The sequence below is a fragment of the Rhodococcus sp. NCIMB 12038 genome (genome assembly GCF_002165735.1).
Lineage (GTDB): Bacteria > Actinomycetota > Actinomycetes > Mycobacteriales > Mycobacteriaceae > Rhodococcus_F.
Map to the genome: position 1 here is coordinate 459,695 of NZ_NHML01000001.1, position 56,092 is coordinate 515,786.

Annotated in this window: 56 protein-coding genes and 1 pseudogene (2 of these 57 cut by a window edge); 25 read left to right on the forward strand and 32 right to left on the reverse strand. The window is 68.1% G+C overall.

The window, feature by feature from the left end:
* A protein-coding gene (locus CA951_RS02045; RefSeq protein WP_087555236.1) for a serine/threonine-protein kinase crosses the window boundary here: on the reverse strand, nucleotides 1-1,097 show its beginning. It extends 2,401 nt beyond the left edge of the window; only the first 1,097 of its 3,498 coding nucleotides appear in the window; the start codon lies at nucleotides 1,095-1,097; its stop codon lies off the left edge, out of view.
* Between the two features lie 100 nt (nucleotides 1,098-1,197).
* Between CA951_RS02045 and CA951_RS02050 the strand changes: the two genes are divergently transcribed.
* The gene (locus tag CA951_RS02050) at nucleotides 1,198-1,869 is read left to right on the forward strand and encodes a cyclase family protein (protein ID WP_087555237.1); all 672 of its coding nucleotides are present in this window, start codon (nucleotides 1,198-1,200) and stop codon (nucleotides 1,867-1,869) included.
* Nucleotide 1,870: 1 nt separating this feature from the next.
* Here CA951_RS02050 and CA951_RS02055 read toward each other — a convergent pair whose 3' ends face one another.
* Together CA951_RS02055 and CA951_RS43970 are read right to left on the reverse strand one after the other, a co-directional pair.
* The gene (locus tag CA951_RS02055; RefSeq protein WP_087555238.1) at nucleotides 1,871-2,161 is read right to left on the reverse strand and encodes a MoaD/ThiS family protein; all 291 of its coding nucleotides are present in this window, start codon (nucleotides 2,159-2,161) and stop codon (nucleotides 1,871-1,873) included.
* Nucleotides 2,158-2,325, reverse strand: coding sequence for a hypothetical protein (locus CA951_RS43970; RefSeq protein ID WP_256973192.1), 168 nt, complete (start codon nucleotides 2,323-2,325; stop codon nucleotides 2,158-2,160). Before CA951_RS43970 ends, CA951_RS02055 begins: the two co-directional genes overlap by 4 nt.
* Before the next feature lie 207 nt (nucleotides 2,326-2,532).
* On the opposite strand from CA951_RS43970, the gene CA951_RS02065 reads away from it, so the two are divergent.
* Nucleotides 2,533-3,675 carry an RNA-guided endonuclease TnpB family protein gene (locus CA951_RS02065; protein ID WP_087555239.1) on the forward strand — a complete coding sequence of 381 codons (1,143 nt, stop codon included), beginning with the start codon at nucleotides 2,533-2,535 and terminating at the stop codon, nucleotides 3,673-3,675.
* 86 nt (nucleotides 3,676-3,761) lie between these two features.
* On the opposite strand, the gene CA951_RS02070 is transcribed toward CA951_RS02065, so the two are convergent.
* On the reverse strand, nucleotides 3,762-5,195 hold the full coding sequence (locus tag CA951_RS02070) for a cytosine permease (protein ID WP_087555240.1): 1,434 nt from the start codon (nucleotides 5,193-5,195) through the stop codon (nucleotides 3,762-3,764).
* Nucleotides 5,196-5,360: 165 nt separating this feature from the next.
* Between CA951_RS02070 and CA951_RS02075 the strand changes: the two genes are divergently transcribed.
* Both CA951_RS02075 and CA951_RS02080 read left to right on the forward strand, forming a co-directional pair.
* The gene (locus tag CA951_RS02075; RefSeq protein WP_087555241.1) at nucleotides 5,361-6,386 is read left to right on the forward strand and encodes a LacI family DNA-binding transcriptional regulator; all 1,026 of its coding nucleotides are present in this window, start codon (nucleotides 5,361-5,363) and stop codon (nucleotides 6,384-6,386) included.
* A 131-nt stretch (nucleotides 6,387-6,517) separates the two neighbouring features.
* Nucleotides 6,518-9,772, forward strand: a complete 3,255-nt coding sequence (locus tag CA951_RS02080; protein ID WP_087555242.1) for a protein kinase — start codon at nucleotides 6,518-6,520, stop codon at nucleotides 9,770-9,772.
* On the opposite strand, the gene CA951_RS02085 is transcribed toward CA951_RS02080, so the two are convergent.
* The 8 genes from CA951_RS02085 to CA951_RS02120 all read right to left on the reverse strand — a co-directional run bounded on the left by CA951_RS02085 (nucleotide 9,769) and on the right by CA951_RS02120 (nucleotide 18,076).
* The gene (locus CA951_RS02085; RefSeq protein ID WP_087555342.1) at nucleotides 9,769-10,992 is read right to left on the reverse strand and encodes an MFS transporter; all 1,224 of its coding nucleotides are present in this window, start codon (nucleotides 10,990-10,992) and stop codon (nucleotides 9,769-9,771) included. The two genes, CA951_RS02080 and CA951_RS02085, sit on opposite strands and share 4 nt — an antisense overlap.
* A gap of 111 nt (nucleotides 10,993-11,103) precedes the next feature.
* On the reverse strand, nucleotides 11,104-11,955 hold the full coding sequence (locus tag CA951_RS02090) for an amidohydrolase (RefSeq protein WP_087555243.1): 852 nt from the start codon (nucleotides 11,953-11,955) through the stop codon (nucleotides 11,104-11,106).
* Between the two features lie 31 nt (nucleotides 11,956-11,986).
* On the reverse strand, nucleotides 11,987-12,967 hold the full coding sequence (locus CA951_RS02095; RefSeq protein ID WP_087555244.1) for a 4,5-dihydroxyphthalate decarboxylase: 981 nt from the start codon (nucleotides 12,965-12,967) through the stop codon (nucleotides 11,987-11,989).
* A 35-nt stretch (nucleotides 12,968-13,002) separates the two neighbouring features.
* The gene (locus CA951_RS02100; protein ID WP_087555245.1) at nucleotides 13,003-13,884 is read right to left on the reverse strand and encodes a hypothetical protein; all 882 of its coding nucleotides are present in this window, start codon (nucleotides 13,882-13,884) and stop codon (nucleotides 13,003-13,005) included.
* Between the two features lie 43 nt (nucleotides 13,885-13,927).
* The gene (locus CA951_RS02105; RefSeq protein WP_087555246.1) at nucleotides 13,928-15,580 is read right to left on the reverse strand and encodes a thiamine pyrophosphate-binding protein; all 1,653 of its coding nucleotides are present in this window, start codon (nucleotides 15,578-15,580) and stop codon (nucleotides 13,928-13,930) included.
* A complete protein-coding gene (locus CA951_RS02110) occupies nucleotides 15,577-16,635 on the reverse strand; it encodes an amidohydrolase family protein (protein ID WP_087555247.1) in 1,059 nt (352 codons plus the stop codon). Before CA951_RS02110 ends, CA951_RS02105 begins: the two co-directional genes overlap by 4 nt.
* Nucleotides 16,636-16,665: 30 nt before the next feature.
* On the reverse strand, nucleotides 16,666-17,520 hold the full coding sequence (locus CA951_RS02115) for an HpcH/HpaI aldolase/citrate lyase family protein (protein ID WP_087555248.1): 855 nt from the start codon (nucleotides 17,518-17,520) through the stop codon (nucleotides 16,666-16,668).
* Nucleotides 17,504-18,076 (reverse strand): SRPBCC family protein, encoded by a 573-nt coding sequence (locus tag CA951_RS02120; RefSeq protein ID WP_087555249.1) that lies wholly within the window; start codon nucleotides 18,074-18,076, stop codon nucleotides 17,504-17,506. Before CA951_RS02120 ends, CA951_RS02115 begins: the two co-directional genes overlap by 17 nt.
* 586 nt (nucleotides 18,077-18,662) lie before the next feature.
* Between CA951_RS02120 and CA951_RS02125 the strand changes: the two genes are divergently transcribed.
* From CA951_RS02125 to CA951_RS02145, 5 genes are all read left to right on the forward strand, one after another.
* Nucleotides 18,663-19,568: a hypothetical protein gene (locus CA951_RS02125; protein ID WP_087555250.1), complete on the forward strand. Its 906-nt coding sequence runs from the start codon at nucleotides 18,663-18,665 to the stop codon at nucleotides 19,566-19,568.
* Nucleotides 19,569-19,622: 54 nt separating this feature from the next.
* Nucleotides 19,623-20,507 carry an amidohydrolase gene (locus CA951_RS02130; RefSeq protein ID WP_087555251.1) on the forward strand — a complete coding sequence of 295 codons (885 nt, stop codon included), beginning with the start codon at nucleotides 19,623-19,625 and terminating at the stop codon, nucleotides 20,505-20,507.
* A gap of 5 nt (nucleotides 20,508-20,512) precedes the next feature.
* A complete protein-coding gene (locus CA951_RS02135) occupies nucleotides 20,513-21,574 on the forward strand; it encodes an ABC transporter substrate-binding protein (protein ID WP_256973204.1) in 1,062 nt (353 codons plus the stop codon).
* 72 nt (nucleotides 21,575-21,646) lie between these two features.
* Nucleotides 21,647-23,419: an iron ABC transporter permease gene (locus CA951_RS02140; protein ID WP_087555253.1), complete on the forward strand. Its 1,773-nt coding sequence runs from the start codon at nucleotides 21,647-21,649 to the stop codon at nucleotides 23,417-23,419.
* Nucleotides 23,420-23,431: 12 nt separating this feature from the next.
* Nucleotides 23,432-24,580, forward strand: coding sequence for an ABC transporter ATP-binding protein (locus CA951_RS02145; protein ID WP_256973205.1), 1,149 nt, complete (start codon nucleotides 23,432-23,434; stop codon nucleotides 24,578-24,580).
* An 87-nt stretch (nucleotides 24,581-24,667) separates the two neighbouring features.
* On the opposite strand, the gene rox is transcribed toward CA951_RS02145, so the two are convergent.
* From rox to CA951_RS02175, 6 genes are all read right to left on the reverse strand, one after another.
* Nucleotides 24,668-26,107: a rifampin monooxygenase gene (gene rox / locus CA951_RS02150; RefSeq protein ID WP_087555255.1), complete on the reverse strand. Its 1,440-nt coding sequence runs from the start codon at nucleotides 26,105-26,107 to the stop codon at nucleotides 24,668-24,670.
* Nucleotides 26,108-26,117: 10 nt separating this feature from the next.
* Nucleotides 26,118-26,837 carry a GntR family transcriptional regulator gene (locus CA951_RS02155; RefSeq protein ID WP_087555256.1) on the reverse strand — a complete coding sequence of 240 codons (720 nt, stop codon included), beginning with the start codon at nucleotides 26,835-26,837 and terminating at the stop codon, nucleotides 26,118-26,120.
* A gap of 252 nt (nucleotides 26,838-27,089) precedes the next feature.
* Nucleotides 27,090-27,614, reverse strand: coding sequence for a flavin reductase family protein (locus tag CA951_RS02160; protein WP_087555257.1), 525 nt, complete (start codon nucleotides 27,612-27,614; stop codon nucleotides 27,090-27,092).
* Between the two features lie 7 nt (nucleotides 27,615-27,621).
* Nucleotides 27,622-27,969 carry a cupin domain-containing protein gene (locus CA951_RS02165; protein WP_087555258.1) on the reverse strand — a complete coding sequence of 116 codons (348 nt, stop codon included), beginning with the start codon at nucleotides 27,967-27,969 and terminating at the stop codon, nucleotides 27,622-27,624.
* A 6-nt stretch (nucleotides 27,970-27,975) separates the two neighbouring features.
* A complete protein-coding gene (locus CA951_RS02170) occupies nucleotides 27,976-29,433 on the reverse strand; it encodes a pyrrole-2-carboxylate monooxygenase subunit (RefSeq protein ID WP_087555259.1) in 1,458 nt (485 codons plus the stop codon).
* 89 nt (nucleotides 29,434-29,522) lie between these two features.
* Nucleotides 29,523-30,890, reverse strand: coding sequence for an MFS transporter (locus tag CA951_RS02175; protein WP_087555260.1), 1,368 nt, complete (start codon nucleotides 30,888-30,890; stop codon nucleotides 29,523-29,525).
* A 325-nt stretch (nucleotides 30,891-31,215) separates the two neighbouring features.
* Between CA951_RS02175 and CA951_RS02180 the strand changes: the two genes are divergently transcribed.
* A complete protein-coding gene (locus tag CA951_RS02180) occupies nucleotides 31,216-32,829 on the forward strand; it encodes an amidohydrolase (RefSeq protein ID WP_087555261.1) in 1,614 nt (537 codons plus the stop codon).
* Between the two features lie 9 nt (nucleotides 32,830-32,838).
* On the opposite strand, the gene CA951_RS02185 is transcribed toward CA951_RS02180, so the two are convergent.
* Nucleotides 32,839-33,468: a TetR/AcrR family transcriptional regulator gene (locus CA951_RS02185; protein WP_087555262.1), complete on the reverse strand. Its 630-nt coding sequence runs from the start codon at nucleotides 33,466-33,468 to the stop codon at nucleotides 32,839-32,841.
* Nucleotides 33,469-33,629: 161 nt separating this feature from the next.
* Here CA951_RS02185 and CA951_RS02190 point away from each other — a divergent pair, with 161 nt between their 5' ends.
* From CA951_RS02190 to CA951_RS02210, 5 genes are all read left to right on the forward strand, one after another.
* Nucleotides 33,630-35,138, forward strand: a complete 1,509-nt coding sequence (locus CA951_RS02190) for an APC family permease (protein ID WP_087555343.1) — start codon at nucleotides 33,630-33,632, stop codon at nucleotides 35,136-35,138.
* A gap of 7 nt (nucleotides 35,139-35,145) precedes the next feature.
* A complete protein-coding gene (locus tag CA951_RS02195) occupies nucleotides 35,146-35,691 on the forward strand; it encodes a TetR/AcrR family transcriptional regulator (RefSeq protein WP_087555263.1) in 546 nt (181 codons plus the stop codon).
* A gap of 128 nt (nucleotides 35,692-35,819) precedes the next feature.
* A complete protein-coding gene (locus CA951_RS02200) occupies nucleotides 35,820-37,406 on the forward strand; it encodes a GMC oxidoreductase (RefSeq protein WP_087555264.1) in 1,587 nt (528 codons plus the stop codon).
* A 77-nt stretch (nucleotides 37,407-37,483) separates the two neighbouring features.
* Nucleotides 37,484-37,891 (forward strand): hypothetical protein, encoded by a 408-nt coding sequence (locus CA951_RS02205; RefSeq protein ID WP_143542961.1) that lies wholly within the window; start codon nucleotides 37,484-37,486, stop codon nucleotides 37,889-37,891.
* Nucleotides 37,892-37,896: 5 nt separating this feature from the next.
* A complete protein-coding gene (locus CA951_RS02210; protein WP_087555266.1) occupies nucleotides 37,897-38,520 on the forward strand; it encodes a nucleoside/nucleotide kinase family protein in 624 nt (207 codons plus the stop codon).
* Nucleotide 38,521: 1 nt separating this feature from the next.
* On the opposite strand, the gene CA951_RS02215 is transcribed toward CA951_RS02210, so the two are convergent.
* From CA951_RS02215 to CA951_RS02230, 4 genes are read right to left on the reverse strand one after another with little or no spacing between them, the layout of a single operon-like run.
* On the reverse strand, nucleotides 38,522-39,523 hold the full coding sequence (locus CA951_RS02215) for a Gfo/Idh/MocA family oxidoreductase (RefSeq protein WP_087555267.1): 1,002 nt from the start codon (nucleotides 39,521-39,523) through the stop codon (nucleotides 38,522-38,524).
* Nucleotide 39,524: 1 nt separating this feature from the next.
* A complete protein-coding gene (locus CA951_RS02220; protein ID WP_087555268.1) occupies nucleotides 39,525-40,709 on the reverse strand; it encodes a Gfo/Idh/MocA family protein in 1,185 nt (394 codons plus the stop codon).
* 8 nt (nucleotides 40,710-40,717) lie between these two features.
* Complete coding sequence (locus CA951_RS02225; RefSeq protein ID WP_087555269.1) at nucleotides 40,718-41,077, reverse strand: universal stress protein; 360 nt, start codon at nucleotides 41,075-41,077, stop codon at nucleotides 40,718-40,720.
* A gap of 36 nt (nucleotides 41,078-41,113) precedes the next feature.
* Nucleotides 41,114-42,556, reverse strand: coding sequence for a sugar porter family MFS transporter (locus CA951_RS02230; RefSeq protein WP_087555270.1), 1,443 nt, complete (start codon nucleotides 42,554-42,556; stop codon nucleotides 41,114-41,116).
* A gap of 153 nt (nucleotides 42,557-42,709) precedes the next feature.
* Between CA951_RS02230 and CA951_RS02235 the strand changes: the two genes are divergently transcribed.
* Together CA951_RS02235 and CA951_RS02240 are read left to right on the forward strand one after the other, a co-directional pair.
* The gene (locus tag CA951_RS02235; protein WP_087555271.1) at nucleotides 42,710-43,345 is read left to right on the forward strand and encodes a TetR/AcrR family transcriptional regulator; all 636 of its coding nucleotides are present in this window, start codon (nucleotides 42,710-42,712) and stop codon (nucleotides 43,343-43,345) included.
* Nucleotides 43,345-44,007, forward strand: coding sequence for an enoyl-CoA hydratase-related protein (locus CA951_RS02240; RefSeq protein WP_087555272.1), 663 nt, complete (start codon nucleotides 43,345-43,347; stop codon nucleotides 44,005-44,007). The genes CA951_RS02235 and CA951_RS02240 overlap by 1 nt, the downstream gene beginning before the upstream one ends.
* Nucleotides 44,008-44,039: 32 nt before the next feature.
* Here the strand turns inward: CA951_RS02240 and CA951_RS02245 are convergent, their stop codons facing one another.
* The 3 genes from CA951_RS02245 to CA951_RS02255 are packed head-to-tail and all read right to left on the reverse strand — an operon-like array spanning nucleotide 44,040 to nucleotide 46,698.
* Nucleotides 44,040-45,239: an acetyl-CoA C-acetyltransferase gene (locus CA951_RS02245; protein ID WP_087555273.1), complete on the reverse strand. Its 1,200-nt coding sequence runs from the start codon at nucleotides 45,237-45,239 to the stop codon at nucleotides 44,040-44,042.
* A gap of 32 nt (nucleotides 45,240-45,271) precedes the next feature.
* Entirely contained in the window at nucleotides 45,272-45,934 is a 663-nt protein-coding gene (locus tag CA951_RS02250) for a 3-oxoacid CoA-transferase subunit B (RefSeq protein ID WP_087555274.1), read from the reverse strand.
* Complete coding sequence (locus tag CA951_RS02255) at nucleotides 45,931-46,698, reverse strand: CoA transferase subunit A (RefSeq protein WP_087555275.1); 768 nt, start codon at nucleotides 46,696-46,698, stop codon at nucleotides 45,931-45,933. The genes CA951_RS02250 and CA951_RS02255 overlap by 4 nt, the downstream gene beginning before the upstream one ends.
* A 199-nt stretch (nucleotides 46,699-46,897) precedes the next feature.
* Between CA951_RS02255 and CA951_RS02260 the strand changes: the two genes are divergently transcribed.
* On the forward strand, nucleotides 46,898-47,680 hold the full coding sequence (locus CA951_RS02260) for an IclR family transcriptional regulator (protein WP_087555276.1): 783 nt from the start codon (nucleotides 46,898-46,900) through the stop codon (nucleotides 47,678-47,680).
* A 19-nt stretch (nucleotides 47,681-47,699) separates the two neighbouring features.
* Here the strand turns inward: CA951_RS02260 and CA951_RS02265 are convergent, their stop codons facing one another.
* The 5 genes from CA951_RS02265 to CA951_RS02285 form a co-directional block, all read right to left on the reverse strand.
* On the reverse strand, nucleotides 47,700-47,936 hold the full coding sequence (locus CA951_RS02265) for a hypothetical protein (protein ID WP_087555277.1): 237 nt from the start codon (nucleotides 47,934-47,936) through the stop codon (nucleotides 47,700-47,702).
* Nucleotides 47,923-48,162, reverse strand: coding sequence for a DUF6400 family protein (locus CA951_RS02270; RefSeq protein ID WP_087555278.1), 240 nt, complete (start codon nucleotides 48,160-48,162; stop codon nucleotides 47,923-47,925). The genes CA951_RS02265 and CA951_RS02270 overlap by 14 nt, the downstream gene beginning before the upstream one ends.
* A gap of 194 nt (nucleotides 48,163-48,356) precedes the next feature.
* On the reverse strand, nucleotides 48,357-48,911 hold the full coding sequence (locus tag CA951_RS02275) for a YceI family protein (protein WP_087555279.1): 555 nt from the start codon (nucleotides 48,909-48,911) through the stop codon (nucleotides 48,357-48,359).
* 120 nt (nucleotides 48,912-49,031) lie between these two features.
* The gene (locus CA951_RS02280; RefSeq protein WP_087555280.1) at nucleotides 49,032-49,508 is read right to left on the reverse strand and encodes a carboxymuconolactone decarboxylase family protein; all 477 of its coding nucleotides are present in this window, start codon (nucleotides 49,506-49,508) and stop codon (nucleotides 49,032-49,034) included.
* Between the two features lie 23 nt (nucleotides 49,509-49,531).
* Nucleotides 49,532-49,993: a MarR family winged helix-turn-helix transcriptional regulator gene (locus CA951_RS02285; RefSeq protein WP_087555281.1), complete on the reverse strand. Its 462-nt coding sequence runs from the start codon at nucleotides 49,991-49,993 to the stop codon at nucleotides 49,532-49,534.
* Nucleotides 49,994-50,095: 102 nt separating this feature from the next.
* Between CA951_RS02285 and CA951_RS02290 the strand changes: the two genes are divergently transcribed.
* From CA951_RS02290 to CA951_RS02320, 7 genes and pseudogenes are all read left to right on the forward strand, one after another.
* Nucleotides 50,096-50,605 carry a VOC family protein gene (locus CA951_RS02290; RefSeq protein ID WP_087555282.1) on the forward strand — a complete coding sequence of 170 codons (510 nt, stop codon included), beginning with the start codon at nucleotides 50,096-50,098 and terminating at the stop codon, nucleotides 50,603-50,605.
* Nucleotides 50,606-50,655: 50 nt separating this feature from the next.
* Nucleotides 50,656-51,432, forward strand: coding sequence for a pirin-like bicupin family protein (locus CA951_RS02295; RefSeq protein WP_087555283.1), 777 nt, complete (start codon nucleotides 50,656-50,658; stop codon nucleotides 51,430-51,432).
* A gap of 177 nt (nucleotides 51,433-51,609) precedes the next feature.
* A pseudogene (locus CA951_RS45010) lies at nucleotides 51,610-52,539 on the forward strand (alpha/beta hydrolase fold domain-containing protein).
* Entirely contained in the window at nucleotides 52,536-53,606 is a 1,071-nt protein-coding gene (locus tag CA951_RS02305) for a quercetin 2,3-dioxygenase (RefSeq protein WP_087555284.1), read from the forward strand. The pseudogene CA951_RS45010 and the gene CA951_RS02305 overlap by 4 nt, the downstream one beginning before the upstream one ends.
* A 197-nt stretch (nucleotides 53,607-53,803) precedes the next feature.
* Entirely contained in the window at nucleotides 53,804-54,388 is a 585-nt protein-coding gene (locus CA951_RS02310) for a hypothetical protein (RefSeq protein WP_087555285.1), read from the forward strand.
* A 99-nt stretch (nucleotides 54,389-54,487) separates the two neighbouring features.
* Nucleotides 54,488-54,688, forward strand: coding sequence for a hypothetical protein (locus CA951_RS02315; RefSeq protein WP_087555286.1), 201 nt, complete (start codon nucleotides 54,488-54,490; stop codon nucleotides 54,686-54,688).
* A 95-nt stretch (nucleotides 54,689-54,783) separates the two neighbouring features.
* On the forward strand, nucleotides 54,784-55,728 hold the full coding sequence (locus tag CA951_RS02320) for a dioxygenase (RefSeq protein WP_087555287.1): 945 nt from the start codon (nucleotides 54,784-54,786) through the stop codon (nucleotides 55,726-55,728).
* 10 nt (nucleotides 55,729-55,738) lie between these two features.
* Here the strand turns inward: CA951_RS02320 and CA951_RS02325 are convergent, their stop codons facing one another.
* Nucleotides 55,739-56,092 carry the 3' portion of a hypothetical protein gene (locus CA951_RS02325; RefSeq protein ID WP_179220076.1) on the reverse strand. It continues 252 nt past the right edge of the window, so 354 of the gene's 606 nt are visible here — the last part of the coding sequence; its start codon lies off the right edge, out of view; the stop codon is at nucleotides 55,739-55,741.

The window sequence follows — 56,092 nt, forward strand, 5'->3', positions numbered from 1 at the left end:
GCCCGCAGCAGGTCGATCAGCCGGTCGCGCTCCACGAGTTGCCGGGTCGCGGCGGGCGGCCGGAACCGGGTGGCAGGCGCGGGCGGCGGCGTCGACGTATATTTCGCCCGTCCCGTCGTGGACGTCCGGAACGGACCGGAGACGGTCGAGACCGTGCCGTGCGAGGAGTCCTCGGTGTGATGGACACCGGGGTCGACGGGCATCGCCATCTCGTCCACGGCCAGACCGTGGTGCCGCTCGACCTCGCGCAGTTCGTCCCCGAACGCGGCGGCGGACGCCGGGCGATCTTCCGGTTTCCCGGCCATCGCCCGCTGGATCACGGCGCTGAGGTCCTCGGGGAATCCCTCGGTCCGCAGGTCCGGGACGGGCTGGGTGGTGATACGCAGGAACTGCGCGATCACCTCCTCGCCGTTGTGCCGTTCGAAGGCGGCGTGCCCGGTGATCGCGCTGAACAGGGTCGCGCCGAGGCTGTACACGTCGGACGCGGCGGTCGGGGTCCGCCCCGACAGGACCTCCGGCGCGGTGAACGCGGGGGACCCGGTGACGGTGCCCGCCGTCGTCTCGAACGCCCCCGACATCCGGGCGATCCCGAAATCGGTGAGTTGCGGTTCGCCGTACTCCGTGAGCAGGATGTTTCCCGGTTTGACGTCCCGGTGGAGGATACCGACCCGGTGCGCTGTTTCGAGCGCACCCGCGAGTTTCACCCCGATCCGCAGGGCGTCGCTCCAGGGAATGGGCCCGCGCCGCCGGATCTGCACGTCCAGCGAATCGTGGGGGTGGTACTGCATCACGATGTACGGCCTGCCGGTGTCGGTGGTCCCGACCTGCATGATGTTGACGATGTGCGGGTGGCCGCTCAGCCTGCCCATGGCGCGCTGCTCCCGCAGGAAGCGTTCGAGGTTCTCGGCGTCGAGCGCCGAGGTGAGCACCTTGACCGCCACCGTCCGGTCGAGTTCCGGTTGCGCGCACCGATATACCACCCCGAACCCACCGTGCCCGATCTCCTTGGCGTCCTCCAGCCCGACCGCGGACAGCTCGGCCGTGAAGGTCGCAGTCACCGACTCACGCTGGGTGGCGAGCGGGTCGAAATCGGTCATGCCACCACCTCTTCGCTCGCCATCGAGCATATCGCGGCACGGGTGACGCCGAGGGCGTCCCGGCGTGCGTTCCCATGCCCGGATCCCGGACAATCGAGCGATGCCACACGTGCGGAAAGTCGTGGATCTGTCCCACACCATCGGGCCCGGGATGCAGGTGTATCCCGGCGACCCGGTGCCGACCCTGACCCGGCACTGCACCCTCGAGCGCGACGGCTACAACGTCCTGGACGTCCGGATCGGTTCGCAGTCCGGGACGCACGTCGACGCCCCGGCGCACCTGAAAGCGGGGGCGGCGACCATCGATCGGCTGGCACCGGAGCTGTTCGTCGGCCGCGGCGTCGTGTTCGACGTGCGCGGGATCGATGCGCGGCAGCGGATCACCCCGGACCTGATCGGGTCCGGGGCGGACGACGTCCGGCCGGGCGACATCGCCGTCTTCCAAACCGGGTGGTCTCGGTTCTACGGAACGGACGCCTATTACACGCATCCGTTCCTCGACCCCGCACTGTGCGCATTGCTGCTCGATCGGGGCGTGCGGACGTTCTGCCTCGACGCCCCGAGCGTCGACGAGACACCGGACGACGAGCACGCCGATGCCGGATATCCGGTTCACCACCTGATCGCCGACGCGGGCGGCGTGATCGGCGAGAACCTGTGCCGACTCGACCGGATCGACTTCCCGGACCCGCTCGTCAGTCTCCTGCCGATCTCCCTCGAGGACGGTGACGGAGCCCCTACCCGGGCCGTCGCGATGCAACTGGCCGACTAACTCAACCACCGGCGACGGACTGCAGGATCTGCAGTTCCTGCCCGGGGGCCACCTCGGTCCCGACGCCGTCGAGGAGCCGGACGTCCTCGCCGTCCACATAGACGTTGACGTACCGCCGCAAGGCGCCGGTCTCGTCCCGAATCCGGCGGCCGAGAATCGGGAACTCGCCTGCCAGGACGTCGAGCACGTGGGAGACCGTCGAGGCGGAGTCGAGGGGCACGTCCACGGAGCGCTTCCCGCCGACGATCGACGCCAGCGCCCGCGGAACCCGAACGGTGACGCCCTCGCTCATGATTCGATCACCGCGGCCCGCACACACAGCACGTCGGGCAGGTGCGCCGCCACCGTGCGGAAGGTTGCGCCCTCGTCGGCACTCCCGTAGACCTCACCGCCGCGCGTGCCGAAATACACGCCGACCGGGTCGGCGATGTCCACCGCGGCCGCGTCGCGGAGCACCACGTTGTAGTCGAGCTCGGGCAGCCCGCTGTCGAGGCGCGTCCAGCTGTGCCCGGCATCCTCGCTCCGGTAGACGGCCAGCCGGCCGTCCGGCGGGATGCGTTCACCGTCCGCCCTGATCCGTGAGTCTTTCGGTGCAAACTCGGTCCTTCGGGTCCGGGGTAGCCGATCTGGATTTGTCGGACCGTGGGGTTAGTGTCTTCGGTCATGGTGGGGAGGGTGGTGAAGCGGGCGTTCAAGTTTCGTTTCTATCCGACTGCGGTGCAGGCGGATCAGCTTGCGCGGACGTTCGGGTGCACCCGGTATGTCTACAACCGGGCGTTGGCNGAGCGGACGCGGGCGTGGTCGCAGGAGCAGCGGCGAATCACCTACAGCGACACCTCGACGATGCTCACCGGATGGAAGCGCGATGCCGAGACGGCGTGGTTGGCGGAGCCGTCGAAGGGGCCGTTGCAGGAATCGCTGCGGCAGTTGCAGGGNGCGTTCGAGACGTTCTGGCGCAAACAATCCGGCTACCCGCAGTTCAAGAGGAAGGGNCGGTCGAAGGATTCGGCGACCTACTTCTCGAACTGCTTCACCTACCGGGGCGGGCAGCTCCGGTTGGCCAAGCAGTCCGAACCCCTGGACATTCGGTGGTCGAGGCCGCTACCGGAGGGGGCCGTGCCGTCGCAGGTGACGGTGTCGCGTAACGCTCGCGGTCAGTACCACATTTCGATCCTCGTCGAGGACACCATCACCGCACTCGAGCCGGCCGATCAAGTGGTGGGGCTCGACGCCGGGATCACCAGCCTCTACACGCTCTCGACGGGGGAGAAGATCACCAACCCGCGACACGAGCGCACGGACCGTGAGCGGTTGGCGAAGGCGCAACGGGTGCTGGCCAAGAAGCAGAAGGGATCGCGTAACCGGGCCAAGGCCCGACTGAAGGTCGCGAAGATCCATGGCCGGATCGCCGATCGGCGCCGCGACTATCTGCACAAACTCTCCACTCGACTGGTGCGCGAAAACCAAGTGATCGCCATCGAGGATCTGAGTGTGCGGAACATGGTGAAGAATCGGTCGTTGTCCCGGGCGATCTCGGATGCGGGTTGGTCGGAGTTCCGGACCATGCTCGAGTACAAGGCCGACTGGTACGGGCGGCGGGTGGTGGCGATCGACCGGTTCTGTCCGTCGTCGAAGACCTGCTCGGTGTGCGGGAAGATCGCGTCGACGATGCCGCTGAACGTGCGGGAATGGACGTGCCGATGCGGCGTCGTCCACGACCGGGATGTGAACGCGGCGAGGAACATTTTGGCCGTCGGACTGGCGGTGGCAGCCTGCGGAGACGGTGTGAGACCACCTCGCACATAAGGTGCGGGGCGGCGACTGTCGGTGAAACAGGAACCTCGGGACGTGAGTCTCGAGGGGAATCTCGGTCGTTCACGGCCGAGAGGACGTCAACACGGGCGGGTTCGGTACGTGCGCATCAGCACGACGTACAGCGCCGCGGAGACGAGCAACCCGACCGGCAGTGAGAGGTCCACGCCGCCGAGCGCGTTCGCGACGGGTCCGGTGTAGACCGGGGCGGCGACGCAGAGCGCGGCCGTGGCGATGCCGGTGAAGACGGCGACCGTTCCTGCCCAATTGATCCCGCCGCTGTACCAGTAGGGGCTGCTGCTGGTTTCGTCGCCGAGCCCGAGGCCGTCGTAGCGGTTGCGGCGACACAGGACGTCGGCGACGTACACGGCCATCACGGGGCCCATCACGGTCACGACGAGCTGCATCATGTTGCTGACGGTGTCGAGGAAGTTGGAGACGAGCAGGGCGTACAGCGTCATGGCGACGCCCATCGAGCCGTCGAGGAGGACGCTGCGCGAGCGGCGCAGGCGCAGCCCGACCGACTGCAGCGCGAGCCCGGAACTGTAGGCGGTCATCGCGTTGTTGGCGATGGTGCCGACGATGACGGCGAGCAGGAAGATCGGCGTGAACCAGGACGGGAGGACGGCCTCGAGCGCGCTCTGCGGGTCGGCCATGTCGAGCCCGGTGCCCGCGAGTGCGCCGAGTGCGGTGAACAACACGCTGGGGACGAACGCGCCGAGCGCCGTCCAGACGGTGACCGACACCGGCGACGTGGTCGCAGGCAGGTAGCGGGCGAAGTCCGCGCTGTTGGTGTAGGACAGCGGAGCCGACGCCACGATGGACACACCCGCGGCCACCGTCGCCCACAGTCCGATCCCGTGGAGCGCCTCCGCCGGCTGGTAACCCCAGTCGGCATTCCCGACGACGTAGCCGGCCATCACCACGAAGATCAGGATCAGCACGACGGCCAGCGGCTGGTAGAGCCGCACGATCGTCGCGTGCCCGTACACGCCGATGGCCAGCGTGGCGGCGGCGATCGCCAGGATGACGACGACCTTCACTGGGGTGGTCGCGTCGATGCCGAACCGTTCGAGGAGCCGGAACGCCGTGTACGACGCCGCCGCCCAGTTCAGCGCCAGGTAGCAGACGCTGATGAACCAGCTGGTCACGAGGATGTTCACGCGGTTGCCGCGGATGCCGAAGATCGCCCGCGTGATCACCTCGCTGGGGGTGCCCGACGCCGGTCCGCTGGCGGCGACGATCCCGGTGAGGATCGAGAACAGGTTGCCGACGACGATCACCGCGAGCGCCTGCCAGAACGACAGGCCCATCAGGATCAGTGCGCCGCCGACGACCAGGGCCAGGTAGCTCACGTTGGGCGCCGCCCACACGGCGAACAGGTCCCGGGCGCGGCCGTGCCGCTCGCTGTCCGGGATGAAGTCGATGCCGTGCGTCTCCACCTGCCCGGCACGGTCGGCGGGCGGTGTCGTGCCGGGTTTCACCCCGCGGGAGTCTGCTCGAGTCGATGCCATGGGGTCCTCCGGGTAGATGAGCACGGATGTGTGCGGCTGGTGGCGCAATCGCCAATCTGGCGTGACCCGGGTCACCGTACGGAACCAAATCGATTTGGGCAAGCGAGTCGGAGGGTAATTCACAAATCGATTTGGTGCAGGTCGGACTGTTGGTAGCCTGAACCGGTGACGGAGAAGCGATCGCGGCCCACCATCGCCGACGTGGCACGGCACGCCGGGGTGTCGACCACCACGGTGTCGCACACGTTCAGCGGCAAAGGGGTCGTCGCCGCCGCGACGCGGGAGCGGGTCCGCGCGACCGCGAAGTCCCTGGGCTACCGGCCCGACGTCGTGGCGAGGGGACTGCGGAGCAACCGCCTCGGCGTCCTCGCCCTCGTGCTTCGGCCCCTCGAAACACTGGATTCTTCGCTCCCCGAGGGCGTCGACTACTTCCTGCGGTTCGCGGGTTCGGCGGCGCTGGCCGCGATGGATTTCGGCTACGGACTCATGCTGGTGTCGGACCCGACGCGTGAAGAGTCACCGGCCGCCGCCCTCGCCTGCGACGGGTTCCTGATCACGGAACCCGTCACCGACGACCCCCTCATCGAGATGCTTCTCGGGGAAGGCGTGCCGTTCCTGTCCGTCGGCAAGGATCCGGCGCGGGCCGCGTACGACAACTGGATCGACACCGACACCGAACTCATGACCGACCTGGTGCTGCGGCACCTCGACGACGCGGGGGCGACACGAGTGGCCCTCGTCGCCGGAACCGACCCCAACTCGTGGAACCTCGGCGCCGAGGCCTCCTACCGTGCCTGGGCGGCGGTGCGCGGTCAGGACCCGATGGTCGTCCACCGGCCCGAGACCACCGGGGAGTCCGGCGGCCGCGACGCCGCCGACGAACTCTTCGACCGCAGCGACCCGCCCGACGCGGTGTACTGCCTCACCGGCAGGCACGCGGCCGGCATGCTCACGCGAGTCCGGGAACGCGGATTCGACGTTCCCGGCGACGTCCAGATCGTCGGCGGCTCCGACTCGGAGCACACCCGATCCGCGACGCCCCCCATCACCTCGGTGGACCTGCAGCCCGAACTCCTTGCCCGCGTTGCCGTCACACAACTCGTCAACCGCCTCGACGACCTCGACCGGCCCGTGCCGCCGGGGAAACTCCACGGACGCCTCATCGTGCGGAACTCCACCCGGACGCCCTGATTCGACGGATGGCAGCGATATCCTTGTGGGCACGCCATCGAGAGGCGAGTCCACGGTTGTATCTGCGCTCCGGTCGTGCCGTCGGAACCAGCGCGCGGCAGCACGAGCCGACGGGGTGAGTGGTCCGTCCGATGGGTGAAGGTGATCCGCTCGACACGCAGCGGTACGTCGTCCCCGTCGTGGCGTCGGAGCTGAGTGCGGCCGGTTTCGACGACGCCGAGGAGATCGGGCGCGGCGGTTTCGGCGTCGTCTACCGCTGCACCCAGGCGGACCTCGATCGCACGGTGGCGGTGAAGGTGCTGACCGTCGATCTCGACGAGGAGAACAAGGCCCGGTTCTTCCGGGAGCAGCGGGCGATGGGCCGGCTCACCGGTCACCCGAACATCGTCGGCGTCCTGCAGGTCGGGGTCACCGACAGCGGTGTTCCGTACATCGTGATGCCGTATCACCCGCACGGGTCGCTGGAGGCCCGGGTCCGCACGGACGGCCCCCTCGAACTGGACGAGGTGTTGCGGCTGGGGGTGAAGATGGCCGGCGCGGTGGAGACGGCGCATCGGCTCGGGATCCTGCACCGGGACGTCAAACCCGCGAACATTCTGCTCTCCGATTACGGCGAACCGGAGTTGACGGACTTCGGCATCGCCCACATCAGCGGCGGTTTCGAGACCGCCACCGGCGCAGTCACCGGATCGCCCGCCTACACCGCACCGGAGGTCCTCCAAGGCGACCCGCCGAGCCCGGCCGCCGACGTCTACGGACTCGGCGCCACACTGTTCAGCGCCCTCACCGGCCACGCCGCATTCGAACGCCGCAGCGGCGAGCAGGTGGTCGCGCAGTTCCTGCGGATAACCACGCAACCCGTGCCGGACCTGCGGGAGCACGGAATTCCCGACGACGTGTCCGACGTGATCGCCCGGGCAATGTCCCGCGAACCCGGCGAACGTCCGGCGACCGCCGCCGACTTCGGCGAGGAACTGCGGCGGATCCAACTCGATCACGGTCTTTCTGTCGACGACATGGCCCTCCGCACGGAACCCGACGCACAGGTCCACGACCGAGGGCACGGCCCGCGCGGCACCACACCATCGAGCGGCGTGACGGGACACCTCCTCCTGGAACTGACGAGTTTCGTCGGCCGCAGGCACGAACTCACCGAGGCGAAGAACCTGCTCGCCGGATCGCGGCTGGTGACGCTGACCGGGATCGGCGGCGTCGGCAAGACCCGGCTGGCGATGCGGGTCGCCGCGGCCGTGCAACGCGACTACGACGACGGTGCGCGACTGGTCGAGTTGGGCGAACTACGCGACGGGTCCACGCTGGTCGACGCGGTGGCCGCCGCGGTGGGGGTGCGGGACCATTCGTCGCGGCCGCTGCGCGACGTGCTGATCGAGTTCCTCGCCTCCAGAGAATCGCTGCTGGTCCTCGACAACTGCGAGCACCTGGTGGACGCCGTGGCCGAGCTGACCGAGACACTCTTGCAGGTGTGCCCGGCGCTGCGGATTCTGGCGACCAGCCGCGAATCCCTCGGCATCGGCGGGGAAGCGGTGCTGCAGGTGCCGCCGCTGACCGTGCCCGATCCCGACCGGAAACCGTCCCTGCGGGGATTGCCCAAATACGACGCGGTAACCCTGTTCGCCGAACGCGCCGCCGCCGCGGTTCCCGGATTTGCGCTGACCGAGGACAACGCGGCGGCGGTGGCCGGGATCTGCCACCGCCTCGACGGGCTGCCGTTGCCGATCGAACTGGCCGCCGCCCGGTTGCGGGCGATGTCGCCCGAGCAGATCCTCGAGCGGCTGACCGACCGCTACACACTTCTGACCCGCGGCAGCCGCGGTGCGCCGACGCGGCAGCAGACCCTGCGGTTGTCCATCGACTGGAGTTTCGAACTGTGCACCGCCCGTGAGCAACTGATATGGGGACGGTTGGCGGTGTTCGCCGGCAGCGTCGAACTCGATGCCGCCGAGCAGGTCTGCGGCGACGGACTGGGTCCGGACGAGCTGCTGGACACGCTGACCTCCCTGGTGGAGAAATCGATCCTGATCCGGGAGGGGCAGGGGCCGGTGGTGCGGTTCCGGATGCTCGAGACCCTCCGCGCGTACGGCTACGAGAAACTCGGGCAGACCGGTGAGACCGTGACTTTGCGTCGCCGGCACCGGGATTGGTACGAGGCGCTGGCGCTGGGGGCGGAGGCCGAGTGGATCAGCGCCCGGCAGTTGGACTGGATCGCCCGCCTGAAGCGGGAGCAACCGAACCTCCGTGAGGCGCTGGAGTTCTGCCTCGACGACGATCCCGCCGCCGGCCTGCGCACCGGCGCCGCACTCCGCTGGTTCTGGACCTCCCAGGGCCTGTACAGCGAGGGGCGGCGCTGGTTCTCCGACCTACTGGCCCGCTATCCCGGAGAACCGACGGTCGACCGGATCAGGGCGCTGTACTGCGCCAGCGTGATGGCCAACGTGCAGGGCGATCTCGAGTCCGGGTCCGCGCTCGTGGCGGAGGCGCGGAACCTCACCGCGCACACGAGCGACCCCATGATGCGCGCGTTCGTCTCCTTCGCCGACGGAACGCTGGCCCTCTACAGTGGGGACCTCCCAGACGCATGCACGCACCTCGAAACTGCACTCGCGGAGTTCAGCACACGCAGGGATCGCACACTGGAGACGAACGTGCTCTATCTTCTCGGGTTGGCCTACGGACTGTCCGGCCAGACCGAACGAGCCGTCGAACGCCACGAGCGGGTCCTCGCGATCACGGAAAAGTACGGCGAGAAGATGTACCGATCGCATTCGCTGTGGGCCTTGGGAATTGCGGTGTGGCGACAGGGCGCCGCCGATCGCGCAGTGCGGTACCTCGAGGAATCGCTGGAGCTGTCGCGGCAGGTGCACAGCCCCCGCTTCGCCGCGGCCGCCGTCGAAGCGCTGGCCTGGATCGCGTGTGAGAGACGAGACCCGACTCGGGCCGCGGTGCTGATGGGAGCCGCGCAGTGGCTGGCGAGGTCGGTGGGCAGTGCCGCGGTGATCCATTCCGATCTGATTGTCTACCAGACGGAATGCGCCGCGAAGGCCCGGCAGGAACTCGGGGACAAAGCGTTCGCGGCGGCCCACCGCAAGGGTGAACAGTTCGGCTTCGATGCGGCCATCGCCTACGTCCTCCACGAAGCGCAGCCCGGCACCTCCACACCGGCCACCGACGCGCCGACGCGCCTGACCAAAAGGGAACGCCAAGTCGCCGACCTCATCGCCGAAGGCCTGACCAATCAGGCCATCGCCGACCGCCTGGTGATCTCACCGCGCACCGCCCAGGGCCACGTGGAGCACATCCTGGCCAAGCTGGGATTCACCTCCCGCGCCCAGGTCGCGGCCTGGGTCGTGGAGCAGGCGCACGACTAAAGTCGGCTGCCGGGGTTTCTCAGACACAGCGCGCCGGTAGCTGCGGCGATCAGGCAGGCGACCGCCCCGAGAAGCAGTCCCGCGCGGCCGCCCCATTGTTCGCACACCCATCCGGTGATGGGCCCGCCGACCGCGGTGGATCCGATGAATGCCATGCCGAACAGGGCCATGACCCGTCCGCGCTTGTCCGGTGCGGCCGCGAGTTGCAGTGTGCTGTTCGTCGTCGAGTTGAACGCGACACTGCATGCTCCGACGCAGGCCATGACGACCAGCATGACCCACAGATTGGGGGCGGCGGCAGCGACGAGGAGAACGGCTCCGAACGCCGTCGCACTGATGACGAGCGGCCCGGTTCCGGTCCGGCCCCAGGTTGCGACGGCGAGCCCGCTAACGACGGATCCCGCTCCCATCGCGGCGGTGATGAAGCCGTATGCGCCCGGTCCGGCGTCGAGGGTCTGGTCGGCGATCACCGGCAGGACCATGGGGAATTCGAGGGCGAAACAACCGACCAGCGCCATCATGGTCAGCGGTACGGTCAGTTCCGAGGACTGCCGGACGTACGCGAGGCCTTCGCGGAGCTGACCGCGAGCCCGGGCCGTCGGTGGGGACGGATTGAGCTGCGAGACATCGAGGATGAGCAGGGAGACCACGACCGCGACGAAACTTGCGGCGTTGAGAAGGAAACACAGTCCGACACCGCCGGCGGCGATGACGAGCCCGGCGACGGCAGGTCCGACCATGCGGGCCGTGGAGGTGAGTACCGATTGCAGGCTGACGGCGTTGCGCAGTTGATCGGACCCGACCATCTCGAGCAGAAACGATTGGCGTGTCGGAGTTTCGAAGCACTGGTTCAGGCCGAGCACGAGCGCGAGAACGTAGACGTGCCAGAGGTGGACCGTCCCGGTGACGGTGAGGATTCCGAGGACCAGTGCCTGCATCCCCATCAGGGTTTGCAGGGCGATCATCAGGCGCCGCTTGTCGACCCGATCGGCAACGACGCCGCCATACGGGGCGACGAGGAGCATCGGCACGGTCTGCAACGCCATCACCGCACCGATTGCGGTGGCGGAGCCGGAAAGTTCGAGGACGAGCCACGATTGGGCGATGGTCTGCATCCACTTGCCGGCCTGCGAGATCGTCTGGCCGGTGATGTAACGGCGGAAGTTGGTGGTGCGCAGTGACGCGAAGGTTTGTCCGCGGAGGCCGGAGAGGACGGTCATCGGCGTGGTTTCCTCCCTTCCATCGGCGATCCTGGACATGCCGGTCGGCCGGGTGTTCGGCTCGAAGGAACCGAACACCCGGCAGGACCCGCGGTTTCTCGCGAGAAGTACCTATCCGGCCAGGCCGGGGTACAGCCGTCGTGCCGTGCCCGCGAAGATTTCCCGGCGTTCGGGCTCGGGAACCTCGGCCAGCACCTCCTGTGCGAGGGCGACGAGTTCGGGCAGCGACTGTTCCGCGGCGGGAAGGTTGGAGCCCCAGGCGATCCGGTTCGCTCCGAAACTTTCGAGCACCGGATCGAGGAAACCTGCGGCCTTCGCGCCGGCGTCGTGCAGGCGTTCGAGGTTGCGGTGTGTCAGCTTGAGGTGCAGGGCGGGGTGAACGGCCAACTCCGCCACCGTCTCACCGGCATCGGTGGGTGAGGCGGCGATGTCGGGGTACCCCATGTGATCGAGCAGCACGCGGACCTTCGGGAACCGGCGCAGCAGCAGGTGCAGTTGCTCGGTCGCCGGACCGAGCCGCATCTGCAGGCACACCGTGACGCCGAGTTCGGTGGCCTTGTCCCAGAAGGGATACGTCTCCGGCGCGGCGAACCACTCTCCCTGGGTGGGTACCGTGCTGCCGCTGGTGAACAGCCGGACTCCGGCGAGGCCGTTTTCGCCGACCGCCGACTCCAGGTTGTCGGCGGCGTCCGGCCGCAACGGATCCACCGTGCCCACCACGATGAACCGGTCCGGCCGCTGCGCCCGGCTGTCGAGTACGTAGGAGTTGTCGTAGCCGTAGGCGGTTGTCGCCTGTACCAGTACGGCCTGGCCGATCCCGGCTTCGTCCATGCGCTCGACCATGCCGTCGGCGGTGACCGGGCGGGTGGTCGCCCAACTCGACTGGGTTCCGCCGATCGGGGCCCGGGGGTAGCGGGTCACGTCGTCGGAGATGATGTGGCAGTGGGTGTCGACGATGTCCAAGGTTTACACCTTTCTCGTTCGGTGGGCTGGCTCAGGCGTCCGGGTAGTCGCCCTTGGCGAACACCTGGTGGGGATCGGTGGAGAAGTCCGGGTCGAGGAGACCCTGGTCCCGGGAGTACTTCACGAGCGCGCGCACACTCGCGTCGTTGGCGTCGAGACCGTAGGGAATCGGATCGCTCTGGATCTGCTTGGCCTGCTTGCCCAGTCGCGGCAGCGCCGACCACTGCGGATCTGCCTCGATCTGTCGGCGCTTGCTCTCGGCGAATGCGGCGTACAGGGCGGTGGGCAACCCCGGGTCGCGGTCGACGAGTTCGCTGCGGATCGCGATCACCGAGTGCAGCGGATAGATCCCGGTGCGCAGATACCAGTCGGTGGCGAGCACCTCGTGGTCGGGGAACAGCGGGTACGGCCCGTCCTCGACCGCGGGTTGTTCGGCCGCCGCCGACCACCCGGCTCGCGGCGCCCCCGCGCGTCCGGTGCCGGCGTTGCCGCTGAATGCGGCGTCGATCTCGCCTGCCCGCAGCAACTCGCCGAGCGAGCGGCCGTCGGTGACGCGTTCGACGTTCGCGGGGGCACGGCCTTCGATGTGGTCGTCGTCGTCCACGACCCACTGCGCGGTGTCGATGTCGAGGCCGTACTCGTCGCGCAGGATGCCGCGCATCCACACCCCGGTGGTCACCGTGTACGCGCGGACACCGATCCGCTTACCTCTGAGGTCGGCGGGGAAGCGGATTCCCGACGCCGAACCGCACTGCACGTCGGCGTGGTGGAAGCGGCGGTTGAGGAAGACGGGGATACCGGTGAGCGGCACCCCGGCCTGCAACGCCATCAGGTAGGAGGTCGGCGCGAGTTCGCACACGTCGAACTCGAGATCGCGGATCATCCGGCGGTATGCGCCGATGATCGGGCTGACCTCGACCGGCTTCACCTCGTAGCCGTTCACCGGGACGTCGCCGCCCAGCAGGGCCTGCACGTGCTGGTAGTCGCCGAGTGCGACCGAGAGCGTGTTCATGTTCAGCCTTTCGTATTCCAGAAGGAGCGAGTGGTTCAACCGCCGAGCCGGGCCGCGGTCACCCCGAGCGCGGCGCAGGTGCGATCGACCAGTTCGTCGAACTCGACGCGGCGCGGCAGCACCCCCTGCTCGTAGGCGTAGCGGGCGGCGTCGGTGACGGGCCCGCGCAGACCGTCGAACCCGACGGGGCTCAGGTTCACCGGACCCGCGGCGGGAGCGGCGGTCGCGGCGGCCTCGGCCAGCGCGTCGTACACCGCGAGTACGGCCTTCGGGTCCTCGTTCGCGGCCGCAGCGCTGAACCCCACCACGTGGTTGATCGGGGCGAAACCCTTGCGTGCGGCCCATTCGGCGGCGACTGCGAGCGCGTTGGGAATGGCGGTGCGGATCCGGTCGTCGGAGGGCAGTTCGTTGCCCATGATCCCGTAGTCGAGCCGGCCTTCGAGGAAGTCGGCCTGCAGTCTGGCGCCCTCGGGTGCGCGCTCGACCCACTCCGGGTCGGTGGCCCCGTCGACGTGCCCGCCCTCGTACGTGTGCCAGTTCACTTCGGACAGATCGAGGCCGTACTGCTCGCTGAGGAACCCGCGCAGCCACACCCCGGTGGTCTGGCTCCACGAGCGCACGCCGACGCTCCGGCCCCGCACACCTTCGACGCCCAGTTCGCCCAGAGTCACCAGGGTCTGATGCTGGTACCGGCCGAGCATGGTGATCGGCAGCAGCGCCACCGGCTTGTCGTACGCCGCCGCCTGCAGCAGCGTCACCACGGCCAGCTCGCACACGTCCGCCGACGCGTCGTTCACGAAACCGCGCGATGCCTTGTGCACGGGCCGGATGTCGACACGCTCGGGCGTGGCACCGGCGGCCGCGGCCCCCTCGACGGCCACGGCAGCGAGATCGTCTCTGCCCAATACGATTTTCATTGACGAGTCCTCGTTTCGTTGGTCGTGAACAGTCCCCGCGCGGTCATACGTCCTCGCCGTACTGCATGCGCCGGTAGGGCACGCTGAGCACGTCGCGGGTGATGCGCACGTCGATCACGGTGGGCCGGGGGTTCCGGACGTACTCGGCCAGCGCGGCGCGCAGTTCGTCGGTCGTGCGGACGGTGGCGCCGCCGCCGCCGAGTGCCTTCCCGACCGTGCCCAGTTCGGGGGTGGGGATGACGGCGAGCTCGGGGTCGAGACCCTTGGCCTTCGCCTTGTGGTACTCCGCGCCGAGGCCTTCGTCGTTCATGACGACCACGAGCACCGGAAGCCCGTAGCGGCAAGCGGTCTCGAACTCCGGCAGGTGCATCAGGAAGCTCGCGTCGCCTTCGACCACGAACGTCGGCTTGCCACCGTTGGCGACGACGGTGCCGATGGTCAGCAACGGGGCCTGGCCGATGGCACCGAACATGCCGTAGTTCGAGGTGATCTCGCGGGACCGCTGGAAGAGCATGGTGCCGAAGTCCGTCTGGTGTCCGCTGCCGAGCACCAGCCCGATCTCGCCGGGAAGTTCGGCGTCGAGCACCGAGATCGCCTCGCGCGGGTCGAGCAGGCCCGGCTGACTGCGGAACTCGGCGGGGTCGATCAGCGGGGCCGTGAGCCGGCCGTGCACCTCGGGGGTGTGGAAGCCTTCCATCTCGACACCGCGAACCCCCAGCGCGCCCGACAGAGCATCGAGGGCGGTGACCGCGTCGGCCTGCATGTAGCAGTCGGCGACCTGACCGTTGCCCATCACCAGGTGTGGCGCCGTGTCGATCTGGATGAACCGGGCCTCGGGAAACAGGTATCCGCTCTCGATGGTGTAGTGGTTGAGGCTCGCGCCCACCGACACCACGCAGTCGGCCTCCTGCAGCAGCTCCATCGCGAGCCTGCTGCCGAACAGTCCCGCGATCCCCACGTGGTACTCGGTGTCGCCGCTGAGCCAGTTCTTGGCCTGCAGCGTCGTGGCGAGTAGGGCCCCGGTGCGACGCTGAAGCGCGAGGATCTGCTCGCCTGCCTCCGCGTTGCGGGCGCCCCGACCGGCGACGATCACGACTCGTTTGCTCGCCCCGATGATTTCGCACGCCTGCTGGATCCGGTCCGGGTGCGGGAGCAGCTTCGGGGCCCGGAGCAACTCGGTGGACGGGACGTACGGCATGTCGTCCTCGAACTCCTGCAGCTGCACGTCGAACGGGGCGCTGATCATCACCGGCCGGGACTGGGTGCGGGCCAGGTAGAAGGCTCGCTGCACCACTTCTGCGGCCGACTCGGCCTTGGTCACCTGAAGAAACTCGCACTCGATCGCGGCGGCGAACCGGCGCTGGTCGAGGTACTGCACGGCGCCCTCGTCACCCAGCGGCGTCTCCCCGCAGAACGCGACCAGCGGGATGCGCGCACGGCTCGCCACGATCATCGACGTGGCCAGCTGCGCGGTACCGGGCCCGCTCGTCGTCGTCACGATGCCGGGTCGGCCGGATGCGCGGGCGTACCCGTGGGCCATGCTCAGTCCCGCACCTTCGTGACGCACCTCGTACAGGCGCGTCCCACGGGTGGCCAGGGCATTCATCCAGTGCATGTTGGCGTCGCCCATCATGCCGAACACATCCGTGGTGCCCTCGGCGGCGAACGCTGCTGCGAGCGCTTCGTAGACCTTCACTGCGCGACCTCTTCTTGCTTGTGGTGGTTCCGGACGTGGCTCGCGAGGCGCGGGAACACCTTCAGCGCGTTGCCGCCGTAGATCGCCTGCCGGTCGGCGTCGCTGATGGAGTCGATGGAGTCCAGCAGCGCCTTGGTGTCGTCGAAGCGGCGCCCGGTCTCCGGGTCGACGCTGCGGACGGCGCCGATCATCTCGGAGGCGAAGAGCACGTTCTCGGCGGGGATGATGTCCGTGAGCAGTTCGAGGCCGCGCTTGTGGTAGACGCAGGTGTCGAAGAAGACGTTGCGCAGCAACGATTCCTCCAGTGGCGGCCTGCCCTGGTCCTGCATCATCCCGCGGTAGCGGCCCCAGTGGTAGGGCACCGCGCCGCCGCCGTGCGGCAGGATCAGCCGCAGCGTCGGGAAGTCGGTGAACAGGTCCGACTGGCACAGCTGCATGAAGGCGGCGGTGTCGCCGTTGAGGTAGTGCGCGCAGGTGCCCTGGATCGCGGGGTTACGCGACATCGCGACGTGAATCATCGCGGGCACGTCCAGTTCCACCATCTTCTCGTAGAGCGGGTAGTAGATCCGGTCGGTCAGCGGCGGCGCCTGCCAGTACCCGTCGGAGGGGTCCGGGTTGAGGAGGCAGCCGACGAATCCGAGTTCTTCGACGCAGCGCTCGAGTTCCGCGGCAGAGTTCCGGATGGACGAGGCCAGCGCGTCGCCGGGCGACTGCGGGAGCTGGCACACCGCGGCGAAACGATCGGGGAACAGGCCGCACACCCGGGCGATGAGGTCGTTGCTCACCTGCGACCAGACCAGGCTGGTCTGCTCGTCGCCGTAGTGGTGGGCCATCTTTCCCGCGCCGGGGGAGAAGACCGTGAGGTCGGTGCCGCGTTCGATCTGGAGCTTCAGCTGCCCCTGTTCGATTGCGGTCTTGATCTCTTCGTCGCTGATGTGCAACGTCTCGGGTGAGACTCGCGCGCCCGAATCCTCGAACGCCTTGATCTGGCGCTCGCGCCACTGTCCGAGCGCGGGCGGCGCGGTGGTGAAGTGGCCGTGACAGTCGATGATCATGAAGGTTTTTCTCCAGGTGAGTGTTCGGGGTCAGGAGCGACCGGTGAGTTTGCGGCCCAATTCCAGGCCGGGATAGCTGCGCACCGGCGCGGACATGAGGAAGCGGTAGCCCTCTTCGAGCACCTGCTCGACGTTGCTCGGGGTCACGTGCGGATGGCCGACCACGACGTCGTGGTCGTGACAGATCTTCACGATCCGGCTCCTGGCCTCGACCATCAGCGGGTGGTCGAGTTGACGGGGCACGCCCAGTTCCTGGCTGAGATCGCCCTCGCCGATGAGGATGAGTCCGATTCCGGGCACCTGTTCGAGGATCGCCGGGAGGTTCTCGATGCCCAGCTGGTCCTCGATCTGGATCACGACGAGGATCTCGCCGTCCGGGGCGAGCGGCCACACGTCGGCCTTGGCGTAGTACTCGTCGTTCGACAGGCCCCAGTACCGTGCGGCGGCGGCAGGCGCGTCACCGCGCAGGCCCGGCGGGTCGAACCGGTCCTCGCCCGGCAGACGGGGGTACCGGCAGGCCGCGACCGCGTTGCGCGCCTCCTCGACCCGGCTGATGTGCGGCCACACGATTCCGTACGCCCCGAGGTCGAGAGCCTGCTTCGCATGCCACTGGCCGTGTTCGGCGCCGTTGACGGGAATCCGGATCAGCGGGGTGGGCGACGGTGCGAGCGTGCCCGATTCGAATATCCGTCGCCGGTTGAGCAGGTACTGCAGGCTGTCCCGCAACGTCGTTGCGTCCCAGGGCTTGTGCTCGGCCTCGAACACCAGACCGTCGTAGTCGCTGGTCGCGAAGTCCAGCGCTGCCGCCGGCTCGGGAGCGGCGAACGCCGCGAAGGCGTGCTGCCCCGATTCCAGCGCACCGATCACACTATTGAGTCTTGCCACTTGCCACTCCGCTCTGCTCGCTCTGTCGCTTGTGAATGGTCCTGAGCCACCAGGCGCGCACGCGGGCCCACACGGTCGGCCGGCTGGGTGCAGGCACGACCGCCGTGTCCCCGGCGCACCGGCGCACCAGTTCGTCCGTGAAGTCGTTGGTCATCCGGGACACCACGGCCCCGGCGCCCGCTTCGATCACCGACGCGAGCTTGCCCGCGAGGGCCACCTCGCCGGTCACCTGCACCCGTGCGCCGCCCGCGTTGTCCTCGGTGATCCGGAAGTTCGCGTGCGCGGTGAACCGCGTCGCGCCCTGCCCGTCCCGTCCACGCGCCGAAAGTCGTCCCTCCCAGGCGGGCTCGTCCAGCTCCAGCGACATCCGGGCGCCGAACCGCACCCGGATCGCGCTGAATTTCACGACCAGCGTGCCGTCGAACGAGCCGTCGTCGTGGAACTGGCCGAGTTCGGCACCGTTGATGCACGACACCACCTCGGTGGGGTCGGAAATGACTTCCCACACCCGCCCCGGTGGTGCGGGTACGGCGATTGCTTCGTCGATCTTTATCACAACTGTGTCCTCGCTTGACGATCGTGAACAGCCACCACAGACCACTGTGGCGCTTCGGGGAAACTCGCGAGACTCGATCAGCGAGCTGGTGTCGGAGGGCGTGCCCTCGCCGGCAGCGAGCAGGCCGGTCGCCAGATGGCTCTGGCATCATCCGAGTCTCCCCGGTCGGCTCTCAGATTGTTTAACAACTTTCTGCCGTCAGACTAGCAGCGGAATGCGGCGAACAGCAAGAACTTGTTTTCCCGACCTCGGATTGCCCATCAGGCCCAGCCCGGACCGGGTCATCTTGTAGAACAATCGTGAACCGAGGGCGAATTGTCCCAGCGTGATCGTGCCGCCGGACGCGAACCCGGTGCCGCCGCCGCCCGCTTCGACCCGGCTTCCGCAAAATTGTTAGACGATCCGAGTCTCAAAGGCTTGTAATGGGCGTCACTCCCGCGTAAATTGAGCGAAACCGTAAGACAAAACCGATATTCACTCATCGGTCGAATGACGGCATCGGCGCACTGACACCAGTGCACTCCCCGGGTTCGGAGGCACACCACATGCACTCCCCGGGTTCGGACGCAACAGAGGAGTTGTATTCATGTCCACAACCTTGTCCATCGCGGCGAAGTCCTACCCGCACACGGCGTTCCTCGCCGAACCCGGCTTCAGCGTCGAGGGGCATCCCGTCGAGCTCGCGGCAGCGGATCCGATCTACAAGGCGTTCGCTCCCATGGTGCGTGAGCTCCGGTACGACTTCAGCGAATTGGCCATCGCCACCTATCTGCAGGCCCGCGAGGCCGGCGCCCCGATCGCGCTTCTGCCGGTGGTGCTCAGCGGCGACTTCCACCACCACTCCCTGACCCGCTGGCCCGGTTCGGCCGAGATCAACCCCGCGGACCTGGCAGGCAAGCGGGTCGCGGTCCGGGCCTACAGCCAGACGACCGGCCTGTGGGTGCGCGGAATCCTGCACGAGGAGTTCGGCGTCGACGCCAAGGAAGTCACCTGGGTGACCACCGAGGAGCCGCACGTCGCCGACTATGTCGAGCCGCCGAACGTCGAGCGCACGACGGGCAAGGTCCTGGATGTGCTCGAGCGCGGCGACGTCGTGGCCGCCGTCCTCGGCCCGCCGGCGCTCGACGGCGCGCAGGGCCCGCTGGTGCCGATCATCCCCAACTGGAGGGAGGCAGAGGAGGCATGGGGCGCCCGGCACAAGACGGTGCCGATCAACCACGTGCTCACCGTCCGGCGTGACCTCCTCGAGGCCGAGCCTTGCACGGTAGCGGCGCTCTACCAGGCTTTCGGAGACCGGATCGAGGCACGCAAGGCCGCCGAAACCGAGCCCGGACCCCGCGTGCGCGCCCTGCGCTTCGGAGTGACGGACGAGCTCGTCGCCGGTCTGCAGATCGCGATCGACTACGCGTTGCAGCAGAACGTCATCCGCACACCCGTCACGGTGGCCGAACTCCTCGACGACTTCACCCGGCACCTCGGCGACCTCGCCTGAGCGCGCCCGCCCGCCACTTTCCGCCCGCTACCACCAACCAGTCGTGAGGTACTGATGTTCAGCGTCGACACACACACCCACATCATCTCGCCCGACACCGATGCCTACCCCGCAGATCCGCTCGGCGGACACCGGTCCACCTGGTCCCAGGAACGGCCCACCGACATCGACGGCCTGCTGCGGGCCGCCGACGCCGCCGACGTCGACCACCTGGTCGTCGTCCAGGCCTCCACGGTGTACGGATTCGACAACAGCTACGTAGCCGACCAGCTCACACGGCACCCCGACCGCCTCAGCGGGGTGTGCTCGGTGGACTTCCTCTCCCCGAAGGTGGTCGACGACCTCCACCACTGGATCGACGAGCGCGGCTTCTCGGGGGTCCGCATCCGTGCCGCGGACGGGACGACCGCCGTCCCGACACCCGGCCGCGGACTCGACGACGAGCGCATGGCGCCGGTCTGGCAGTTCCTGTCCGACCGCCGGGTGCCGGTCTGCATCCAGATGCACGCCCAGCACGCTCCGATCCTCGGCGGGCTCCTCCAGCAGTACCCGGGACTCACCGCGATCCTCGACCACGCGGGCCGACCGCAACTGGACTCCGCGCCGTATCCGAGCGCGGACGGAGTTCCCCAGCTCAGCGAGACAGGCCGCGTGTTCATCAAGATCACGCCGCCGGCCGTACTCCGAGCACAGCGCGAGAGCGGATCCGCGGCACCGCTGGTCCGCACGCTGATCGAAGAGTTCGGGGCGGCCCACGTCATGTGGGGTTCGAACTTCCCCGCCTCGGCCGGATCGTTGTCCGAACTGGCCGACCTCATCAAGGAGCAACTGCCGTCACTCGACGCCACCGACCTGGAGTCGATCGCGGGCGGCACCGCCGGCCGGCTGTACGGGCTCTCCCAGGGCAGCTCCGTCACCACCGCCGCGAAGGAATGTTGATCGCTATGAAGCGCTTTCGGCGCAGGCTCTGCATGGCCTCGGTCATGGCAGTCGCCGTCGTCCTGACCGCCTGCGGCGGTCCGCCGCCCGTTCCGGACACCAAGAATCTGGACGAGCTGTACCAGGCGGCCAAGGCCGAAGGGGAGGTCGTCTGGTTCGCCCCGAAGCCGGAGGCTCAGATGAAGCCGGCGATCGAGGCGTTCGAGAAGAAATACCCGGGGATCGAGGTCAGGTACACGAACAAGAAGGCTCCGGATCTGGTCACCCAGCTCAATGTGGAGCAGGCAGCCGACCGGGTGACGTTCGACGTGTCCAACGCAGGTGGGCTCACGGTCCTGCCGTCGCAGTCCATGGCGGCGAAGGTCGACTGGGCATCCTACGAGGTGCCCAGCGACCAGATCTTCGCCGACGACTTCGTCTACGTGTGGGCGGTACCGAAGGTCTGGGCCTACAACACCGACGCCCTGGCCCCGAACGATGTGCCCTCGAGTTGGGACGACCTGCTCGATCCGCAATGGAACGGCGGAAAACTCAGCGTCGAGTCCCGCGGGTCCTTCATGACCGTGTGGGCCCAGGACCCGACCCTCGGCGCCGACGCCGGTCTCGACTACGCGTCCCGGCTGTCCGAGCTGAAACCCCACTACACCGAAAACACGACGCAGGCCCACACACTCGTCGTGTCCGGTCAGACTCCGGTCGGCACCGACCTCATCAACCTCGTGCTCGAGGACGAGTCGAAGGGCGCGCCGGTCGCCGTCGCACCGGTGGGCCCCACCAACGCCAACAAGTCGTACCTGTTCGTGGCCGACGGCGCACCGCACCCGGCGGCGGGTCGCCTGCTCACCGCCTTCCTCGCCTCCGAGGAGGGCCAGTCGGCACTGGTCGACACGTACAACTCGGTCATCCCCACCAACACGGACTGCACCGACGCCGCCACGAACCGTGTCATCGGCGCCCTGTGCGCCGCAGGCGTCGAATGGTTCAGCGAAACCGACATCGCGCAGTACGAGCAGTTCTCAGATTTCTTCCCCGAGGTCGAAGAAGCCTTGGGTACCAACGTCAACTGACGGCCCCCGCCGCCGCACCGCTGCCCGTGACGGGCGGCAAACTCTATCCCCTCACCCTTGGAGACTTCAGCGATGCAGTCCGGCACCCAGCTCTCCACCGGCGTACGCCCTCGACCCGACGACGTACGCCCTCAGCCCGCCGACGTACACCACCCCAAGCGCCGGGACCGCGTCCTGGTCGGCGTCAACATCGCCATCGGCGCGATCGTCGCCTATCTCATGCTCTTCCCCCTGGGCATGCTGCTGTTCAGCAGCCTCAAGGACAGCGAGACCAAGCTGCCCTTCCAGGTTTCCGGGTTCACGCTCGACAACTTCACCGCGATCTTCTCCTCGGAACGCCTGGTCGACGTCGCGCTCAACTCGTTCATCTTCGTGGTCGGCACCGTGTCGCTGGCATTGGTCGTCAGCGTCAGCCTGGCCTACCTGTTCGAACGGACCGACATTCCGGGACGCCGCTTCCTCGCACCCAGCACGCTGGCCCCCATGGCCGTGCCCGCCACGGTCATGGCGGTGGCCTGGGTCCTGGCGGCCAACCCCACCAACGGCCCGATCGCCATCGTCCTCCAGCGGGTCTTCGGGCTCTCGATCGACATCTACTCGCTGCCGGGCATGATCCTGGTGGCCGGCATCTTCGGTGTCCCCGGCATGTACATCATGCTCGCGCCGACGTTCGCCCGGCTCAACCTCGAATTCGAGGAGGCCGCGGCAACGTCGGGTGCAGGCTGGTGGACGCGAACCCGCAAAGTGGTTCTGCCGCTGACGATGCCGGGGATCTCCGCGGCCAGCATGCTGCTCGTCGTCATCGCGCTCGAGGAGTTCGCGATCCCCGCCATTCTCGGCATGCCGGACCAGATCTTCGTGTTCAGCAGTCTCATCCAGGCATCCCTGCAGCCGCCGTCGGGTCTTGCCAACTACGGCCAGGCCAGTGCCTACGGCATCATGCTGGTCCTGCTGTCCCTCGTGATGATCGCCGTCTACCGGCGTCAGACCCGTGAGTCCCACCGATTCCAGGTGGTGAGCGGCAAGGGGTACCGGTCCACACCGGTACGGCTGGGACGGTGGCGCATCCCGGTTGCCGGCATCGTCACGTTCTACGTACTGGTCGCGATCATCGTGCCCATCCTGACCCTGGTCTGGACAAGCCTGACCCCGTACCTGCAGCCGATCAACTTCGACAACCTGGGTGCGCTCAGCCTCGCCAACTACGGCGCGATCTTCACCAACCCGAACCTGACGCACGCGGTCGTCAACACCCTGGTGATCAGCCTGATCACGGCGACGCTCACCGCCGGGTTCGCCCTGTGGCTGGCGCTGGCCTCGACCCGCGCCGGACGCCTCGGCAGGGGCCTGTTCGATCTGTCCTTCCTGGTCTTCGCGATCCCCAGCGTCGTGCTCGGCATGGCGGTGCTGTTCCTCTACCTGTACCTGCCCATCCCGATCTACGGCACGATCTGGATCATCATCATCGCGTTCACCACCCGGTACATCCCGCGCGGATCACGCATGATCCAGACGGCACTGTTGCAACTCGACAAGGGACTCGAAGAGGTGGGACGCGTGAGCGGTGCGTCCAACGCCGTCGTGCTGCGCCGGGTGGTCTTCCCGCTCGTCGCTCCCGCGGTGTCGAGCACGTGGCTGTGGGTGTTCGCCAACTCGCTGGGCGAACTTCCGATCGCGCTGCTGCTGTCCAGTTCCGACAACCGCACCGTCGTGGTGCTGCTGTGGGACATGATCGGTGAAAGCGCGAACTATCCCGAGGCCAGCGCCCTCGCGGTCCTCCTGCTCGCCCTGTCCGCCGTCTCCGTCTGGTGGGTCAACCGCCGTGGCTTCCAACAACACATCTGAGGTGCCGTGAACATGAAAACCCTCGTTGGTTCCGACCATTCCGTGCAGATCTCCGGCCTGCAGAAACAGTTCACCCGCCCACACAGCGGCGAGGTGACCCGCGTCATCGACGATGTCAGCTTCTCCGTGCCGCAGAACAGCTTCTTCACCCTGCTGGGGCCCAGTGGGTGCGGCAAGACGACCACACTCCGCTGCCTCGCCGGGCTGGAGACCGCCGACAGCGGCGAGATCTGGATGAACGGCCAGGCCGTCTTCTCCGCCGCCGCGGGGCGCGACGTTTCGCCGGACGTCCGGCCGATCGCGATGGTGCCGCAGTCCTACGGGATCTGGCCGCACATGAAGGTGTTCGACAACGCCGCGTTCCCCCTGCAGTACGGCCGGAAGACGTACCCGCGCGCCGAGCGGGAGCGTCGCGTCCGGACGATGCTCGAACAGGTCGGCCTGTCGGAGTACGCCGACCGCTGGTCCACCCAGCTCAGCGGCGGCCAACAGCAGCGGCTGGCGCTGGCCCGCGCTCTGCTGTGCGAACCGGAGGTCCTGCTGCTGGACGAGCCGCTGTCCAATCTGGACGCCAAGCTGCGCTCACAGCTGCGCGCCGAGTTGCGGTCGTTCCAGCAGAAGTTCGGTGTCACCACCATCTACGTCACGCACGACCAGGGTGAGGCCCTGGCGATGTCCGACACGATCGTCGTCATGAACCGCGGGCGGGTCGAACAGATCGGATCACCGAGCGAGATCTACGACTCGCCGGCGACTCGGTTCGTGGCCGACTTCGTCGGCAGCGCCAACCTCATCCCCGGAGTGCTCGACCGGCCGGCGGGCTCCGGCGACCGAGTCGTCGACGCCAAGACGACCGTCGGGGTGGTGCGGTGTGAGCGTTTCACCACGCCACCCACCCCGCCTGCCGCCGGCCAGGAAATGTTCGTGTGCATCCGGCCCGAAAATATCCGCATCATCCCCGAAGATCGGGAAACCCACGGCCCCAACCGGTTCCCGGGACGCATCGTGACCACGGAGTATCTCGGCGACCGCCAGGAGATGGTCGTCACCGTCGGGGACGTGTCGCTCCGCGCTCACGCCGACGCGCACCTGCGGGCTCACCCGGGCGACGACGTGACCGTCGTCCTGGACCCGGCATGGACGGTCGCGCTGTGGTCGTGACCGCCGGGCGCGAGCGTGCGGCCGGCCTGTTGTTCTGAGTCGGCCGAGGACCTCCTCACGAATCGAGGAGGTCCTCACCGCCAGTGCTCAGCCGACGGGCGCGCCGAACCACCGCGACATTTGCTTGTCGAGTCCCGCCTGGTCGTCGCCGACCCAGGCCACGTGGCCGTCCGGTCGGAGTAACACAGCCGGCACGCCCACCTCGGCGCCGGCATCGACGACGGAGTCGACCCGATCCGCCCAGCCGTCGACCGAGAGCCGGCCGGTCCGGTCGAGCAGAAGTCCGTGGCCGCGGTGCATCTGCGCGTAGAGGCGCCCGCGCCCCAGGCCGATGTCCCGGAGCCGCTTGCCGAGCAGTTCGTGCCCGTCGCCGAAGTCGTAGCGGACCCCGATGGCGGTGATCTTTTCCATCAGATATCGGTTCACGACCTCGAAGTTCATCAGCTCCGTCACCAGACGGCGAACGGCCCGGGGGCCAGGCTCGGTGGACATGAGCTCGCTCTGCGCGCGGGTGTTGTTCAGAACCTCGGCGCCCACCGGGTGCCGTTCGGAGTGGTAGCTGTCCAGCAGATCGACCGGTGCCCAGCCGTTGATCTCGGCGGCCAGTTTCCAGCCCAGGTTGAAGGCGTCCTGGATTCCGAGGTTGAGGCCCTGTCCTCCCAGCGGCGGGTGCACGTGCGCGGCGTCGCCCGCCAGGAACGCTCGTCCGACCCGGTAGCGCTCGGCCTGACGGGTGGCGTCGCCGAAGCGGGAGAGCCAGCGTGGTGAGTGGACGCCGAAGTCGGTGCCGGCGAACGTCCTCAGCTGCCGCTTCACCTCCTCGAGCGTCGGGGGGACCGTGCTGTCCTCGGTGACCTTCTCGGCGGGGACGACGACCCCGTACAGGCCGTTCCCGGCGGGACCGACGCCGAACCCTTTGTGGGTCTTGCGGACCTCCGCCACGATGGCGGCCAGGTCGTCCGGCGGCGTGGTCACCTCCATCTCGCCCCGTAGCCACTCGACCTTCGCGGGTTCGCCGGGGAAGCCGACGCCGAGCAGCTTGCGGACCGTGCTGCGGCCGCCGTCGCAGCCGACGAGGAAGCGGGCATGCACCTGCTTGCCGAGCGACCCTGACTCCGCCAGTTCCACGGTCCCCCCGTCGGCGTCCTGGCTCAGGCCGACCAGTTCGCTGCCGCGCCGGATGTCGGCTCCGAGCTCGGCGGCGTGCTCGGCCAGCAGGCGGTCGGTGACCGGCTGGGGGATGCCGAGGATGTAGGCGTGCGCGGTGTCCGGATGTTCGGGCCACGGTTTGTCGATGCCGGCGAAGCGACCGCCGCCCGGGTACTGCTTGCCCTGCTCGAGGAACCGTTCGAGCAGCCCGCGCTGATCGAGGATCTCGATGCTGCGCACGTGCAGGCCGAGCGAACGGACCTGTTCGGTCGGCTCGACCTCCTTCTCCAGCACCAGCACGTCCACACCGTGCAGCCGTAATTCGGCGGCCAGCATCATGCCGGTCGGTCCGCCGCCGGCGATGATCACATCAGTCATGAAGCCCCGTTCATCCTTTCCGCGGGTCCAGCTGGTCGTCCGACGTCGGGAAGTTCAGCTGAAGTGCTCGCCGGGCCGACGACAGGTGATGCCGCATCGCCGCGGCGGCGGACTCCGGGTTGTGCGTGACGATTGCAGCGAGGATGGCCTCGTGCTCCCGGACGGAGTCGGTGCGCGGGTTCGCGCGACGGTCGGCGTCGCGGTACTGCTGCACGACGAGCGGATAGAGCAGGCTGTCGACGAACCTGGTGAGTGTGGCCTGCCGTGCCGCCTGCTTCACCTGTTCGTGAAACTTGCGGTTGAGGTTCCAGTATTCCTCGCGCCCACCCGGTACCTGCAAGTCCCACATGCGTTTACAGGTCTCGGTCATCGCGGCGATGTCCGCCTCGGTGGCGCGTTCGGCGGCCTTCGCTGCCAGCGCCGACTCCAGGACCGCGCGGGTCTCGAGAATTTCGATCGCCTCGTCCACCGAGAACGAGCGGGTGCGAGCGCTCCGGTTCGCCTCGGTGGTGACGTAGCCCTCCTGCGCGAGGCGGGCCAGCACCGAGCGGATCGTCCCGCGTGAAACCTGGAGTTGGGTGGTGAGTCCCGACTCGGTGAGGCGGGAGTCCGGTTCGTAGTGGCCGGAGAGGATCAGGGCGCGCAGGTCGTGATACGCCTGCAGCGTCCGGTTGGCGCCCGCATCGGGACCGCCCTCGTTGTCCGGGTCTGCGCCCGCAGCTAGCACCATCGTGTGTCACCTGACTCGCCGGGAGGAGTGAGCATCGTCATCATCGGAGCCTCACCCGTCATGTTGTACAACAACATCGAATGTATCGTGTCGAGCGCACGTTGCGAACGCGGTTCGGGGGCATGAAAATCTTCCCTTCCTGAGGCGATCAGGTCCGTGCTGATGTGCACTATTGTTACACAATTTCACTGCAACGCCGATCGCCGGCGCACCTCGAGTGATGCGCCGGCGAGCACGTGCGCGTCGGGCCGATCAGAACAACCAGGGGACCTCGTCGTGACCGAAGTCGTGGAAGTCGCCGAACCGACCCGAATAGAACACCAGGCCGGTGCCTTCGCGGCAGCGCATGTCGGTGACCTCGCCGTAGAAGACGCGGTGGTCGCCGATGTCGTGGGCGCTGTGCACCCGGCATTCGAGTTGGGCCAGAGCGTCTTTGATCAGCGGCAGGCCCGAGCGGCTGCGATCGCAGGGCAGGTCGTCGAATCGGGCACCGCCGCGGGTGGCGAACCGCCGGGCGAGTGCTTCCTGACGGGAGCCGAGGATCGAGACGGCGAACGAGCCCGCGGCTTCCACGGCCTCGGTGGTGCGGGAGCCGTGGGTGAGCGAGACGAGCAGGATCGCCGGGTCCAGGCTGATCGAGGTCAGGGAGCTGATCGTCATTGCGCTGGGGTCGCCGTCGCCGTCGTCGGCGCTGACGACGGCGACCCCGGTGGTGAACCGGCCCATGTTGCGCCGCATGTCCGTGGGGGTGGGGGCGTGGAATGCCGGAAGGGTCATCGCGGGCCTACTTCCCGTGGTACCGGACTTCGAAGGTGACGACGCCCTCGTCCGTGCTCCAGGGACCGTGGGGCATGCCGGGCGGCCGGCACGCGTACGTTCCGGCGGTGAACGTCTCGCCGACGGTGAGGTCGGTGAACGATCCTTCGAGGATGTAGACCTCCTCCCAGAAGTCGTGCTTCTGCACGCCCATGGGAGTGGAGTCGGCGCCGGGTTCGTAGCGCAGGATCCGGGTGGCGACGTTGCCTTCGGGGTCCTTGGCGAGGATGCGTTCGGTGATCTGCGGATCGTCACCCGGACACACGGTCCACTCGACGTCGGTGACCGGGAAGAATTCGAATTCGGGCTTGGCCATGAGGGTTTACTCGCTTTCCGCTTTGTAGCCGTCGGTGAACTGCTGCACTGCCGCGACGGCGCTGTCGTAGTCGTAGTTGCGGTACGTGTACGCGCCCTTCACCACGAAGGGGGCGCCGGCGTAGAACATTTCGTACTGCTGGTGCCGTCCTGCGAATTCGGAGCCGATGATGTCCCAGGCCAGTTTGAACAGTTTGATGCGCTCCTCGGACGGCACACCGGGCGACTGGACGTAGTGTTCGATGTCTCGGGACGTCACCGGGCTGGTGAGATCCTTGACGCTCGAGGGGAGTTGCAGCACGCCGCCGCCGACGAGGTCGCGCAGGATCGCGATCACCCGCGGGTAGATCTCCGACTGCAGGCCCATCGACCCGTACAGGGCCTGCCTGCCCGGCAACCACATTCCCGCCGAATCCGGCTCGGCGGTGTATTCGGCGGCCAGCACCGCGGACCGGACCCCGCTGACGAGTGCGGCGAGTTCGCCGAGCTTCTCCTGCACGCTGGGGATCTTGTCGACGCCGTTGACCTGGGTGACGCGACGCGCGACGCCGGCGATGAACTCCAGTTTCGTCGCGAACCGGATCTGCGCCTGCCAGTTACCGAGAACGTGTGCGCCCGTCTCGAAGAACTGCCTGCGGACACCGGTGGTGTCGCGGTCGACGAACACCCGATCCCACGGAACGAGGACGTCGTCGAAGACGAGGAGCGAGTCGGGCTCGTCGTAGCGGCAGGTCAGGGGGTAGTCGAACGAACTCGTCGCGGCCGGGATGTACGGGCGCCGGACGTACTGCTTGAGACCGGGGGCGTTGGCCGGGACGACGAAGCCGACGGCGAAGTCCGTGTCGTCCGGGCCGAGCGGTTTGATGCACGAGACGAAGATTTCGTCGGCGATGGCGCCGCCGGTGGCCAGCATCTGCGAACCGCGGATGACCAGACCCTCCGGGGTCTCCTCGACCACGCCGGCCTGCAGGTATTCGCCCTCCCAGCCCGACGCCGTCGTAGCCCGCGAGACCTGCGGCGGGATGATCGCGTACGAGACGTAGAGGTTCTCGTCGAGCAGGCGCCGGTACAACGCGGAGACGTTCGCCCCGAAATCGTGGGCGCCCTCGGCGGCGAACACGTCGGGATGCGCCGCGAACGCGGCGAGGAACGTCCCCACGTGGTCGGGGCTGCGGCCGATCCAGCCGTGCGTGTGCCGCGCCCACCGCTCGATCGCTTCCCGCCGCTGCGCGAGTTCCTCCCGCGACCGCGGAATCGAGAACACCCGATTGGCCGGGTTCCCGGTTTCGGGCGCGACGTACTGCATGCCGTTGGCCTCGTCCGCGGCGAGATCGAACATCTCGGCCATCGTCCGGGTCACGGGAGCGAACGCCGGATGGGTGGTGACGTCGTCGATCTGCTCCCCGTCGACGAGCACGACTCGCCCGCCGTTCAGGGAGGCCAGGTAGTCGGCTCCGGTGCGCATGTCAGTGTCCTCCGGTGGTGTAGGTGTGGGTGAGGGTCCGGCCGTCGGGGCCAGGGCTGTCTTCATGGGTGTCCTTCGTGCCGAGAGAGTCAGTTGATGACGGACGCAGGCGTTTCCGGCGTCCGGGACGTCGCCTCGTCGCCCACTGCCGCGAGATCCACGGACTGCGTTTCCCGCGCGAGGAGTGAGGCGACCAGGGAGATGACTCCCATGGCCGCGAGGTAGGCGCCGATGGCGTATCCGGTGCCGAACCGGGTGTAGAGCGCGATCGCGATGATCGGGGCCAGCGAACCGGCGAGGACCGACGCGAGGTTGTAGGCCAGCGAGACTCCGGAGTACCGGACCTCGGTGGGAAACAGTTCGGAGAAGAACGCGCCGATCACGGCGCTGTAGGCGGCGAAGATCAGCAACCCCACCGCCACCGCGAGGGTGATCGCCGCCGGATTCTTCGTGTCCAGCAGGGCGAAGAACACGAATGCCCAGGCGATGGTGGCAGCGGACGCGCCGATGTAGATCGGTCGCCGGCCGACCCGGTCGGCGAGCACGGCGAACATCGGGATCGTCACCAGCGCAACGACCATGCCGATCATGACGGCGTTCAGTCCGGTGCTGCGGTCGAGTTCGAGGATCTGGGTGGTGTAGGTGATGACGAACAGCGAGAAGATGTAGAAGCCGGCGTTCTCGCCGAAGCGGGTGAAGGCCGCGAGGAGGATCTGGCGCCAGTGTCCGCGGACGGCCGCCGCGAGCGGCATTCCCGTCTTCTCGGCGGGCGCGGTGTCCCGGGACTGCTGGAACAGCGGGGTCTCCGCGACGTACAGCCGCAACACCAGACCGATGATCACCAGTAGTGCCGACAGTCCGAAGGCGATCCGCCATCCCCAGGACAGGAATGCGTCTTCCGACAGCGTGGAACCGAGGACGGCGAGTACCCCGGCGGCCAGCAGATTGCCCAGCGGCGGACCGAGATTGGGCCACGCGGACCAGAACGCCCGCCTCGTCGAATCGCCGTGTTCGGAGACCAGCAGGACGGCGCCGCCCCACTCGCCGCCGAGTGCGAAGCCCTGCACCAGCCGCAGGAGCACCAGCATCAGCGGTGCGGCGACGCCGATGGATGCGTAGGTGGGCAGGAACGCGATGAGGAAGGTCGATATCCCCATGAGCATCAGGCTGGCGATCAGGGTGGCGCGCCGGCCCTTGACGTCCCCGTAGTGTCCGAGCACCGCCGCGCCGAGCGGGCGCGCCACGAATCCGACTGCGTAGGTGGCGAACGCGAGCATCGTGCCCACCAGGGGATCTTCGGTGGGGAAGAACAGCTTGTTGAACACCAGCGCCGCCGCGGTCCCGTACAGGAAGAAGTCGTACCACTCGACTGCGGTGCCTGCGAGGCTCGAACCTGCGATGACGGGCAGGCTGGTGTGTGGTCTGCGATTGATAGATTTGTCCTTGGCGGATGCCATAGTCGACTCCTAGGTCGAATCGTCGCTACGTGACGAGCTGCACGTCCGTGCGCCTACCTCCAAGTAGGCGACTCGAACGGTCGCGCAGATGGTGTTGCCTGGGCTCGGTGGTTGCTCCAACAGCCGCCGAGCCCGCTTTTTTCTTGCCTCCGTCCGACTGTGAAGCCGATCACCGCAGGCGGTGCACCAGTTGTATACGACCGGTCTACAATTCGCAAGAGGGCGCCGAACTCTCGAATTCCGCCCCGTGACCCGGCATCTCTTGACGTCGGCCCGTATACGACCTAGCTTAATCGAATCATATTCGATTAGTGAAGGAGCGGCCGTGGACGCCGAACTGCTGGTCGTCGGAGGCGCGGTGCACACCGGTGATCCCGACCTACCCGTCAGCGACGCGCTCGCCGTGGCAGGCGGTCGCGTGGTCGCGCTGGGCGAGCGGGCCCGTGCCCTGCGGGCGAGCGGTACCGAGGTGATCGACCTGGGCGGCGGCGCGTTGTTGCCGTCGTTCGGGGACGGGCACGTCCACCCGCTGCTGGGCGGCCTCGGATTGCGCGGCGCCGCGATCCGCGACTGCGTCAGCATCGACGAGGTCCTCCGCGAGGTGCGACGCTGGGCGGACGAGAACCCCGGGGCCGGGTGCGTATTCGGCGACGGGGTGTCGCCGACGCTCGCGCCCGGCGGGCACTTCGAGGCGCGCTGGCTCGACAGCGTGGTTCCGGACCGGCCGGTGGTCCTGCGCACGATGGATCATCACACCGCCTGGGTCAACAGCGAGGCGCTGCGGCGGGCCGGACTGACGCGGGACACCCCGGATCCGGCCGGGGGCGAGATCGTCCGGACCGCCGGCGGTGAGTTGCTCGGCACCCTGCGTGAATGGGGTGCGATCGATCCGGTTCTCGCGCTGGTGCCGGAGGTGACCTTCGACGTCCGGGTCGACGCGCTCGCGTCGGTGTCGAGAATGCTTGCCGCCGCAGGCATCACGTGGGTGCAGGATGCGTGGACCGAACTGGACGACGTCGACGTCTGGCTGACGGCCGCGGACCGCGGGCTACTCGCCACCCGAGCCAATCTCGCGTTCCGTGCCACCCCGGAGACCTGGGAGGCCGACCGCGAGGCATTCGCTGCGGCGCGGAAGCGGGTCGGAGAACGGGGCGGCGACACGGTCAGGGCGGGAACGGTCAAGTTCTTCGCCGACGGCGTGATCGAGGCAGGCACCGCGGCGCTGCTGGCGCCCTACACGGACTGTCCGCATTCCCACGGCATCAGCAACTGGACCACGGACGAACTGTGCCGGGCCGCGGCCGAGGTGGACCGGCTGGGATTCCAGATCCACATCCACGCCATCGGCGACGCGGGGGTGCGCATGGCGCTCGACGCGATCGAGTACGCCGACCGGTGCAACGGTCCGCGTGATCGGCGTGCCACCATCGCGCATCTGCAGTTGGTCGACGGCGAAGACCTCGACCGGTTCACATCTCTCGGGGTGGTCGCCAACTTTCAGCCGCTGTGGGCCCAACTCGACGCGCTGATGACGGAATTGACGATCCCGCGGATCGGCGCCGAGCGGAGCGCGAAGCAGTATCGGATCGGAACCCTCGCCGAGCGCGGCGCGCGGGTGGCCTTCGGCAGCGACTGGCCCATCACCGCCTACGAGCCGATCAAGGGCATCGCGACCGCGATCCACCGCCAGACACCGTCCGGCATCCCGTCGGAGGGATGGCTGCCGCGGGAACGCGTCGGCCTCGAACGGGCCCTCTCCGCATATTCGGCGGGCGTCGCCCATCAGGGCTTCGAGGAGGACCTGTGGGGCAGGCTGCTGCCGGGAATGCGGGCCGACATGATCCAGCTGCCGGTCGATCCGTACGCCCTGACGTCCACGCAGGCGCTCGGCGACCTCGCCGTGACGCGAACCTGGCTGGGCGGCAAGCAAGTTCACTGAAGCCCGGCGCTACCGCCGTACCGCACCGCGGTCCTGCAGAAGGGCGCGGAAGCCCGCCAGCAGCGCCGCCAGACCGAGTTCGAACGCCTGCTCGGCCCGTTCGGGGCCGCGGGGTGCGGCGGCGAGCGCCCGGGTCAGTGCATCGTCGGGCGTCGTCGCGTCCGCTTCGATCATGACCTCCGGCGCGGCCGCGTCGAGGGCGGCCCCGAGGAGAAAATTCTCCGCGGCGGTGATGACGGCCATGATGTGGTCGTCCGGGAAACCGGCGTCGCGCAGGCCGGCGGCCGCCGAGTGATACACGGAGAGCGAACCGGGATCGCGCACCGTCTCGGTGGCGAGGAGGCGGATGGCCGTGGGGTGCCTGCTGAATGCTGCCCGATACGACCGGGCCCACTCGGACAGGGCCTCGTCCCACGGCAGGCGCTCGAACGACGATCCGTCGATTTCCCGGACGACGCGGTGGCGCACCAGTTCGACGACGGCCGCGCGGCCCTTGGCATGGTGATAGATCGACGACACCTGCACGTTCAGGTGCCGGGCCAGATCCGGCATCCGGAAGTCGCCGTCCCGATCGACCAGTTCGAGCGCCGCCTCCGCGATTCGTTCGCGGTCCAGGCGTGCGACGCGGGGTCTGCCCATCGCTGCACCCACCTTTCCAATCGAAATTCATTCGATTATGCCCTTGTGGCGCCGGTCACTACGTTCTAGTCTAATCGAAACACATTCGATTGTTCCTCGTCGCGTATCCGCGCCCTGGTTTCCTCGCCGTCGCGCCCCTGCCCGGACTGGAGAAGTTCCTCATGAAGAAAACCGCACCCGGACCCGCCTCCGGCGCGCAACTCGAGGGCGGCGCCCTCGGAACCGCCGGCATCGTGTTCTTCGTCGTCGCGGCCGCCGCGCCGTTGCTGGTGATGGCGGGCGTGGCGCCCCTGGCTCTGAACGTCGGGGGCATCGGGGCGCCCGGCGGGTACATCCTGGCCGGGCTCGCGCTGGGCGTGTTCGCGATCGGCTTCACCGCGATGAGCAAGTACATCCACAACGCGGGAGCGTTCTACTCGTACATCTCGCTCGGGCTCGGCCCCCGATGGGGTCTGGCGGCCGCGGTCCTCGCCCTCGTGTCCTATAACGCCCTCGAGATCGGGATCTTCGGCGCCCTGGGGTATTTCACCCAGTCCACCATGGCGGATCTCGTCGGCCTGGACCTGCCGTGGGGACTGTGGTCGCTGATCGGTGTCGGGCTCATCTGGTTCCTCGGGTCGCGGTCGGTCCACGTCGGCGCGCGGTTCCTGATCCTGCTGCTGAGCGCCGAGACCGGGATCCTGGTTCTGCTCGCCGTCGCAGTCCTCCTGCGGGGCGGCGCCGAGGGCCTCGGCGTCGAGTCCTTCGCTCCCGCCCACGTCTTCAGTCCCGGACTGGGCGGGGTGCTGACGCTGGCGTTCGCCGCGTTCATCGGGTTCGAAGCGACCGCCCTCTACCGGGAGGAGGCGAAGGACCCGTCCCGCACGATCCCCCGGGCGACGTACCTGGCGGTCGCGTTCCTCGGCCTCTTCTACGCCTTCATGGTGTGGATCATCATCCAGGCGTACGGGCCCGATCAGGCGCTCGCGCTCGCCGCCTCGGACCCCGCCGCGATGTACTTCGACGCCATCGAGAACTACGTCGGCGGCTGGGCGAGCACGCTCATGGAACTGCTGATCATCACGAGCATCCTCGCCAGCCTGCTCGCGTTCCACAACGCAATCACCCGCTACGCCTTCGCGTTGTCGCGCGAGCACGTACTGCCCCGGGTGCTCGGCAAACTGCACCCCGTCTACAAGTCGCCGTATGTGGCGAGCGCCGTGCAGAGCCTGCTCGCGGCGGTCGTGATCGCCGGGTTCGCGCTCGCAGGTGCCGACCCATACCTCCAACTACTGTTGTGGGTGAATTCGCCGGGCGTCGTGGGCATCGTCGTCCTCCAGGCCATGGCCGCCGCGGCCGTTCTCGCATTCTTCTGGCGGGATCGCCGCGGGCATTCGGTCTGGAGAGTGCGGGTTGCCCCCGCGGCCGCCCTCGCCATGTTGATGTACGCGACGTGGCTGATCGTGGCCAAGATGGACCTGCTCACCGCCGCCGGACCCGCCGTGAACGCGGTCCTCGTCGCCGTCACGCCAGTCAGTCTGGTGATCGGGCTGGCGCTCGGCATGCGGCTCGCGCGACGCAACCCCGACCTCTACGCGCGGCTGGGCACCACCGACGTGGACGCCGAACCCGCGGTCCCGGCCGAGGCGCCGAGCAGCCGCGACCGGGCCGATCGGAATCGTGCTCGATAATGGGCGCATGCGGTCGCGGAGGAAGATCTTGGACGCCACGCTCGAATTGATCGCGAGTGACGGCTTCGAAGGGGTCACCATCGCAGCGGCGGCGGGCGGTGCGGGCGTCGCGCGGCAGACTGTGTACTCCAACTTCGGGTCGCGCGAGGAACTGGTCTCGCAGGCGATCTCCGGTCTCGCGGTCGAGGTGCTCGGCGGGATCCACTCCCGGCTGGACGCCACCGACACCACCTGCGAATACGTCGTCGAACTCATTGTCGCGGGCCGGGAAGCGGTGCGCACGCATCCGGTGCTGGCCGCCCTGCTCCAGGCGGAACGGGGCAACCCGGTGTTCGACACGGGCATGATGTCTCGCGCGAAACCCGTGGCGCGCGAACTGCTCACACCGCTCGCCGAGCGCGACCCCGGCGTGGAGTCGAGTCTGGACGACATCGTCGAGATCGCGCTGCGGCTGGCGTTGTCGGTCGTCCTATTCGACGACGACGCCGTGCACGCCGACGACGACCTGCGCCGGTTTCTCACCCGCTGGCTGCTGCCGGCGATGCCGGCGTAACCGCCGACCCAGTATTTCTTGACACATCTGCCTCGAAGTGTCTAGTTTGAGCACGCCCAAGTGAAGTGCTCCACACTGATCGATCGACATCTCGCCGAGTGAGTCCGTCTGTGATCTGGGGGAAATCTGTGCCTGCACTCAACCGCCGTTCCTTTCTCGCCGGGGCCGCGGCCGCGGGTCTCGCGCTGGCGAGCCCGCCTGTCGCGCAGGCCGGGGCCGGCCGCCGCCTGACCGTTCCGTTCACGCGCGAAGACCACCGGGTCATCGTCGTCGGGTCGGGATTCGGTGGCGGCGTCGCGGCGCTCCGGCTCGCGGAGGCGGGTGTGCCGGTTCTGGTGCTCGAGCGCGGAATGCGTTGGCCGACAGGGCCGGACGCGGAGACCTTTCCCCGTGCGACCGCCCCGGACAAGCGGATCCTGTGGTACCGGTCCAGTCCGCAACTGTTCGGCAGGCCGGTGGCGCTGGACCCGTACACCGGACTGCTCGAGGCGGTGCCCGGCGACAACATGACCGCACTGTGCGCCGCGGGCGTCGGCGGCGGTTCCCTTGTCTACCAGGGGATGACGTTGCAACCGGCCGAGTCCGTCTTCAACGCGCACCTGCCCGAGGCACTCGGCTGGGCCACGATGGACCGGGTGCACTACCCGCGGGTCGCGCGCATGTTGCAGCTCAGCGTCGCCCCCGACCAGTTGATCGACAGCCCGAATTATCAGGCGGCGAGGGTGTTTGCGCAGAACGTGCAGCGCGCGGGGCTCCCGGTGTCGAAGATACCGATGCCGATCGACTGGAACTTCGCGCTCGACGAACTTCGCGGCCGGATGAAGCCCTCGTACACCAACGGCGACGGCGCGCTCGGGGTCAACAACGGCGGCAAGCACTCGGTCGACGTCACATACATCGCCGCCGCGGAGGCGACCGGGCGCGTGACGGTGGAAACTCTGCACCAGGTCACCGATGTCGAGCGGGCCGCGGACGGCCGATGGACGGTGTACGTCGACCGGATCGACACGTCCGGCGCCGTGCTCGAGAACAAGATCCTCACCACGAATGCCCTGGTGATGGCCGCCGGCAGCCTGAACACGACCAAACTGCTGGTGCGCGCGGCGGCGACGGGCCGGATTCCGGACCTGCCCGATGGGCTCGGGTCCGGCTGGGGCACCAACGCCGACCGGATCTACGTGTGGACGAGCCTCGAAGAAGAATTCGGCGCTCCGCAGGGCGGTCCGGTGGTCTACGGCAGTCTGAACTGGGACGACCCCGCCTCCGCGGCCACGGTCATTCAGGCGTCGATACCCCCTCTGTCCTTCGACGCGCGCAGCACCATGCTGGTCGGCTACGGCGTCAGCGATGGGCGGGGGAGTTTCGTATACGACCCGGCCACCGACGACGCGGTGCTCCGCTGGCCCAAGGAGGGTGACGCCGTCATCCAGAACGGCACCATCGATCCGATGGTGCGGCAGATCGCCGGTCCGGCAAGCATCCTCACGGACACCAACGCACTCTTCCCCTCGACCTGGCACCCGCTCGGCGGGGCGTCGATGGACTCGGTCTGCGATCTGGAAGGCCGGGTGCTCGGCCAGCGGGGGCTGTACGTGCTCGACGGCGCCCTGATGCCGGGCAACACCGCCGCGTGCAATCCGTCGATGACCATCGCCGCGGTCGCCGAACGCGCGATGGACCACCTGGTCGCCCGGGACGTCGGGACGGTTTTCTGACCGAAGATTTCGACCCGTAACGAATCGTCCTCGGAATCGGACATACCAGCGGAATCCGAACCAGGGGAGGGATCGACGTGAGTCGAGTTGTGCGACGGTTGATGATCGGGGTGCTCGCGGTGAGCGCATGGATCGGGGGCGCCGGGCCGGCGTTCGCCGAGCCGCCACAGTTCGACGGCGTGACCACTCTCCAAGTTCCCGGAACGGTGGTCGGCTGGCCGTTGACCCGCGGCGGCGCGTTCTACAACATCGTCGTCCACCACGGGCACGGGCAGATCTATCCGACCCCGGACGGCTACGGCTACGAATTCCAGTGGATCAACCTGTCGACCGGGGCCTCCGGGGTCATCACCGATCTGACTCCCGGCCGGGACGCGGTCACCACGGGACCCGGCCAGATCCTCGTCACCGTGACGGCTCGTCTCCCGGGGCTGTACGACGTGTACGGCACACCGAGCGTCGGCACGTTCTACGTGACACCGTAGAAGGCGTGGGCCGACTCGAGGAACTCGTCGCGCGCGCCCGGGCGCTCGCCGCGCCGGGCACGCGCCGCGTTCTCGGCATCGCGGGACCCCCGGGCTCGGGGAAGAGCACGGTGGCCGCGGCGGTGCTGGCAGGGTTGGGGTCGTCCGCGGTGGTCGTGCCGATGGACGGATTCCACCTGGCGGGTGCGGAACTGGCCCGCCTGGGCCGGGCCGAACGCAAGGGCGCACCCGACACTTTCGACGCCGCCGGGTACGTGGCGCTGCTGCGCAGGCTGCGGGACCCCGACCGCGAGACGGTGTACGCCCCGCAGTTCCACCGTGAGGTCGAGGAGTCGTATGCCGGGTCGATCGCCGTCCCGCCGGACGTTCCGCTGGTGATCACCGAGGGCAACTACCTACTCCTCGACGAGGGACCGTGGTCGGCGGTGCGTGCCCTGCTCGACGAGGCGTGGTTCCTCGCCCCGGATGGCGACGAGCGCGTCGCCCGCCTCGTCGAGCGGCACGTCCGGTTCGGCAAGTCACCCGACGAGGCGCGAGAGTGGGTGCGGCGCAGCGACGAACGCAACGCCACGTTAGTTGCGCCAGGCCGTGCCCGGGCCGACGTCGTCGTCCGCGGCGACCCGGTGTGACTCAGGCCGGGTACTCGATCGACTCCATGCGACCGCTGGTGAGCGAGCGGGTCGCGGCCTCGGCGATCGCCTGTGCCTTCAACGCCTCCGACAGGGTGGGTCCGATGGCGGCGCCGTTCTCCAGCGCGTCGACGAAGTGGTCGAGCGCGGTGCGGTAGCTGGCCCGGATCCTCTCGAACCATCCCGCGTGCATCCCGTCCTCGACCACGCGACCTGCGCTGTACCGGGAAACGGATCCGGCGCGCTGACGCCGCGCTTCGACCATGCCCGTGGAACCGAGCACCTCGATGCGTTCGTCGTAGCCGTAGCCGATCCGCCGCGTGCAGTCGATCTGGACGAGTGCGCCGCCGGGCAGACGCAGCGTGACGGCTGACGTGTCGACGTCGCCGTACTCGGCGAGGCGGGGTTCGGCCAGTGTGGAACCGGTCGCGAACACCGACTCGGGGTCGAGCCCGGAGATCCACCGCGCCAAGTCGAAGAAGTGGACGGTCTGGTCGCGCATCTGCCCGCCCGAGACGGCGATGTACTCGAGGGGCGGCATCGCCGGGCCGCGGCTGGTCATCTGTATCAGCTCGACCGAGCCGATCTCGCCGGACGCGACCACCCGCTGCAGTTCGGCGTAGTCGCGATCGAAGCGGCGGTTGAAATCGACCATCGCCCGCAGTGACCGGGAGTCGGCGAAGCGCACGATGTCGACGGCGTGCGCGAGGTCGAGATCGATGGGCTTTTCGCACAGGGCCGGGATTCCTGCCGTCGCCGCGGTGCGGAGGTGCTCGGCGTGGGTGTCGGTGGACGACGCGATGAAGACGGCGTCGATCGCCGTGGGATCGAAGACTTCCGCGAGATCGGTGGTCGCGCGGCTGCCGTGCCGCTTGGCGAGGTCCGTCGCGCGCGCGAAATCGATGTCGAAGACGAGCGCCAGGTCGACGTCGGGGTGCGCCGCGAGGTTGGCGCCGTGGACACCGCCGATGAACCCGGCTCCGATGAGGGCGAAACGCTGCATGTCAGATACCGACCTTTACGTGTGCGAAAGCGGGAACGACCCAGGCCGAGTCGGCAGCGTCGGAGGCGGCCGTCGCCTCGACGAACTGGACGCCGATCAGTCCGTCGCGTCCGGTGGGGAAGGACAGATCGCGGATGGTGGTGGGCTCGCCGTCGCGGCGGGCGCGGAGTTCGTCCGCGAGGTCGCGGTAGAAGTTCGCGAACGCCTCGAGGAAGCCCTCGGGGTGTCCCAGACCGGGACGGGTGAGCCGGGCGGCGTCCTCGGACAGGGTGCGCATTCCCTGCGCGAGGATCGTGGTGCCGCCGTCGAGGTCGCGGACCGTCAGGTGGTGCGGATCCTCGTGCTGCCATTCGATGCTCGCGGTGTCGCCGAAGACCCGGATGCGCAGGCCGTGCTCGTTGCCGGTGGCAGCCATGCTCGCCCACAGCGTCGCGGGCGCCCCGTTGGACAGGGTGAGGCGCACGGTGGCGTTGTCGAACACCCGCCGCGCGGGGACGAGGGTGTCCAGTTCGGCAGACACCCGGGTCGCCTCGAGACCGGTGACGAACCGCAACAGCTGGAAGGCGTGGGTGCCGAGATCGCCGACGACGCTGGGGAATCCCGCGACGTCGGGGTCGGTGCGCCACCGCGCCTGCCGGTGTTCGCCGAGTTCCAGGGGTGTCGCCGCCCACCCGGACGCGTGTTCCACTGCCACGAACCGGATGCGCCCGAGGTCGCCGTCGCGCACCATCCGGGCCGCGTGCCGCACCATGGCGTACGCCGAATAGCAGTGCGGGACGGCCAGGATGGCGCCGGACGACTCGGCGATCGCGACGAGTTCCGCGGCCGACTCCGAGTCGCGGGTGAGGGGCTTCTCGCACACCACCGAGATGCCTGCCTCCAGGAACGTGCGCGCGACGTCGAAGTGGCTGTCGTTCGGGGTGGTCACGGCTACCACGTCGACGCCGTCCTCGCGGGCGGATTCCCGTTCGGCCATCTCCCTGTAGTCGCGGTAGGTGCGCTCGGCCGGTACACCGAGGCTCTCTGCGATCTGCACCGACGACGCGGCGTCCCGCCCGAAGACCCCCGCCTGCAGGTCGTATCGGTCGTCCTGGCGCATGGCGTAGCGGTGGGTCTTGCCGATGTCGGCACCCTGCCCGCCGCCGACCATACCCGCGGACAGCCGCAGGCTTTCTTGCTTGCTCAACTCGGCTCCTACTGAGGGGTTTTGATCGCGAGAACCGGAATCGGGGACTGCAGGATGAGCCGTTGGCTCACGCTGCCGAGGAGGGCCTTGCCGACCGCGCTGCGGCGTTTGACGCCGATCACGAGGCGTTCGATGTCGGGCCGGTCGTCGATCAGATCCAGCACGGCGGTCGCGGGATCGCGGTCGCCGCGGCCGATCCGGTCGAGGACGGTCACTCCGTCGTCCGCGAGGGTGTGCACCTCTTCGGGTTCGGTGAGGGAGAGGTTCACCACCAGCAGATCGGTGTCCAGCATCGCGGCTTCCTTCTTGCCGGCGAGGAGGGCGTGCGATCCTTCGGAGGTGTCGGTCACTGCGACGAGCACTGTCATGAAATCAACCTTTCAGGGGACTCGGTGCGGCACCGGTCACGAATACTCGCGCCGGAACTGCTCTTCGAGTTCCTCGAGGGAGCGGCCGCGGGTTTCCGGGACCTGGGTGGTGATGAACACGAGGGCCAGCACGCCGAGGCCCGCGAAGATGAAGAACGTGGCGGCGATCCCCAGTGCCGCGACGAGGGGCGGGAAGACGAGCGCGACAATCGCATTCGCGATCCACAGCATGAAGATGCAGATGCCGATCGCGAAGCTGCGGATCTTCAGGGGGAAGATCTCCGACAGCATCAGCCACACCAGGGGGCCGATCGTGCCCTGCATCGAGAAGACGAACAGAACCACGAACACGAGGATGAAGTAGGCCTTCGCGGTGCCGTCGGGCAGCAGGAACGCCGACAGGCCGACGAGCAGGTGGAACGTGGTGGTGAGGACGAAACCGCCGATGAGCATCTTCCGCCGGTCGATCCGGTTGATCAGGGCGATACCGGTGAGGACGCCGAGCACGCTGAACAGTCCGTTGAGGGTGTTCGCGACAATGGCTGCGTTGGAGGAGAATCCGGCGTCGCCGAGCAGTTGGGTGCCGTAGTACATCACCGAGTTGATGCCGGTGGCCTGCTGGAACACGCCGAGTCCGACGCCGATGAAGATGAGGCGGCGGATCCACTTCACCGACAGGTCCGCGGGTCCGCCGGTCTGTGCGAGTTTCTCTTCCTCCGCGAGCGCCTGGACTTCTTCCAGTTCGGCGCGCGCCCGCTCCGGGGACCGGACCTGGAGGAGCACGGCAAGTGCTTCGTCGTGCCGATCCTGCGACATCAGCCAGCGCGGGCTCTCCGGCATCCTCAGCATTCCGGCGAACAGGACGATGGCCGGAGCGACGGCGATCAGGAGCATGAAGCGCCAGACACTCTCGTGCTCACCCCAGATGTTGAAGATGACGGCGTTGATCACGAATGCGGCGAACTGCCCGCACACGATCATGACTTCGTTGCGGGAGACCACGCTGCCGCGCCGTTCGACGGGGGAGATCTCGGCGAGATACACGGGCACCGTCGCGGATGCGCCGCCGACGGCGAGGCCGAGGATGAAGCGGAACAGCGCGAGGATCTCCCACGTGGGGGACAGCACGCAACCGAGCGTGCCGATCATGAAGATGATCGCGAGTACCAGGATGTTGTGCCGGCGTCCGTACCGGTCGGACATCCGGCCGCCGATGAGGGCGCCGATCGCGGCGCCGAAGATCAGGATGCTGACCACCAGGCCCTCGGTGAACGAGGTGAGCTGGAGGTCTTCTTTGAGCGGTTCGAGTGCGCCGTTGATGACGCCGGTGTCGTATCCGAAGAGCAGGCCGCCGAAGGTGGCGACGACGGCGATGACGCCGAGCCTGTGCGAGTGCCGTCCAGGCGCGTCGGCGGGCAGGTGCTGGGCGGTAGTTCGGGTGAGATCGCTGGCCATGAACATCTCCTCGACGTATTCCATGTGCAGAACACGTAATGTGTTTATGTCCGGACAAAGCTAACCCATTGTGACTCGGGGCACAACGGCTAGCTGATCATCGGGTGGCTCCCACTGCGCGATGGACCGCTACCTACCGACGAGTAATAGAACGCATGATCTGTTATCGTTCGCCGTATGCCCAGGCCACGCGTCCACGATCTCGACGCCGCGCTCGACACTGCCGAACGGCTGGCGGTCGAAGGCGGGCCGAGCGCGGTCACGCTGCGGGCGGTCGCCGCCGCCACCGAGATGTCCAACGGCGCCATCTATCACGCATTCGGCTCCCGCGGAGGGCTTGTCGGACGCGCATGGTTGCGTGCGGCGCACCGATTTCTCGACCTGCAACAGGAATCGGTCGAGCACGCGCTGGAGCGGGGTCCCGTGGACGCCGTCGTCGCGGCCGCCGACACCCCGGCCGTCTTCGCCGAGAAGTTCCCGCAGTCGTCGCGACTCCTGCTCACCGTGCGGCGCGACGAACTGCTCGGATCCGACGTCCCCGAGGACGTCGCGGACGAGTTGGCGCGCCTCGACTCCGTCCTCGTCGAACTCTTCGTCCGGTTGGCGCAGGCATTGTGGGGGCGCAGGGACGGTCGCGCGGTCGAAGTGATCGAAGCGTGCGTCGTCGGACTCCCCACCGGACTGCTGCTCCGTGCCCGGCGGAAACCGGACGACGCCATGCGCCGGCGCCTGGAGGCGGCGGTCCGCGCCGTCCTCGCACTCGACCCCCCGCCCCCGGGGAAACGTCACGACAGCACCACGAAAGGTTCCTGATGACCGCCACCCTGACCTACCGGGACAAGATCGCCGTGCTCGACCTCGGCGAAGACGAAAACCGTTTCTCGCTCGAGTGGCTCGACACCGTCGACCGACTCATCGACGACGCGCACGAGCAGGGCGCGCAGGCACTGGTCACCACGGCCACCGGAAAGTTCTACTCCAACGGCCTCGACCTGGACTGGCTGCTGGCCAACGGCGACCGCGCGGACTGGTACGTCGGGCGCGTGCAGGCCCTGTTCAGTCGAATTCTGACGCTGCCGCTGCCGACGGTGGCCGCCGTCAACGGGCACGCGTTCGGCGCCGGCGCCATGCTGGGGATCGCCCACGACTACCGGGTGATGCGGTCGGACCGTGGGTTCTACTGCTTCCCCGAGGTCGACATCCACATTCCGTTCACCCCGGGCATGGCGGCCCTGATCCAGGCCAAGCTGACGCCGCAGACCGCGATCACCGCCATGACCACCGGCCATCGGTACGGCGGCACCGAGGCGCACAGCAGTGGGCTGGTCGACGGGACCGCGCCCGAAGGCGCGGTCCTCGACGCCGCTGTCGACCTGATCTCGCCGCTCGTGGGGAAGGACGCCGGCACGCTCGGTGCGATCAAGTCGACCATGTTCGCGACGGCCGTCGCCGCGCTCGCCTCGGGGCGGTCGTGACCGACGCGAAACCTACTGGGCGAGAGTAGGGGTCATTTTCCCGGCACGTGGAGGATCAGGGCGTCGCCCTGTCCGCCGCCGCCGCACAGGGCGGCGGCGCCGGTTCCCCCGCCGCGTCGCTTCAGCTCGAGTGCGAGGTGCAGCACGACCCGTGCACCCGACGCGCCGAGCGGGTGCCCGATGGCGATGGCGCCGCCGTTCACGTTGACCTTCGACGGGTCGATTCCGAGTTGCCGGGTCGACTCGATGCCGACGGCGGCGAAGGCCTCGTTGATCTCGACGAGATCGAGGGCGGCGGCGTCGAGTCCCTCTCGGGCGCAGGCCTTGTCGATGGCGTTGGCGGGCTGCTGCTGGAGCGTCGAATCCGGCCCGGCGACGACGCCGTGGGCGCCGATCTCGGCGATCCATTCCAGGCCCAGTTCCTCGGCCTTGGCCTTGCTCATCACCACGACGGCCGCGGCGCCGTCGGAGATCTGCGACGCGGACCCGGCGGTGACGGTGCCGTCCTTGCTGAACGCGGGACGCAGCTTCGACAGCGATTCCGCGGTGGTGTCGGCGCGGACGCCCTCGTCCTCGGTGACGACGACCGGCTCACCCCTGCGCTGCGGGATGGTGACGGGAACGACCTCGTCGTCGAAGAGGCCGTTCTTCCACGCGGCCGCGGCACGCTGATGGGACGCGGCGGCGAAGGCGTCCTGCTCCTCGCGACCGATCTTGTCGGTGTTCGCGTTCCGGGTCTCGGTGAGTGCGCCCATCGCCTGGTCGGTGAAGATGTCGTAGAGGCCGTCGTAGGCGAGGTGGTCGACGAGGGTGGTGTCGCCGTACTTGAAACCGCCCCGTGAACCCGGGAGCAGGTGCGGCGCCTGGGACATCGACTCCTGCCCACCGGCGACGACGACGTCGAACTCGCCGGCGCGGATCAGCTGGTCGGCGAGCGCGATGGCGTCGAGACCCGACAGGCACACCTTGTTGACGGTCACGGCGGGCACCGACATCGGGATGCCCGCGGCGACCGCGGCCTGCCGGGCCGGGATCTGACCGGCGCCGGCAGTGAGGACCTGCCCCATGATCACGTACTCCACCAGTTCCGGTGCCACCCCGGCCTTGTCGAGGGCGCCCTTGATGGCGATGCCGCCGAGGTCGGATCCGGAGAGGGTCGCGAGCGAACCCGTCAGCCGGCCGACGGGGGTCCGGGCCCCGGCGACGATGACGGACCTGGTGCGTGAAGTCATGGGTATGTCCTTGGTGTCGTGGCGAATGTCGGTCAGACGAGCGCGGATTCGCGGATCTCGAGGGGGGTTCCGGTGGCGGCGACGACGTCGTCGACGGTGACACCGGGGGCGACCTCACGCAGGGCGAGGGTGCCGTCACCGACCACGTCGATGACGGCGAGGTTGGTGATGATGCGGTTGACGACGCACTGGCCGGTGAGCGGCAGGGTGCAGGTGTCGATGATCTTGGGGTTGCCGTCCCGGTCGGTGTGCTCCATGAGGACGATGACGCGGCTCGCCCCGTGCACGAGGTCCATCGCGCCGCCCATGCCCTTGACCATCTTGCCGGGGACCATCCAGTTGGCGAGGTCGCCGGTGCGGGAAACCTGCATGCCACCGAGGACGGCGGTGTCGATGTGGCCGCCGCGGATCATGCCGAACGACAGCGCCGAATCGAAGAACGCGGCGCCGGCGTTGACGGTGACCGTCTCCTTGCCCGCGTTGATCAGGTCGGGGTCGACGTTGTCGTCGGTGGGGTAGGGGCCGGTGCCGAGGATCCCGTTCTCGGAATGCAGGGTGACGGTGACGTCGGTGTCGAGGTACCCGGGGATGAGCGTCGGCAGTCCGATGCCGAGGTTGACGTATTCGCCGTCGACCATCTCCGCGGCCGCGCGGGCGGCCATCTGGTCACGTGTCCATCCGTTGGTGCCGGTCATCGAGTGGCTCCTTCCGTGCTGCTGACTGTCCGCTTCTCGATCCGCTTGTTCTGGGGGCCGGTCTCGACGATGCGCTGAACGAAGACTCCGGGCAGGTGCACCTGGGCGGGATCGATGGTGCCCGCGGGGACGAGTTCCTCGACCTGCGCGATGGTCACCTTCCCGGCCATGGCCGCGAGGGGGTTGAAGTTCAGGGCCGTCTTGTCGAAGACCAGGTTGCCGGCGGTGTCGCCGCGCAGCGCGTGGACCAGGGCGAAGTCGGCGGTGATGCCGAGTTCGAGGACGTAGCGCTTGTCGCCGAACTGCCGGGTTTCCTTGGCGGGCGACGCGAGCGCGACGGAACCGTCGGCGGCGTAGCGCCACGGCAGGCCGCCGTCGGCGACCGGGCTGCCGACACCGGCGGGGGTGAAGAACGCGGGGATGCCCGCACCGCCGGCCCGGAGGCGTTCGGCCAGCGTGCCCTGCGGGGTGAGTTCCACCTCGAGCTCACCGGAGAGGTACTGGCGGGCGAATTCCTTGTTCTCACCGACGTACGACGCGGTGACACGGCGAATCTGGCGGGCGCCCAGCAGGATCCCGAGCCCGTGGTCGTCCACACCGCAGTTGTTGGAGAAGACCTCGAGGTTCCCGACACCCGAGTCGGCGAGCGCGCGGATCAGCGAGTCGGGGATTCCGCACAGGCCGAATCCGCCGACGGCGATCGTCGCGCCGTCGGACACGTCCGCGACAGCTTCTTCCGGGGTGTCGAACACTCTCGATCCCATGTGCATCCTTTCTTCTGGCCGCCGAAACCCGGCGAAACCGCCTTCCCGCGACATTTCGTCCATCCAGTGGACGACCTCTGCGGCGGGCTTTGCTCCACTAAAAGGGGTCGCTTCATGCATTTCAAGGAGATCGGACATGTTGCTCGCGGTCTGGACGTCGTGGACAAGAGCGTTCACTGAGTGGACGTATACTCCGGTCATGGACGAGGCGCAGCGGCCACAGGTCATCCACCGGGTGGGATCGATCCTGCGGGCCGTCGCGGCCCTCGAATCCTCGGGATCCTCGACGTCCGCCCTGGCGCGGGAGACGGGGCTCGCCCGCCCCACCGTGCATCGCCTCCTGGTCTCGCTGGCAGAGGAGGGACTGGTCGACCGCGACCTGAAGTCGGGCAAATGGTCGCTCGGACCCGAGCTGTACCTGCTCGGCTCGCTCGCCGCCAGCCGGTACGACATCACGGACCGCTCCCGTGACATCCTCCGCGATCTCGCCCGCGAGACCGGCGAAAGCGTGTTCCTGTCCGCTCGCCGCGGCGACGAAACGGTCTGCATTGCGAGCGAGGAGGGCAGCTTCCCGCTGCGCTCGCACGTGCTGCACATCGGTATCCGATTTCCGCTCGGGGTGGCGACGGCGGGGATGGTCATCCTGTCGCACCTGCCGGACCGCGAGATCGACGAGTACCTGGCGCGCGCGGACGTCACCCGCGAATGGGGGCCGCAGCACAGCCGGGAGAAGATCGCCGAGCGGATCGCGGAGACCCGCCTCAACGGCTACACCGTCAACCCCGGACTGCTCGTCGAGGGCAGTTGGGGGATGGGCGCCGCCGTCTTCGACACCCAGGGATCGCCCGCCTGGGCGCTGAGCATCACCGGGGTGGAGAGCCGGTTCCGTGAGGAACGACGCCGTGAGCTGGGAGAATTCCTCCTCCGTGAGGCACACCGGCTCACCCAGCTACTCGCCGACCGGCCGCGGAGCCGCGGCTGAACCAGCGGTCGGAGCGCGCCTACGCGGCCTTCCGGCCCCGCCGCGGCCGCCCGTGGCGGGTGTCGATGCTCCACACGTGCGTGCAGTCGGGACACTGCAGGTGCACGTGGGTTCCCTGATTGCTCAGCAGGTACTGCCAGTGCCGGTCGCAGTTGCGGCCGGACCCGCAGTCGCCGCAGGACGAGCCGTGGTTGCAGCCCGGGCAGGGCAACCAGGCGCGACGGGAGAAGTCCGCGGTGGGATCAATCGGCAACACGGCCCACCGTCCGATCCGGGAGCACACCCGCCTGCACCAGTTCGTCGTAGATGCGCTGCTGCTCGGGGTCGAGCCCGGAGTACAGCATGTCGTACGCCCGCTCTTCCTCCGCCAGCACGGCGACAGGGTCCCAGTCCTCGCCGATCGCTTCGAGGACGGCGCTGCGCCGGCGCGCTTCGTCCAGCGTGAGGTCGAGAGCGAACGAGAGTTCGGAGTCGCTACCCATGTGGTCACCTTCGTTTCGCAGTCGCCGACATCGAAGGGGCTCCGACATCGAAGGGGCCAGGGTCACTCGAGGCGGCCCACGATCACAATGACCTGGATCACGTCGATCGAAAGTGTTGCCTCGTGTTCACAACGACTGCGCCCCGCCGTCCGGGTGGACGACGGGGCGCGGGTGGTGCCGGTGGTGCCGGTGGGTCAGGCCTGCAGGGCGGCCTCGATCTCGAGGGTGATGGTGATCTTGTCGCCGACGACGGCGCCGCCGCCTTCGAGGGGCATGTCGATGGTGATGCCGAAGTCCTTGCGGTTGAGGACGGTGGTGGCTTCGAAGCCGGCGACCGGTCCGTTGCCCATGCCGGGGTTGACGCCGTTGAATTCGAGGGCGAGCTCGACCTGCCGGGTGACGCCGCGGAGGGTGAAGTCGCCCTCGACCACGTAGTCGTCGCCCTTGGTGCGGACGGCGGTGGAGGTGAAGGTGGCNGTGGGGTACTGCTCGGCGTCGAAGAAGTCGGCGGACTTGATGTGGGCGTCGCGGTCGGCGTTCTTGGTGTCGATGGANGCGACCTGGATTTCGGCGGTGACGGCGGTGGTGCCGTCCTCGGCGACGGTGATCGCGCCNGCGAAGTCGTTGAAGGTGCCGCGGACCTTGCTGACNACGAGGTGGCGGACGGAGAAGCCGACGGTGGAGTGGACGGTGTCGATGGCCCAGGTTCCGGCGGTGAGGTTGGGGAGGGTGGCGGTGGCGGTGGTCATGAAAACTCCTTGACGGTGAACGGGGCACTCGAATCGAGGTAATTGAATCTGCAACTACTAAGGTAGAGAGAAGTCGTTGCGATGTCAACTAAAATTTGCGAAAGGGCGGGTGAAGTGCGGTTACGGCTTCGGCTTGACTTGATGGCGGCTGACAATGGAGATCCGGTTGAACGCGTTCATCGTGACGGCGATCCAGCTCACCGTGGAGATCTCCTGCTCGGACAGGAACCGCCGAGCGAAGGCGTAGTCGGCGTCCTGGCTGTGCGCGTCCGGGAGGGTGGTGATCGACTCGGCCAGCGTGAGGGCCGCGACCTCGCGCTCGGAGAACAGTGTCGTCTCCCGCCAGGCGGGCAGAACCGCGAGGCGCTGCTGGGTCTCGCCCGCGCCGAGCGCCGCGGCGACATGCACGTCCAGGCAGTACGCGCAGCGGTTGATCTGGGAGACGCGCACGTTGATCAACTCGACGAACCGCCGGTCCATCCCGGCCTCGGTGGTCGCGTGACGGATGGCCTTGGCGACGCCGATCTGCGCCTGATAGACGGCCGGGCTCTGCCTGTCGATGTGGACGTAGTCGTTCTCCGCTGAGGTGCTGCTCATGACCAGCCTTTCCGGTGGGTGGATCAGGGGTTCTCCAGCAGGTGGGCGCGCATTTCGCCGAAGTCGTGCCCGAGGATGGTGACGTCCCGGGGGCTGAGCAGGTCGAACATGTTCCGGCGCACCTCCGCCACGTGTCCGGGGCTGGCGGCGGCGAGTTTCCCGGCGCCGGCGTCGGTCAGCTCGGCCAGCATTCCTCGCTTGTCGTCCTCGCATTCCACCCGGCGCACCCAGCCCGCCTCGACCAGCCGGGTGATCGCCCGGGTCACGCCACTGCGGGTCGTGGTGACCGCGTCGGCGAGTTCGCGCATCCGCAGTTGCCGCTGCGGTGCTTCCGACAGCACGACGAGAAGTTCGAAGTCGGTGAAGGAGATGCCGGCGTCGCGGGTGAGCTGCCGATCGAGTGCCTGCAGGAGTAGTCGGGTGGCGTCCAGGTAGGCGCGCCACGTGTTCTGTTCGTCGGCGCTGAGCCATCTGGTCGGTTCCACGGGACCAGCATATCCCAAGTAGTTGACAGCGCAACTACTTGGTGTACGGTGGTGATAGTTGAAAGCGCAATCATCGGCGTTTCGCGGAGAGGGGTTCGGGCAATGAGCACCACAGACGAGCAGGAGCGCTCCCAGAGGTTCGCGGCGCAACGCGACCGGATCCGCGCCGAACACCTGAAGCCCGTGTCGTCGCGGCCGGCCTCCTCGGCCCGCGGACTCCACCACACCGCGCTGATCAGCAGCGACGTCGAGCGCACCGTCCGGTTCTATCAGGATCTCCTCGAGTTCCCGCTGACCGAACTGATCGAGAATCGCGACTACCCCGGGTCTTCGCATTTCTTCTTCGACATCGGCAACAGCAACCTGCTCGCCTTCTTCGACTTCCCGGGCCTCGACATCGGGCCATACCAGGAAGTGCTCGGCGGACTCCACCACATCGCGATCAGCGTCGAACCCGATCGGTGGAATCACCTGCGCACGAAACTGGTCGACGCCGGCGTCGAACTCATCGAACACAGTGAGGTGTCGCTGTACTTCCGCGACCCCGACGGCGCCCGCCTCGAACTCATCGCCGACCCGCTCGGCGAAATGTACGGCTCACACGTTCTGTGAAAACCCTTCTGTGAAAACCCTGCTGTGAGAATTCTGGAAAGGATTCACTCATGACTGCCGCCATCACCCCACCCCGCCTCGACGTTCGGCGCGCCGACGACCGCTTCAAGACGAACGCGGGCTGGCTCGATTCCAAGCATTCCTTCTCGTTCAGCAACCACTACGACCCGGCCAACACCCACCACGGGGTGCTCATGGTCAACAACGACGACATCGTCGACCCCGGTCAGGGTTTCGACACCCACCCGCACCAGGACATGGAGATCGTCACCTGGGTGCTCCAGGGGTCGCTGGTGCACCAGGATTCGATGGGCCACTCCGGCGTCATCTACCCCGGACTCGCCCAGCGCATGAGCGCGGGAACCGGAATCCTGCACTCGGAGAAGAACGACTCGTGGCGGCTGAAGGGAGACGCCGACGAGCACCGCGATCCGGTCCACTTCATCCAGATGTGGGTCGTCCCCGACGAAGCCGGGATCACGCCCGGCTACGAGCAACTCGAAATCGACCACGAGTTGCTCGCCGGCGGACTGGTCCCCGTCGCGTCCGGCATGCCGGGCCACGCCGACCACTCGGCGATCCGCATCAAGAACAAGTACGCCGCCATGCACGTCGCACGGCTACAGCCCGGCCAGGCGCCCATCACCCTGCCCGACTCGCCGTTCCTCCACGTGTTCGTCGCGCGCGGCGAAGCCTCGTTGGAGGGTGTCGGCCTCCTCGCCGAGGGCGATGCCGTCCGGATCGGCGGTGACGGTGGGCAGCAGATGACCACCGATACCGGCGCCGAGGTCATCGTGTGGGAGATGCACGCGCAGATCGCGGGGTAGCGCCGCCGCGGCGGACGGCCGCGCCGGCGGGCGCGGAATCCGCTTCTTCCGTTGGGATTGCGGAAGCTGCTACAGTGCCGGGCAGGCAGTGACCTCAGGAAGGGCCTTACAACCGCGCAAGCGGCGACCCAGGCCCGGGTCCTGCATCCGAAGGAGTTCAGTCCCTTGGACACGGCTTTGACCGTCGTCCGCCGATCCACCGTCGAGTACGCCCCCGATCTGCTACTCGATCTCGTACGCCCCGCCGAGGCAGCGCATCCATTGCCTGCGATCGTGTGGCTTCACGGTGGAGGTTGGCGGCTTCAAGACCGCACTGCATGCCCGGACCTTGTGCAGCACTTCGCAAGACACGGCTATGTCATGGTCAGCATCGACTACCGCCTTGCGCCCGGCACCTGCCACCCCGGCCAGATCTTCGACGTCCGGCGGGCGGTGCGCTGGCTTCGCGCCAACGCCGCGGACCACGGCATCGACCCCGACCGGATCGGTGTGTGGGGCTCGTCCGCCGGTGGACATCTCGCTGCGCTGGCTGGAGTGCACTCGGCCACAACACGATTGCCCGGGGAAGATCCCGCGACCGTCGACAGTGCGGTGTAGGCCGTCGTCGACGGCTACGGGCCCGCCGACCTGCCCGGTCTCGTCGACCTCTCCGCGCAGCGGGCACCGGCCGAGGACCAGTCCCCGGAGGCGTCGCTGCTCGGCGGCGCGATCCGGGACCGGTTGGACGCGGCGCGATCCGCCAGCCCCGCACTGCAGGTGACGCCCGGAGCGCCGCCGTTTCTGATCATGCACGGCCTCGGCGACAATCTGGTGCCGTCCACGCAGAGCGTGGCGTTGTACGACGCGCTCGTCGCGCACGGCAACGACGCCGTCCTCTACCTGATCGAGGGTTTCGGGCACGGGTTCTTCAACCCCGGCCACGTCCTCGAACTCGGCCCCGACCAGACCCTCGACCAAGGGCATCTCGAGCGAAATCCGCACGCGCCGGCCTCGACCCGCGCGGTGAGCGACTTCGGGTGCGCCTTCACCGAGCGGTACCCCGCCGCCTCGTTCGCGGCGGTCGAGGCGTTCTTCTCGCACACTCTGAAATCAGGAACACACGCATGACCATCTTCGACATCCCCGCTCTGGACGACGTCCACACCGCCGTTCCGCAACTCGACACCCTCCCCGGGCGGTGCGTGCCCTACGCCATGGCCGCCGGTGAAGGCGAGCGCCACGAACTCGGCGGGCAACTGATCACCGTCATCGCTCGTCCGGAAGACACCGGAGGGCAGTTCGGTGCCGCATATGTGTACGGCGGCAAGGGAACCGAAACCCCGTTCCTCGCCCACGATCGCGAGCACCGCTTCCTGTACGTCACCGACGGCCGGCTCCAGGTGTGGTTGCCGGGCGAATCGCACCTGCTCGTGCCCGGCGACTCGGTCACCGTCCCGGCCGGGACGCCGTACGCGTACCGCATGCTCGCGCACCGGACCCGGTTCCTGAGTTGGCTCACCGTCGGCGACGCGCACCGGTGGTCGCAGGCCACCGGCCACACAACCCAGTCGCACGTCTTCGACGCCGAGACGGCGCCGATGTCGGACGCGCGGCAATCCGAACTCGCGGACCGGTTCGGCGTCCGGTTCCACGATCTCGAGAAAAAGGACCTGCCGGCGGTGACGGGCACGGTGCTCCCGGCGGGGGAGTCGCCGTATGTGCTGGAGGCCGGCGAAGGCGACCGCTGGGCGAGCCTCGACCAGTTGAACACGTATCTCGCGCGGCCCCGGAACACCGGCGGAACGTACTTCGCGATGCACACGATGGGCGGCAAGAGTGTGTACATTCCCCGGCACTTCCATCGCGAGCACACCGAGAACTTCTTCTGCATCGAGGGACGGATTCTCCTGCACGCCAACGGCCGGGAGATCATGCTGACGAAGGGTGACTTCCTGCACGCTCCCGCCGGGACCATCCACAGTTTCGCGTTCGACAGCCACAACACGCAGATGCTCGGCCTGCTGACCACCGGGGTGTTCGAGAAGTTCTTCGAGTACATGAACACCCCGACGGACGCGCACGTGCACACCGAGGGCGGCGACATGCAGTTCCCGGCCGAGGGGTTCGCGCGGGCACGTGCCGAGCTGGACCTCGAGGTCGTCGGGCCGCCGCCCGCCCGAGGCGACGGCAGGTGAGTGTCCGCGTCGGCTGCACACCGTGCTGCGGGACTTCGACGACTTCGGGCACGAATCCCGCCCGTCCGGGCTGTACACGCCTCTGACCTCGGAGTGTGAGACTCGTCAAGTTTGCCCATTTCGGTTTCCTTGTTGCCTTATCAGTGGCGACACTGGTGAAGCAGGCAATTTACGTGGACGAAACAATGAGGTGAATCGTGTTGGGGCGCTCGAAGGCAACCGTGGTGTACTCGGTGTCGGGTCGACCGTCCAACCCCTTCGCACGACCGGTCGATCGCTACGCGGCCACCCTGCGATCCGTCATCGCCGCACTCGCCGGTATCGCGATCGTGCTCGCCGCCGGGATGGGCACCTGGCAATGGAACCAGGAGACTGCGCGGGCCGCGCAGCAGCGCGCCACCACCACCCTCGTCACAGCCGTCACCAGCACCGACGCCCCCATCACCATGTCGCCCCGCGGCTCGGTCCGGACCACGCCGATGGTCGAGGCGACGTGGTCCTGGACCGCCGAATCGCGCACCGAGAGCATCGAGGTCCCCTCGGGGACGCCGGCGGGCACCGAGAAGACCATCGCCGTCGACGCGGACGGCAAGTGGGCCGGCCCGAGGGTCACCAATTCCGACGTCGTCAGCGCCGCGGTCGCGGCAGTGCTCCTCACGCTCGCGGCCAGTGCGCTGCTCCTGGGCATGGTGTGGGCGATGTGCGCGCGCGCTGTCGAACGCCGCCGCCAGCAGTACTGGGACGAGAGCATCCGCCGGCTGTTCGCCACCTACAGTCGCTGATCGTTTCCTCGAAGGTCACCTCCTGATTGCACCGTCGCCACGGCGGTTTCGGTGCGCTCGCTCCGGGCTATTCAGGTGATGCCGAGGAAAGGTGGAGCCATGTCCGACAGGGATGCTTCCATATTCGAGAGCGAGCGGGAACTCGACGAGGATTCCGTCCGGAACGCTCAGCGGACCGTCGCCCACCACTCGATCGACGCCGACGACTGCCGGATGCTGCTCGCTGCGCTCGGCATCCCCCTCGTCCGCGATACCGGCAACGAGACCCTCTCCGGCACGGCTGGTGCCGAAGCGTTGTGACCTGCTCACAGTGACTTCGCAGCGAATCTCCAGGGTGCCCGCACCCGGGGCCGTTTGTATGGGACTCGAGCCCGGAACAGCCCTTGGAGGTCCCCATGTCGAACAGTCCGCGTCACCACCACGCCGAAGAAGTACACGAGCACGATCGCGGCCTCAGCCACGACCTGAAGTCGATGTTGTCGCGTCGCCGCGCCCTGTTCGTGTTCGGCGCCGCGGGAGCGACCGCGCTCGCCGCCTGCTCGACGGCCGGCGGCGAGCAGGCAGCGAGCTCGTCCTCGACGACGGACGCGGCGGCGACCACTGCGGACACGGCGAGCGACGGCACGTGCGTGGCGGCGGCGCCGCAGGAAACGGCCGGACCGTATCCCGGTGACGGGTCCAACGGCCCGAACGTCCTGGTCGAGTCGGGGATCGTGCGCCAGGACATTCGCAGCAGCTTCGGTGCGTACTCCGGGACGGCGGAGGGTGTCGCGACGACCATCGAACTCGACCTGCAGGACCTGACGAAGGACTGCGCGGCCGGCGCCGGAATGGCCGTCTACCTGTGGCACTGCGACCGGGACGGCGAGTACTCGCTCTACGGCAAGGGCATCACCGAGCAGAACTACCTGCGCGGCGTCCAGGTGGCGGATACCGCGGGCAAGGTGTCGTTCACGTCGATCTTTCCTGCCTGCTACTCCGGGCGCTGGCCGCACATCCATTTCGAGGTGTTCGACACGCTCGAATCGGCGGTGGCCGGGGAGGATGCCCGCCTGACGTCGCAGATCGCGGTGCCGCAGGACGCGTGCGCCACGGTCTTCGCCTACGACACCGGCTACGCGAACAGCGTCTCCAACCTGTCGAAGGTCTCCCTCGATTCGGACAATGTGTTCGGCGACGGCTGGGATGCCGAACTGGCCACCGTAACCGGCGAACCCGCCACCGGCATGACCATCTCGATCACGATCGGCGTCGCCGAGAAGTCGGCGAACACGCAGTCCGCGCCTGCCGGTCCGGGCGGTGGCGGCGGACAACCGCCGGCAGGAGCGCCCGGCCGGTAGCGCCGGTCCGTCAGCTGACGTGCCACCCCGGAGGTCTGTCGAGTTCGTTCCATTCGCGGGTCAACCGGGCCTGCTGTCGGCGGGACGCGACCCAGTGGACGATCAGGAACAGGACGCAGTAGCCGCCGGTCGACGCCACCCAGATTCCGCACGCGACGCTCACCGCCGTGGCGGCGTTCTGCGAACCGGTCTCCGGTGCGGCGACGAGGTCGCCGTTCGGGTTGAGCCAGACGGTGACGGTCTGGCCGGCCTTCGCGCCCGCGGCGGTCGGAACGTCGGCTGTGTGCGTCTGCCCGTTCGCCGACCACTGCACCCGCGCGTGGGATTGGTACTGGGGAGATGCGGCCAGGGCCTCGCCGGCGCT

Excerpts from the sequence above, each read along its gene's own strand:
- CA951_RS02050 (WP_087555237.1), top strand. The coding sequence starts at position 1,198 with ATGCCACACGTGCGGAAAGTCGTGGATCTGTCCCACACCATCGGGCCC.
- CA951_RS02055 (WP_087555238.1), bottom strand. The coding sequence starts at position 2,161 with ATGAGCGAGGGCGTCACCGTTCGGGTTCCGCGGGCGCTGGCGTCGATC.
- CA951_RS02070 (WP_087555240.1), bottom strand. The coding sequence starts at position 5,195 with ATGGCATCGACTCGAGCAGACTCCCGCGGGGTGAAACCCGGCACGACA.
- CA951_RS02080 (WP_087555242.1), top strand. The coding sequence starts at position 6,518 with ATGGGTGAAGGTGATCCGCTCGACACGCAGCGGTACGTCGTCCCCGTC.
- CA951_RS02085 (WP_087555342.1), bottom strand. The coding sequence starts at position 10,992 with ATGACCGTCCTCTCCGGCCTCCGCGGACAAACCTTCGCGTCACTGCGC.
- CA951_RS02095 (WP_087555244.1), bottom strand. The coding sequence starts at position 12,967 with ATGAACACGCTCTCGGTCGCACTCGGCGACTACCAGCACGTGCAGGCC.
- CA951_RS02100 (WP_087555245.1), bottom strand. The coding sequence starts at position 13,884 with ATGAAAATCGTATTGGGCAGAGACGATCTCGCTGCCGTGGCCGTCGAG.
- CA951_RS02110 (WP_087555247.1), bottom strand. The coding sequence starts at position 16,635 with ATGATCATCGACTGTCACGGCCACTTCACCACCGCGCCGCCCGCGCTC.
- CA951_RS02125 (WP_087555250.1), top strand. The coding sequence starts at position 18,663 with ATGTCCACAACCTTGTCCATCGCGGCGAAGTCCTACCCGCACACGGCG.
- CA951_RS02130 (WP_087555251.1), top strand. The coding sequence starts at position 19,623 with ATGTTCAGCGTCGACACACACACCCACATCATCTCGCCCGACACCGAT.
- CA951_RS02135 (WP_256973204.1), top strand. The coding sequence starts at position 20,513 with ATGAAGCGCTTTCGGCGCAGGCTCTGCATGGCCTCGGTCATGGCAGTC.
- CA951_RS02140 (WP_087555253.1), top strand. The coding sequence starts at position 21,647 with ATGCAGTCCGGCACCCAGCTCTCCACCGGCGTACGCCCTCGACCCGAC.
- CA951_RS02145 (WP_256973205.1), top strand. The coding sequence starts at position 23,432 with ATGAAAACCCTCGTTGGTTCCGACCATTCCGTGCAGATCTCCGGCCTG.
- rox (WP_087555255.1), bottom strand. The coding sequence starts at position 26,107 with ATGACTGATGTGATCATCGCCGGCGGCGGACCGACCGGCATGATGCTG.
- CA951_RS02155 (WP_087555256.1), bottom strand. The coding sequence starts at position 26,837 with ATGGTGCTAGCTGCGGGCGCAGACCCGGACAACGAGGGCGGTCCCGAT.
- CA951_RS02160 (WP_087555257.1), bottom strand. The coding sequence starts at position 27,614 with ATGACCCTTCCGGCATTCCACGCCCCCACCCCCACGGACATGCGGCGC.
- CA951_RS02165 (WP_087555258.1), bottom strand. The coding sequence starts at position 27,969 with ATGGCCAAGCCCGAATTCGAATTCTTCCCGGTCACCGACGTCGAGTGG.
- CA951_RS02170 (WP_087555259.1), bottom strand. The coding sequence starts at position 29,433 with ATGCGCACCGGAGCCGACTACCTGGCCTCCCTGAACGGCGGGCGAGTC.
- CA951_RS02175 (WP_087555260.1), bottom strand. The coding sequence starts at position 30,890 with ATGGCATCCGCCAAGGACAAATCTATCAATCGCAGACCACACACCAGC.
- CA951_RS02185 (WP_087555262.1), bottom strand. The coding sequence starts at position 33,468 with ATGGGCAGACCCCGCGTCGCACGCCTGGACCGCGAACGAATCGCGGAG.
- CA951_RS02190 (WP_087555343.1), top strand. The coding sequence starts at position 33,630 with ATGAAGAAAACCGCACCCGGACCCGCCTCCGGCGCGCAACTCGAGGGC.
- CA951_RS02195 (WP_087555263.1), top strand. The coding sequence starts at position 35,146 with ATGCGGTCGCGGAGGAAGATCTTGGACGCCACGCTCGAATTGATCGCG.
- CA951_RS02215 (WP_087555267.1), bottom strand. The coding sequence starts at position 39,523 with ATGCAGCGTTTCGCCCTCATCGGAGCCGGGTTCATCGGCGGTGTCCAC.
- CA951_RS02225 (WP_087555269.1), bottom strand. The coding sequence starts at position 41,077 with ATGACAGTGCTCGTCGCAGTGACCGACACCTCCGAAGGATCGCACGCC.
- CA951_RS02230 (WP_087555270.1), bottom strand. The coding sequence starts at position 42,556 with ATGGAATACGTCGAGGAGATGTTCATGGCCAGCGATCTCACCCGAACT.
- CA951_RS02235 (WP_087555271.1), top strand. The coding sequence starts at position 42,710 with ATGCCCAGGCCACGCGTCCACGATCTCGACGCCGCGCTCGACACTGCC.
- CA951_RS02240 (WP_087555272.1), top strand. The coding sequence starts at position 43,345 with ATGACCGCCACCCTGACCTACCGGGACAAGATCGCCGTGCTCGACCTC.
- CA951_RS02245 (WP_087555273.1), bottom strand. The coding sequence starts at position 45,239 with ATGACTTCACGCACCAGGTCCGTCATCGTCGCCGGGGCCCGGACCCCC.
- CA951_RS02250 (WP_087555274.1), bottom strand. The coding sequence starts at position 45,934 with ATGACCGGCACCAACGGATGGACACGTGACCAGATGGCCGCCCGCGCG.
- CA951_RS02255 (WP_087555275.1), bottom strand. The coding sequence starts at position 46,698 with ATGGGATCGAGAGTGTTCGACACCCCGGAAGAAGCTGTCGCGGACGTG.
- CA951_RS02260 (WP_087555276.1), top strand. The coding sequence starts at position 46,898 with ATGGACGAGGCGCAGCGGCCACAGGTCATCCACCGGGTGGGATCGATC.
- CA951_RS02270 (WP_087555278.1), bottom strand. The coding sequence starts at position 48,162 with ATGGGTAGCGACTCCGAACTCTCGTTCGCTCTCGACCTCACGCTGGAC.
- CA951_RS02280 (WP_087555280.1), bottom strand. The coding sequence starts at position 49,508 with ATGAGCAGCACCTCAGCGGAGAACGACTACGTCCACATCGACAGGCAG.
- CA951_RS02290 (WP_087555282.1), top strand. The coding sequence starts at position 50,096 with ATGAGCACCACAGACGAGCAGGAGCGCTCCCAGAGGTTCGCGGCGCAA.
- CA951_RS02295 (WP_087555283.1), top strand. The coding sequence starts at position 50,656 with ATGACTGCCGCCATCACCCCACCCCGCCTCGACGTTCGGCGCGCCGAC.
- CA951_RS02305 (WP_087555284.1), top strand. The coding sequence starts at position 52,536 with ATGACCATCTTCGACATCCCCGCTCTGGACGACGTCCACACCGCCGTT.
- CA951_RS02315 (WP_087555286.1), top strand. The coding sequence starts at position 54,488 with ATGTCCGACAGGGATGCTTCCATATTCGAGAGCGAGCGGGAACTCGAC.
- CA951_RS02320 (WP_087555287.1), top strand. The coding sequence starts at position 54,784 with ATGTCGAACAGTCCGCGTCACCACCACGCCGAAGAAGTACACGAGCAC.